Source organism: Actinomadura rugatobispora (assembly GCF_055379765.1).
This window is the reverse complement of the sequence record NZ_AP029191.1, coordinates 1-57,274: the sequence shown is the minus strand read 5'-3', so window position 1 is coordinate 57,274 and position 57,274 is coordinate 1. Positions and strand designations below refer to the sequence as shown.

Genomic DNA, 57,274 nt, shown 5'->3' with positions numbered 1-57,274 from the left:
AACCCGCACGGGCCGCCGCTGGCGGTCGACCGGCCGCGGCTGGACCACCTGCTGCGCGCCGCCGCGCGGCACGCCGGAGCCCGCGTCCTGGACGGCCACGCCCGAGCCGTCCGCACCTCCGACGGCGCCTGGCAGGTGTGGGACGGTACGGGCCGCCGCTGGACGACCCGTGTCCTGGTCGACGCCACGGGGGCCGGCCGTGCCCTCACCCGTGCCCACCTGCCCTGGACCCTCGTCGACCGGCTGCGCTGCGTCCTGTGGCAGGCCCGCCCCGCCGGCGCCGCCCCGCAGCCCTGGTCGCTGGTGGAGGCCGACCCCGACGGCTGGTGGTACACCGCGCCCACGCCCGGCGGCGACCACCTGACCGTCATGCGAGTCGAGGACATGCCCGCGGCGACCGGCCGTCCCGGGGCGCCGCTGCAGCCGCCGCCCCACACCCGGGACCGGCTCGCCGACCGCCTCCCGGCCGTCTGCGACTACCGCGTCGCCGTGGTCGGGTACGCGAACCCGCCCTGGGCGCCGAACCTGGTCGCCGCGGGCGACGCAGCCCTCGCCGTGGACCCGCTGTCCTCCTCGGGCCTCGACAACGCCCTGCACCTGGCCGCACCGGCGTCCGCCGCGGCCCTCGGCCTGATCGGCGGCGACCCCGGCCCTGCCCATCGGTACGCCCAGCAGGTGCACGCCCTGGCGGCCAGGCATCTGGAACTGCGCCACTACTACCTGTCGCAGCCCACCGAGTACGCCGCGTTCCCCTTCTGGACGCGCCGCACCCCCACCGCGAGCCCCCTCGCCACCAGCCGGTGAGCGTCGAGTTCAGGCCAGGTACCACAACGCGGCGGTCACGCTATCGCGGTTCGGGTCGAGCGACATCCAGTAGGCCCCCAGCGGCGTTTGCGCGTTCACGAACAGATCCAGGGCGCCGCGGCCATGGGCATCGCCCCTCACCTGGTGGACGGAGTGGAAACGCAGCGTGGTGGAGTCCGTCCCGCGGTACAGGTAGAAGGGCGTGGATCTCTGCGCGGGCAGACCGGCGAAGGCGAACGTGAGTCGGTCGATCTCCGCGCGCTGGATCTGCGTGTTCTCCGGGTGCTGGGTGAGGAGCAGCATCTTGGGCGCGGCCGGGGTTTTCAGGGCGACCGCGCGCGTGGTGGTCTTTCCGTCCAGCCGCGCCGTGATCGTGTAAGTCCCCGGGCCGTTATCCGGCGAGAAGTACAGGAATGCCTTTTGCGCGGTGCCGTCCGGCCCGTACGCGACATCCGTTTTCTGGATGTTCTTCCCGGAGGGGTCGGTCACGGTGACGACCGCCGACCGTCCCGGCCCCACACCGCCCAGGCAGATTCCCTCCCTGTCAGGAGGCTGGACGGAGAGCGGCGCGCCGGCTTCGCGCCGTCCCGGGACGCCGAATTCGTCCTCGTAATCTGCCCAAAGAATGAACTCGCCACTGGCGGGGCACGGGTCGCCGCCTCCCGCCACCGGAAGTTTCAGCTGTTCGACCAGGCCGCTCGGGCGCTTCTGCGGATTGCTCACTATCACGTCGCCCCGCGGTGTCCCCTTCGACGCGGACGGTGTCGCGACCGGATGGCTCGCCCGCCGCCGGCCTTGTCCCGGATCATCCTGTCCGCATGCGGCCATGAGCACCGCCGAGATCGTGAGAATCACGGTGGTCTTCACCGCAGAGCGCATCCATATCGCCTTTCCTCGCGCGGAATCAGGTACAACGTTAGGCAAGGTCCTTCCCGCGCCGGGGGACGGCTTCGTGATTGGCAGCTAACGGCCATAAAAATCTTGGAGGCGGGCCATGGCGGCATCGGACGAGCCCGGCGAGCCGCCCGAGCCGCCCGAGGAGGCCGAGGAGGCCGGGTCGTCCGCGCAACCGGGCCGCGGCCGCCGTTTTCTCACCGGACGATTCGTCACCGTGTTGATCGCGGTATTCGGACTGCTCGCCGGGATGCTCGGGGTGACCGTCGACTGGCCCGAATTCCTGGAGCGCTATCACCTGGTCGACCCTCCGCCGCTGGCCGGGTCGGTGAACATCGTGGTCCCCCAGGTGGCGCTGGACGCCCCGGCGAAGACCGGGCGGGACGAGCGGGCCGCCCGCAGGTTCGGCGACGCGCTCTTCACGGCCGTCCAGGCCGAGATCGCCAAGGCGGGGCGCGTCGAGGTCGGGCGGGCCGCCCGTGACGACGTCGGCGTGTACCGCACCGAGGCCGGTCGCGCCGAGCGGCTGCGCAAGGACCTGGAGTCCCGGGACGGGCACATCGCGATCTCGGGCACGCTCATCCCCGGCACCGTCGACCGGCTGCGCGTCGAGATCTACCTTGACCGCGGAAAGCTGGACGAGGCCTACCAGCTCGGAGGGCTCCAGCGGTTGTCGGCGGGGGAATTCGGTGACATCTCCGCCAATCCCGCCGCGCACGCGCAGGCGCAGGATTTCCTGCTGCGCAAGGCCCGCCTCTACACGGCGCTCATCGTCGCGGTGGGGGAGTACGGAATGGGCGGAGCGAAGGGATTGGACCGGAGCCTGCGCAGCATGCGGACGCTGCTGCCGAAACTCACCGAGCCCGCCGAACGCTCTTTCGGGTGGCTGCTGACCGGAAACGCCGAGGCGCGCGCCGGACGGCAGGACAGTGCTGTACGCGCCTACCGCAAGGCCCTGGCCGCCGATCCGGAGTCCGTCCGCGCCAGACTCGGGCTGGCAGAGATCGACTACCTCCGTGCGGGCGGTTCGTTCACCGAGGGCATGTGCACCCGTGAGAACTCCCGGTTGCGCGCCCTCGAGCGGCTGGAGCGCGACTACCAGGCGCTGGCGGCCCGTCTGGCGGACGACCCGCACGATCTGCGCCCCCGGGTGGAGTTCGCGCTCGCGCGGACGCGCCTGTGCGTTCTGCTGATCCGGGGCCGGGGCTCGATCGACCGGATCGAGACCGGATTCCGCGACGCGGCGGCCGTCTGGGAGAGGGACACCCGCAAGACCTGGCTGCGCCTGATCACCGCTGATTGCTACGCGATGCTCGGCGCCACCAGGATGCTTCGACTCCGCGACCGCGCCCCGGACCCGGCGGTCGCCGGCCGCTACTATCAGGCCGCGGTCGACACCACGCCCGATGCCGGACGCCGCGCCATGTACGAGCGACGGCGCGACCAGGTGACCTCCCGGCGGGGATGAGCGCGATCCCGTTCAGCCGCGGATCACTGCCCCGCATCTAATGGACAGCTGTGTCTGTTAGATTCCCTCGATTCGCCGTGAACGAGGGGGTCCGCCGTGCGACTGAACCGTCCGACCCAGGAGGAGCTGCGCGAGAACTTCGCCACGCTGCTCGAATCGGTCATCACCGGAGGCGGCATCAGGAGCGAGAGCGGCCTCGACATGGAGGTCGAGGAAGCCCTCTGGAGCATCGCGCGGGCCTACCCGGAGGTGCCCGCCGAACTGGTCGCCGCCGCGTATCGCGCGTTCGCCGGCCAGCTCGACGGCAGCAACGCCGGAGCCCGCCGCGCCGCCCTGGAGCGCGAGTTCGAAGCTCTCAAGGACGCCCGCCGGAACCGGCCCTGACCGCGCCGGCCTGGCGTCCGCGTCCGCGTCCGTGTCCAGGGGCACACCTCCCGCTTCTTGCGAAGATGTCGCATTTGCGGTTTAGATGCATCTTGGCGATCTTCTGCTGAGGGGTGATGGGCGGCGTGCCGAGCGGTACCACGCGTCGTGGGTTTCTGGGGCTGGCGGGCGGGGCCGGGGCGGTCCTGCTGGGCTCGTGCTCCTCGGGCGGGACGGACTCCGGTACGCCGCGCAGGGGCGGGACGGTGCGGGCGGTGTTCCCCGGCGCCGGCGCGAAGGAGACGATGGATCCGCACGCCCAGCGGCAGTTCGTGGACATCGCGCGCCACAAGGCGGTCTTCGACAAGCTCGTGGACCTGGGGGAGACCCTGCGGCCCGTGCCCCGGCTCGCGGAGCGCTGGGAGACGCGCGACGACGCGACCGTGTGGCGCTTCCATCTGCGCGCCGCGACCTTCCATGACGGGCACGTGCTGGACGCCGAGGACGTGCTCTACACCCTGGCCCGCATCCTGGACCCCAAGGGCGTCGACCGCAGGGCGCGGACGTCGCTGTCGGGCATCGACCTGAACCGTTCGAGGGCCGTCGGCGCGCGGGTCGTGGAGATCGTGCTCAGGCGGCCGAACGCGGAACTGCCCTCGCTGCTGGCCATGACCGGGACCGCGATCGTGCGGCGCGGCTACGCCGATCCGTCCAGGCCGGTCGGCACTGGACCGTTCCGATTCCAGTCGTTCACGGCAGGACGCTCGTTCGCCGGCCGCCGCTTCGACGACCACTGGGACGGCGCCCCGCACCTGGACGAGATCCGCGTCCTGTCCGCCGAGACCGAGGCCCGCGCCAACGCCGTGCAGGCGGGGGAGGTGGAGTACGCGCACGAGATGACGCCCACCTTCGCCCGGGTGGTGAAGTCGAACGGGAACGTGCGGATCGTCGCCGCGCCCCGCAGCGGCGCCGAGGGCATCGTGATGAAGACCGACCGGCCGCCGTTCGACGACCCGGACGCGGCGATGGCGGTCAAGCTCCTGGCCGACCGCCGGAGGCTCGTGGAGGTGATCCTCGGCGGCCGGGGCGCCGTCGGCAACGACATGTACGGCAAGGGCTTCGCCTACTACCCAGAGCACGTGCCGCAGCGCGAGCGGGACGTCGCCGAGGCGCGCGCGCTGCTCCGCAAGGCCGGCGCGCTCAACAAGGAGGTGACCTTCTACACCTCCACGGCCGCCAACGGCTTCGTGGACGCGGCGCACCTGTTCGCCCGGCAGGCGGGCGAGGCGGGGCTGCGGGTGAAGGTCGTCACCGGCCCGCCCGAGAGCTACTACACCGACCAGCTGACCACGGGCCTGATCGGCAGCCACCGCTGCGGGGCCATGCCGATCCCGACCTACATCAGCGACCGGCTGCTCACCGGTTCCCCGCAGAACGCCACCGCCTGGGAACGCGGGGACTTCGACAGGGAGTTCTCGCAGGCCCAGTCCATCGTGGACGAGAAGCGGCGCACGGACCGCTACGGCGCCCTCCAGCAGCGGATCCGCGACCGGGGCGGCCTGCTGCTGTGGGGCCACCCCGACTGGCTGAACGCGGTGTCGGCCCGCCTGCACGGGGTGAAGGGCGCTCCGCCCAACACGGTGGACTGGGCCCGGTTCGACACCGTGTGGCTGGCCTGAACGGTGCTGCGTCACGCCGTGCGGCGGGTGCTGCTGGCCGTCGTCCAGCTGGCGCTCCTGGCCGTCCTGGTCTTCCTGCTGACCTCGCTGCTGCCCGGGGACGCCGCCGAGGTCCAGTTCAACGAGCAGGCGGGCCTGGAGGAGGTCGCCCGCCTGCGCGAGCAGCTCGGCCTCGACCGCCCCCTGGGCGAGCGCTTCGCCGACTGGGCCGGCGCCCTGCTGTCGGGCGACCTGGGCACGTCGCTGGTGGGCGGGCGGCCGGTGAGCGAGATCATCGCGGGCTCGCTGGCCGCGACCGCGGTCCTGGCCGCCGTGACCGCCGCGCTGCTGGTGCCGCTGGCGATGCTGCTCGGCCTGGTGGCGGGGCTGCGCGCGGGCGGGCGCCTGGACCAGGCGATCAGCGCCGTCACGCTGGCGCTCAACTCCATCCCCGACTTCGTGCTCGCGCTCGCCCTGGTCGCGGTGTTCTCCCTGCAGCTGGGCTGGCTGCCGTCCACCTGGCTGGGCGCCGGCGGGGACGACCTGCTGGCGCGGCCGGTGCTGCTCGTGCTGCCGGTCGCGGTGCTGCTCGCCCGCACGGTCTGCGCGCTGTCCCGGCAGATCCGGGCGGGCACGATCGCGGCCCTGGAGGCGGGGTACACCGTCCAGGCGCGGCGGCTGGGCGTCCCGCGCACCCGGCTCGTGCTGCGGCACGTGCTGCCGAACGCCGCCGTGCCGGGCGTGCAGGAACTCGCGCGGACCGGCGACCAGCTCCTGGGCGGGGTGCTGATCGTGGAGGCGGTCTTCGCGATCCCCGGCACCGCGACCGCCCTGGTCGAGGCGGTGCAGAACCGGGACGTGCCGGCCGTCCAGGCGCTGACCCTGCTGCTGGCGGCGGTCGCGCTGGCGTTCAACGTCACCGCCGACCTGGTCTGCCGGCGCCTCGCCCCGCGCGCGGAGGTGCTGCGGTGATCGGCCGCGCCTCCCCGGCGACGCTGGCGGCCGCGCTCCTGCTGGCCGTGCCCGTGCTGGTCGCGGTGGCCGGGCCCCTGGCGGCCCCGTTGATCACTCCGCCCGACGGCGCGCCGTACACGCTCGGGAGCGGGCACCTGCTCGGGACCGACGGGACGGGACGCGACGTGCTCGGCCTGCTGCTGCGCGGCGGGCCCAGCGCCCTGGGCGTCGCCTGCGCCGCGGTGGCGCTCGCCTACCTCGCGGGCGGGACGCTGGGACTGGCCGCCGCCACGACCCGGCACCGCTGGATCGACGAGCTGGCGATGCGGCCGGTGGAGCTCATCCTCCCGATCCCGTCGCTGCTCATCATCAGCGTCGTCGGCGTGGGCTGGCGCGGCAGCCCGCTGGCCGTCGCGCTCGCGGTCGCGGCGATCAACGCGCCCGCGGTGGCGCGGCTGGTGCGCGCGGCGGCGCTGGACGCGGCCAGCGGACCGGTGGCCGAGGCGATGCGGCTGCAGGGCGAGTCCCGGGCGCGCGTCCTGTTCGGGTACGTCGGGCGGTCGGTGCTGCCCGTCGCCGCCGCCGACGCCGGCACCCGCGTCCCGCTCGCCGTCTTCACCGTCGCCGCCGCCAACTTCCTCGGGCTCGGCCTGGACCCTGCCTCGCCCGACTGGGGCGTCACCATCGCCGCCGGCCGCGAGGCCCTGCTCATCCAGCCGTGGGCGGTGTGCGCGCCCGCCGCGATGCTCGTCATGTTCACCGTCGGCCTCAACCTCCTGGCCGACCGGCTCCTGGCGGGCGGCGCCCGCGAGCGGCCGCGCGAGGCGAAGGCGGCACGGCGATGATCGAGGCGCGCGGGCTGACGGCGCGCGCCGGCGCGTCCGAGCTGCTGCGCGGCGTGGACCTCGACGTCCCGGCGGGCGGCGTGACCGCGCTGGTCGGGCCGTCCGGCAGCGGCAAGACCACCACCGCCCTCGCCCTCCTCGGCGAGTCGGCGCCGGGCGTGGACCTGGGCGGCACGGTACGGGTCGCCGGCGTCCCCGTCGTGGACGGGCGCGGCGTCACGCCGGAGGCGGCCCGCCTGCACGGCGGGACGATCGCCTACCTGCCCCAGCATCCCGGCGGCGCCCTCAACCCGGCCCGGCGCACCGGCGCGGTCATCAAGGAGCTGGCACGGCTGCACGGGGCCTCGACGGTCACCGACGCCGTCCGCAGGGCCCAGCTGCCCGCGGACAGGTCGGTGCTGCGCCGCTTCCCGCACCAGTTCTCTGGTGGGCAACGGCAGCGTGTCGCCCTCGCGCAGGTGCTGGCGTGTGGCCCCAAGGCACTGATCCTGGACGAACCCAGCACGGGCCTGGACACCGTCACCCGCATGCGGCTCATCCAGGAACTCGCCGCCCTCGCCCACGACGGGATGGCGCTCCTCCTACTGAGCCATGACCACGACCTCGTGCGCGCCCTGGCAGACCACGTCGTCCTGCTCGACAACGGCCGCGTCACAGGACAAGGCAGTCCGCAGGACGTGCTCCCCATCCCCGCCGCCCCACCGCAGCGCCCTTCTCCACGTCCACCCGGCGAACCGGCATGCCTGGACGTGCATGACCTCACCGCCTGGCTGCGCCCTGGCGGACGCGGCACGGTCCTGGACGGCGTCTCACTGACGCTGCGCCCGGGAGAATGCCTGGCCGTGGCCGGACCCTCCGGCAGCGGCAAGACCACCCTGGCCCGATGCATCGCCGGACTCCACGAACGCCACCGGGGCAAGGTCCTGCTGGACGGCGCGGAGCTGCCGCCGCTGCGCCGCCGCGACCGTGCGCGGAAGCGCCGCGTCCAGTACGTGTGGCAGGAGGTCCGCGGCTCCTTCGACGAGCGCCGCCCCGTGCTCGACCAGGTCGCCCGCACCGCCGTCCGGCTCCGCGGAACGTCCCCGGCCGACGCCGCCGCGGAGGCGGCCGGCCTCCTCGCCCGGCTCGGCGTCTCCGAGGGCACCGCGCGCCGCCCACCGGCCCACCTGTCCGGCGGGGAACTCCAGCGCGCCGCGTTCGCCCGAGCGGTCCTGGCGCGTCCCGACGTGCTGGTCTGCGACGAGATCACCACCGCCCTGGACGACACCGCCGCCGGCCTCGTGCTGGCCCATCTCGCCCGGCTGCGCGCGGAGGGCACCGCCGTCCTGTGGATCGGCCACGACCTGGCCCTCGCCCGCGCCGTGGCCGACCGGCTCGCCGTCCTGGACGGCGGCCGCGTGGTCGAGCAGGGCGATCTCGCCCGCGTGCTCGACGCCCCCGAGTCCGAGACCACCCGCCTGCTGATCAGGGCGGCGCGACCGCAGAGGAGAAGAGCACCATGACGCAGACGGCCACCTGGCAGGCCTGGCAGGACAGCTGGGACCGCCAGCAGGAGTGGTACATGCCCGACCGCGAGGAGCGCTTCCGCGTGATGCTCGACATGGTCGAGGCGCTCGCCGGCCCCGAGCCGAAGGTCCTCGACCTCGCCTGCGGGACGGGCAGCATCACCGACCGGCTGCTGAAGCGCCTCCCCGCGGCCCGCTCCACCGGCCTCGACATCGACCCGGCCCTGCTCACGATCGCGCGCGGCCATTTCGCCGGGGACGGCCGCGTGGAACTGGTGACCGCCGACCTGACCGATCCGGGCTGGACCACCGCCCTGCCGCACCGCTCCTACGACGCCGTCGTGACGGCCACCGCGCTGCACTGGCTGGACGCCGGACCGCTGCGCGAACTGTACGGGCGCGTCCGGGAGGTGCTGCGGGACGGCGGCGTCTTCCTCAACGCCGACCACATGACCGACGAGTCCACCCCGCGCATCAACGCGGCGGCCGAGGCGTTCCACGCCGCCCGCCAGGAGCGCGAGCAGGCCGCCGGGGCGCTCGACTGGCGGGACTGGTGGACGACGGTCGCCGGAGATCCGGTGCTCGCCGAACCCGCCCAGCGCCGTTTCGAGATCCTCGGCGAGCCCCGTGGCCCGGCCAAGCCCAAGCCCGACCGCCCCACCACCACCCAGTGGCACCTGGACGCGCTCCGCGACCAAGGCTTCAGCGAGGCCCGCCAGATCTGGTGCTCGCACTGCGACGCGCTCATCGCGGCGCTCAGATAAAAAGGCGGCCCGGGCGAGCCGAGACTCGGCTCGCCCGGGGGCGGGATCAGCCGACGGGGGTGCGGGCGTACCGTTCGAAGCGTTCCGGCAGCTCGTCGGCCGGGGTGGTCTTGCACCCGGCGACGCGCACGCGCCGTTCCGCGATGCGCCAGCCCCGCTCGGTGCGCTTCAGGACGTCCTCGTAGCAGCCCCACAGGTGCATGTGCTCACCCGCCGGGGTCTCGTGGAAGGCGTAGACGTAGGTGAGGGTCTCGGCCTCGTCCCCGTCGAGCCGCTCGAAGATGGTCGTGGAGCAGTGGTGGTTGGTGGCGACGTACCGGCCGGTGGCCGCGTCGACGAGGGCGCGGAGCGCGTCCCGGCCGCTGTGGCGGGCCCCGTTGCCGTAGTCGAAGACGGCGTCGTCGGTGAAGACCTCGTCCAGGAGGTCCAGGTCGCGGCGGTCGATCGCCTTGCTGTAGGTGTGGATCGTGTCCTGGATCCGGGCGCGGTGGAGCAGTTCGGTGAGCTCGTCGGTCACGGTGGTCGTCCTTTCGGCCCGGGTCAGCCCGCCGGCGCGGCGGCCGGGGCGTCGGCGCCGCTGCCGAACGCGGCGAGGATCTCCTTGAGCCGGTCCTCGTCGGTGACCGGCCAGTCGAAGTAGGGCGAGACGCGGTCGAGCCGGCCGGTGAAGCGCTCCCGGCACAGCCGGGGCATGTTCTCCGGCGTCCCGACCAGGGCGATCTCGTTCAGGAGGGTGTCGTCGATCAGCGTGCCCATCTCGGCCCAGCGGCCCTCCCGCGACAGCCGCCGGAGCTCGGGCTGGAGCTCCCCGTAGCCGACGGTCTCCAGGACGCGGCGGTAGGCGGGGGTCGAGGCGTAGAAGGCGATCTGCTCGCGGGTCCGGCGGGTCTGCTCGTCGATCTCCTCCTGCGTGTCGCCCATCACCATGAAGATCGCGGAGTAGAGCTCGAGCCGCGAGCGGTCCCGTCCGGAACGTTCCAGGCCGCGGTCCACGGCGGGCCGCGTGACCTCGTCGAGGTAGGCGCGGGTGGTCATGCCGTGCAGCAGCAGGCCGTCGCAGAGCTCGGCGCCCAGCTCGGTCATCCGCTCCCCGACGGCGGAGATCATCGTCGGGATGCGCTCCCGGTGGTGGTGCGGGGTGAACACCGGGGTCATCAGCGTGTGCGAGTAGTACTCGCCCTGGTAGTCGAGCCGGGTGCCGTCGCGCCAGGCCGTGAAGATCGCGTCGAGGGCGAGCAGGAAGTCGCGCATCCGCCCCGGCCCCGACCCCCAGGGCATCGAGAAGCGCCGCTCGACGTGGGCCTGCACCTGACTGCCCAGCCCGAGCGTGAAGCGGCCGCCCGACATCGCGGCCAGGTCCCAGGCGGTGTAGGCGACCGACATGGGGTTCCGGGCGAAGGCCACGGCGATCGCGGTGCCCACGCTCAGCGTCTGGGTGGACATCAGCGCGGCCTGGCTCTGCAGGAAGGCGTCGGTGACGCTCTCGCTGGCCCAGACCCCGTCGTACCCGAGCCGCTCGGCACGCTCGGCGGCCGGTCCGCAGGCGGCCGCGGACGCGCCGATCAGGCCCATGTCGATCTTCATCGCGTGTCCTTCGGTAGGTGCAGAACCCGTTCGCCGACGGTGTTCTTCAGGATCTCGTCGGTGCCGCCGCCGACCCGCAGGCCGGGCAGCCCGAGCGTCAGCTCGGACCAGGCGTGGGTGCCCCACTCGCCGGTGTCGCAGGCGTGCGACATGGCCAGTACGTCCGCGGCGACGTCGCTGATCGAGCGCAGGATGTCGGTCGTCAGCAGCTTGGCGAGGGCGAGCTCGGGGCCGGGCGGCCCGCCGCCGTCCAGGAAGCCCGCCGTCGTCTCGCGGGCGGCCCAGGACCGCACGACGACGTCGGCCAGCCGGTCGCGGGTCCGCGCGTCCACGGGATCCTGGACGTGCCGCGCCAGGTCGACCAGGCGGTCGACGAGCGCCTCGTCCACCCCGACCTCGCGGCCGATCGCGGAGCGCTCGTTGAGCAGGGAGGTGATGACGACCGGCCAGCCGCCGTTCACCTCGCCCACGCGGTTCTCGTCGGGGACCCGGACCCCGGTGAGGAACACCTCGTCGAACGAGGCGCCGCCGGTGAGCTGGCGGATGGGGCGCACCTCGACGCCGGGGGCCGACATGTCCACCAGGAACGTGGTCAGCCCGCGGTGCTTGGGCGCGGACGGGTCGGTGCGGGCGATGCACAGGCCGATGTCGCTGAGGTGGGCGCCCGAGCTCCACACCTTCTGGCCGTCCAGCACCCAGTCGGCGCCGTCGCGGACGGCGCGGGTGCTCAGCCCGGCGAGGTCGGAGCCCGCGTCCGGCTCGGAGTAGAGCTGGCAGGCGATGATCTCCGCCGAGCGCAGCCCGCGCAGGTACGCCGCCCGCTGGGCGCCGGTGCCGTGCTCCAGCAGCGTCGGGCAGAGCGTCGCCATGCTGAACCGCAGGTAGCCGTCGTCGGGGAGGTCGTACCGGGCCTCCACGTTTCGCATCAGGTCGGCGTACCTTGGGGGCAGCCCGCGGCCTCCGAACTCGGCGGGGCCCTCGATCCACGCCAGGCCGTGCTCGGCCAGCAGCGCGCGGTACCGCCTCAGTGCGGCGATCTCCTCCGCCTCGCCCTCGGAGCGTTCGGCGACGACGGAGACGCGGTCGTCGCCCTCGCCCCAGACGGCCGGCCCGCCGGCCGTCCGGCGCGGGGCGAAGGCGGCGACGACGGTCTCGGCCTCGGCCAGGAAATCCTCGTCGGTGGGGTTGGTCATGGTCCTCCTGCGGCCGGGGCGCACGACGCCCGGGTTGCCAGGGCCTGCTGGTGCGATCTACGCTATCAAAGCAATTGCTTGATTTAATAGTAGCGGTTGACCAGGAACTATGGTCGTACAAGGCCGCGGGTGTAGGAGGAGACCAGGTGGTCGGCATCGCGAGTTACGGCGTGTACGTGCCCTTCCACCGCCTCGATCGCGCCGAGATCGGGCGGTCTCTGGGGGCGCGCGGCGGACGCGGGTCGCGTTCGGTGGCCTCCTACGACGAGGACACCACGACCATGGCGGTCGCCGCCGCCCGCGCCGCCCTCCGGGACGCCGGGCCCTGCGGCTCGCTCTGGTTCGCCACGACCAGGCCCGCGTACCTGGAGAAGTCCAACGCCACCACCGTCGCGGCGGCCGGCGGCCTGCCGGAGGCGGTGGCGGCGTTCGACGTCGCCGGCGCGCTGCGGGGCTCGGCCGGAGCCCTGCGCGCCGCGCTCGCGCAGGGAGACGGGGTCGCGGTCATGTCCGACCTCCGCTTCGGGCTGCCGGGCTCGGCCGACGAGAGCGGCGGCGCCGACGGCGCGGCCGCCTTCGTCATCGGCGCCGACCCCGTCGCCGAGCTGCTCGGCACCGCCTCGGTGAGCTCGGAGTTCACCGACCGGTGGCGCGAGCCGGGCGAGGCCCGCACCCGGACGTGGGAGGAGCGCTTCGGCGTCGAGGAGTACGTGCCGCTGGCCGAGCGGGCGGTCGAGCAGGTGCTGGAGGGCGCCGGGCTGAAGCTCGGGGACGTCGACCACGTCGTGCTGAGCTGCGCCCACGAGCGCGCCCTGCGGACCGTCGGCGCGCGTCTCACCGAGGCCCAGGCGGCCGGTGCCGCCCGGTTCGACCTCGGCCACGCCGGCGCCGCCGACCTGGGGCTGCGGCTCGCGGCCGCGCTGGACGCCGCGGAGCCGGGCCACCTGGTCCTCGCGGTCGGCGTCACCGAGGGCGCGGACGCCTTCCTGTTCCGGGTCACCGAGCGCCACCGGAGCGGGCGCCGCGCGACGTCCGGAACCGCCGCGACGGGCCCGGTCTCCTACTCCGACTACCTCACCTGGCGCGGCCTGCTGCCCCGCGAGCCCGCCCGCCGTCCCGACGCCAAGCCCCCGGTCCCGCCCGCCTCCCGGCGCACGGCCGGGTGGAAGTTCGGGTTCGTCGCCGCGCAGTGCGGGACCTGCGGTTACCGCAACCTCCCGCCCCGCCGCGTCTGCCTGCGCTGCTCGGCGGTGGACGGCTTCGCACCGGTCTCCATGGTGGAGGTCCCGGCCACGATCGCCACGTTCACCGACGACTGGCTCTCGGAGTCGCCGCGGCTGCCCGCGCGGGTCGTCGCCGTCGACTTCGCCGGCGGCGGCCGGTTCGAGTTCGAGATGACCGACGCCGAGGGACGGGAGATCGCGATCGGCGACCGGGTCCAGCCCGCGTTCCGGCTCGCCGGCGTCGCGGGCAACGGGATCCGCAACTACATCTGGAAGGTCCGCCCTCACGAGAAGGAGGCCGACTGATGCCGGCCCACGCCCTGCGCACCCCCGTCGCCATCGTCGGGATGGCCTGCACCCGCTTCGGTGAGCTCTGGGACCGCTCCGTCGACGACCTGCTGGTCGAGGCGACCCACGGCGCGCTCGGCGGGACCGGGCTCGCCCTCGACGAGGTCGACGCCTTCTACCTGGGCTCGATGGTGTCCGGGGTCTCCGGGCTCACGCTCACCCGCCCGCTCAACATCGCCCACAAGCCGGTGACCCGCGTGGAGAACATGTGCGCGACGGGCTCGGAGGCGTTCCGCAACGCCTGCTTCGCCGTCGCGTCGGGCGCCTACGACGTGGCGATGGCGGTGGGCGGCGAGAAGCTCAAGGACTTCGGCTACTCGGGGCTGGAGATGCCGTCGGTGCCCAACGACGGCACGCCCCCGGTGCTCAGCGCCCCGGCGATGTACTCCATGATCGTCCCGGCCTACGCGCGCCGCTACGGCGTCCCGGAGGAGCAGATCAAGGAGGCGATGACCCACATCGCCTGGAAGAACCACGCCAACGGGGCGCTGAACCCGCGCGCGCAGTTCCGCAAGGCGGTCCCCAAGGAGACCATCGCCAAGGCGCCCGCCCTGGCGGGGCGGCTCAGCGTCTTCGACTGCTCGGGCGTGGCCGACGGGGGCGCGGCGGCCGTGGTCGTCCGGGCCGAGGACGCCCTGCGCTACACCGACCGCCCCCTGTACGTGCACGCCCTGGCCCTGGACGCCGGGTCCGGCACCGGGCGCAACGACAGCGACTACGGCTACCACGAGCTGGCCGAGGCCGCGGTGTCCGCCCGCGTCGCCTACGACCAGGCCGGCATCACCGACCCCGCCCGGGAGATCTCGATCGCGGAGGTGCACGACTGCTTCACCCCGACCGAGATGGTGCTCATGGAGGAGCTGGGCTTCTCCGAGCGGGGGAAGGCCTGGCGGGACGTGCTGGACGGACGGTACGACCGCGACGGCGAGCTCCCTGTCAACGTCGACGGCGGCCTCAAGAGCTTCGGGCACCCGATCGGGGCCAGCGGCCTGCGCATGCTGTTCGAGATGTGGTCGCAGTTCCGCGGCGAGGCCGGCGACCGGCAGGTCGGCGACCTGGTGTACGGGCTGGTGCAGAACCAGGGAGGCAGTCCCGGTGATCTGGTCAGCGCGGTGACGATCGTGTCCGACCGCCGCCCGGCGGGCGCCTGAACCCGGGCGGCGGAGAGATAATCGGTGCGGTGGAGATCCGCCTCGTGCTCCCATGTCACCGCGAGCGGATCAAGTACGCTGGCAGCTTTCCGATATCCAGAAGGAATGCATTATGGCCTCCTCGCCTTCCACATCGCGTCGCCGATCGGTGGGATCTCCGATCGGAGCCGCGCGTAAAGGGCTCATCATGAGATCCGCCGCGAAGGTGTTCGCGAGTAAGGGATTCTCCGCCGCGACCGTTCGCGATGTGGCGGACGAGGCCGACATGCTCTCCGGGAGCCTCTACTACTACTTCGACTCCAAAGAGGCGATGGTCGAGGCCGTCGTGGTGGAGTACCTGGACAGGCTCATCCGCGACAACGCGCGTGCCGTCGAGGAGTCGGAGGGGCCGGTCGAGATTCTGGAGAATCTCATCGCGGTCGGGCTGCGCGGTCTCACGACCTATCGCAGCGAACTCACGATCCTGCAGAACGACTGGCCGTACGTCCGGTCGATGCCCGGCGTCGCCGAGCGGCTGCCGAAAGTGGAGTCGGTGTGGCTGGAGTCCATTCAGCGGGGCGTCGAGGAGGGGCTGATCAGGCCCGTGCACGACGTTCGGATGATCTACCGGACGCTCATGGGCGCGGTCCAGGGCGCCGTCCGGTGGTTCGACCCGAAGGGCAAGGTCGGCATCGACGACGTCATCGCGGTGCAGACCACGATCCTGCTGTCGGGGATCAAGGTCGACCGCGACTGACGGGCTCTCCCGTGTCGTTGGTTAAGCAATTGCTTGCTTTGAAAGGGGCGCCGTGGCGGCGGACCTGAGTCCCGAGTTGTCAGAGGTCGTGGAGAGCTTCCTCGGCCAGCGCGCGTGGTCGGCGGAGGCGCCCGACCCCGGGTCGGCGCCGCCGCTGTGGGCGGCGCTCACCACCGAGCTGGGCCTGCCCGGGCTGCTCGTGGAGGAGCGGTACGGCGGGCAGGGCGGCGCGGTCACGGACCTGGCGGCGGCCCTGGTCCAGACGGGGCGCGCCGGGTGGTGCGGCCCGCTGGTCCCCGTCGCGGGCGTCGCGGTCGACCTGCTGGGCCGGCTCGATCCCGGCGACGGGTCCGGGCTGCGCGCCCGCGTCGCCGCCGGCGGGATCGTCGTGCCCGCCCTCCACGAGCGCGACTCCGGCCGGGCGCTGGAGACCGTGCGGACCCGCGCCGAGGTGTCGGGGGCGTCCGCCGTGGTCACGGGGGAGAAGGTCTTCGTCGAGGCGGGCCGGTACGCGGAGGCGTTCCTGGTGACCGCCGCCGCCGGAGACGGCGCCCCGGTCCTGTGCGCGGTGGAGCGGGAGGCCGCGGGGGTCCGGGTCGAGCCCATGGAGGCGGTCGACGACGCCCGCGGCTATGCCCGGCTGGTGCTGACGGACGCGGCGGCCGTGCCGCTGACCGGCGCCGGGGCCGAAGGCGAGGCGGAGGGCGCGGTGCGCGACGCCTGGCTTCTGGGAGCCCTCCTCGTCGCCGCCGAGAGCGTCGGCGTGGCCACCCGGGCGCTGGAGCTCTCGGTCGACTACGCCCGCACCCGGCGGCAGTTCGGCCGTCCCGTGGCCGAGTTCCAGGCGGTCAAGCACAAGCTCGTGGAGATGTACGCGGAGCTGGCGACCGCGCAGGGGGCGTTGCGCGCGGCGGTGCGCGAGCACGCGTCCGGCGGGCCGGGCTGGCGCTTCGCGGCGTCGGCGGCCAAGGCGCGCTCGTCCGACGCGGTCATGCACGTGCTGCGGGAGGCCGTCCAGGTCCACGGCGGGATCGGTTTCACCTGGGAGCACGAGCTGTCCCGGCACTTCCGGCGCGCGGTGAACAACCGGGCGGCCTACGGCACCCCCGTCCGGCACCGCGAGCTGGTGGCCGCCGAGAGCGGGTTCTGAGGCCCGGAACCCGGGCCGGCCGCCGGCCGTCCCGTGACCGTGGGTGACGTCCCGATGTTGTAAAGCAAATGCTTGATTTACAGCTCTGACCTGTACTAACCTTCCGTCGTCGGCAACAGAGAGGCGATCGACGTGACAGACACCTACGAGTCCGCGCCGCCGGTCGACCCCCAGTGGTTCCGTCAGGTGCTGGGGCAGTACCCCACCGGCGTGTGCGCGGTCACCGCGCGCGGCGCGGACGGCGGCCCGGTGGGCATGGTGGTGGGATCGTTCGCCTCGGCGTCCCTCGATCCGCCGCTGGTGGCCTTCTTCGCGGACCGGAAGTCGACCACCTGGCCCAAGATCGCGCAGGCGGGCTCGTTCTGCGTCAACGTCCTGGGGGCCGACCAGGAGTCGCTGTGCCAGCGGCTCTCCAGCAAGGACCCGCGCAAGTTCGAGGGGGTCGACCTGCGGGACGGCCCGACCGGCGCGCCCGTCCTGGAACGTTCCGTCGCCTGGCTGGACTGCGTCGTCCACGCGGTCCAGGACGCGGGGGACCACTTCCTGGTCCTCGGCCGCGTCATCGAGCTGCACATCGAGGAGCCCCGGCTCCCGCTGCTGTTCTTCCGCGGGGGGTACGGGCGCTTCGCCCCGATCTCGCTGGCGGCGCCCGACCCCACCGGCCACTTCACCCGCCAGCTGCGCTACGTCGAGCTGGTCCGCGACGAGATCGAGGACCTGAGCCGCCGGCTCCGCGCCCGCTGCGCGCTGGCCGCGCTGGTCGACGACGAGATGGTCGTCGTCGGCACGGCCGACGCCTACGAGCGGCCGGGCACCGCGGCCACCCTCGTCGGCCAGCGGCTGCCCTTCCTTGCGCCGATCGGCGCGGTCTTCGCCGCCTGGAGCCCCGAACGGACCGTGGAGGACTGGCTCGCCGGCGGCGACCCCCGGCTGCCCGCCGGCGCCTTCCGGGAGAGCCTGGAGGCGATCCGGTCCCGCGGCTACTCGGTCGGGCTGCTGAGCGACGGCCAGCGGGACCTGGCCGTCCGGCTCGACGAGGCCGCGGCCCAGCGGACGCCCGCGAGCGTCACCGACTTCTACGGCATGGCGCAGCGGCTCCGGCCCGACCCGGTCGAGCTCACGCCCGAGGACAAGCTGGCCGTCCGGCAGATCTCCGTGCCCGTGGTCGGGGCGGAGGGGCAGGTCGTCCTGGCGCTGACCGTGTACGGGTTCCCCAAGCCGCGCAACGGCATCGACGAGTACGTGGACCAGATCCTCGCGGCGGCCCGCGCCGCCTCGTCCCGGATCGGGGCCACCGAGGGCCGGCCCTCGATCCCGGCCGGATGACGGTCACCGGGCAGGACGGAGAAGGGGTGGTCATGGAGATCGGTCTCGCGTGCAGCTGGCGGGCGGAGCCGGGGCGTCCCCTGCGCGCCGCCATCGAGGAGGCCGCCGCGGCGGCGGAGCGCTCGGGCCTGGCCTCGCTGTGGGCGGTCGGCGACCGGCAGCAGATCGGCGAGGGTTCGCACGACGGCGTGCTCGGCCTGCTCGTGGCCGCGCGCGCGACGACGCGCCTGCGCCTGGGACTGTCGGGCGACGCGGTGACGGCGCGGAGCGTGCCCGTACGGGCCAAGCAGCTGGCCACGCTGGACTGGTTCTCCGGCGGGCGGCTGGCCTACGGGCTGGATCCGGCCGAGCCGGCCGCCCCGCTGCGGAGCCATCTGAGCGAGGACGACGGTTCCGGCGACGCCGTCGCCAAGGCCGTGGACCACCTGGCGGCGATGCACGCGCTGTGGACCGAGTCCCGAGCCCGCGTCGACACCGGCCACGTCACGATCCGGGGCGCGATCGCGCTCCCGAAACCGGCCGGCGGCGCGGGCCTGCCGATCCACCTGCGCGACGTTCCCGACGACCGGGCGCTCGGCGCGTACGTCGACGCGGCGCCCCGGCTGGCGGGATGGCTGGCGTGGAAGCAGGACGCCGGCGCCGTCGAGACCGCCTCGGCGCGCTTCGACCGGCTCCTTGAACAGCGGGGCCGGGACGCGGCCTCGGTGCGCCGGACCTGGTTCGTCGACGCGGCGGACTGGCCCGGCGCACGCGAGACGGCGCGGGATCTGGGGCTTGACGAGGTCGTCGCGGTCTTCCCGCGCGTCCCCCGGGCCGAGGAGGTCGAGGGACTTGGAGCGTGACATGAGGATCGGACTGGTCGACGTCTTCGACGGCGGCGCGGAGCGGAACCCCGCGTTCATGGCCGAGTTCGCCCGCACGGTCGAGGACCTCGGGTTCGACGGCGTGTGGTTGCCCGAGCACATGGTTTTTTTCGACGACCCGGAGTCGGCCTACCCCTACCGGACGGCGCCCAACGCGGACGACCCGGAGAAGACCCACCTCCACAACAAGACCGAGGACGGGAAGGCGAGGGTCGAGGCCGCGCCCGAGCAGGGCATCATCGATTCGTTCCAGGCGGCCGTGGCGATGTGCGCGGCGACCGGGAGGCTGCGGATCGGCACGTCCGTGCTGCTGCTGCCGCTGCGCTCGGTGAGCGTCCTCGCGCGCGAGATCGCGACCGTGCAGGAGCTCACCGGCGGGCGGCTGGACCTCGGCGTCGGCGTCGGCTGGCTGGCCGAGGAGTTCGAGGCGTGCGGGGTGGACTTCGCGACGCGCGGCCGCCGTGCGGAGCGGTACCTGCACGAACTGGCCGGTCTCTGGAACGGGACCGGGCCGGACGGAGCCGTTCTCCCGGACGGCGTCGTCCTGCCGGAGGGCCGCGGGCGGCTGCCCAGGCTCATGTACGGGGGCAACGGCGACGCCGCGCTGCGGCGGGCCGCGACGGCGGCGTACGGCTGGTACCCCTGGAACCTCACCCCGTCGGACTTCGCCGCCCGGCTCGAACGCTTCCACCGGCTCGCCGCCGAGGCGGGCCGGGCCCGCGCCGATCTCCATGTCGTCGCCGGGGTCCGCTTCACCGGAACTCCCGACCAGTTGCCGCAGATCGTGAACGGCTATCTGGACGCGGGCGCGGACGGTGTGAACGTCTCGCTCCGCCTGGCGCCGAGCGACTACCGCGAGGTGCTGGAGGCGGTGTCGGGAGCTCTGGGCCTGACCCGGTAGCGGCGGCGCCTCGGGCGCCGTGGGGCCGTCGTCGCCGACGGCTGTAATAAGCATGCGCTGATTCCCGCTACCCTGCCTTCGAATCGGCGGCATAACTCAGAGACAACCGACGAATTTTTGTGACAAGTGTTGCGTGACCTGCGTCACCGGGAGAAAATCAAGTGCTTGCTTCACTCGCCTGGGCGAGTGGCCCGTCAAGGAGGAATGCCGTGTTCAGGAACCAGGTCAGCCGGAGGGCGGGCAGACTGCTCGCCGCCCTCACGACGCTCGCGCTCGTCGCGGCGTGCAGCTCGGAGGGGAGCGGTGACGACTCGACCTACCTCGTCGGCTTCCCGGCTCTGGAATCGGGACCGGCGGCGTTCGCCGGCGTCCCGATCGTGAAGGGCGCCAAGCTCGCGGCCAAGGAGATCAACGACACCGGCTACCTCGGTGCCGGGAAGAAGGTCCGGCTCGACGTCAAGGACATCAAGGGCGACCCCGCCCAGGCGATCTCCCTGTACCGCCAGTACGTCGCCGACGGGGCCTCCGGGGTGCTGTGCTGCGGCCTGTCCTCCGAGGCCGGCGCGATCGCGCCGCTCATCAAGCAGAACCGCGTCCCCGCGATCGTGACGTCCGCGGTCGCGCCGGGCCTGGCCTCCCCGCCGTACCTGTACCGGCCGGTGATCCTGCCCAGCGCGAAGGGCGGGCTGTACGACCAGTTCGTCGACAAGATCGCCAAGGCCGAGAAGTACCGGACCGCGGTCCTGGTCGTGACCGGCGACAACGACGGCATGGTGGCCGACGGCCAGGTGTGGAAGGCGGCGCTGGAGCGCAACGGCGTCCGCGTCCTGAAGACGGTCCGCACCAACGCGGCCGACACCAACTTCACCAGCCCGGCCACCGAGACCGCCTCCGCCGCGCCCGACGTCGTCATCTCCAGCCAGCTCGGCACCCCGAGCGCGCTGCTGGCCAAGTCGCTCCGCGAGCGCGGCTACACCAAGCGCATCCTGAGCAGCTACGGCGTCGACAGCCAGGAGCTGTTCAAGAGCTCCGGCGGCGGCCTGGCCGGGACGACCTTCTTCGCGACGTTCCACGCCGGGTTCGGCGGCGACGCGGCCGGCAAGTTCGTCCAGGCGTACAAGGCCGAGTACGGCGCCGAGCCCGACATGTACGGCGCCCAGGGCTACACCGCGATGTACCTGCTGGCCCAGGGGCTCAAGGACGCGGGCAGCAAGGAGGCCCAGGACGTCGCCACCGCGCTGTCGAAGATCACCTCGCAGGACACGGTCTACGGGAAGCTGAGCTACCAGGGCGGGCAGGCGTCGATGACCTCGCCGCCGGTGTACCTGGAGTGGCAGAAGGACGGCACCCTCAAGGAGTGGACCGGATGACGCTGCCTGCGTCGTCGGTCGGGGAGTTCCGGGCGTCCGTCCGCGCGTGGCTGGCGGAGAACGTCCCGGGCTCCCCGCTCCCGCCCTGGACGGAGCGCGAGGGCTTCGAACTGCACCGCGCCTGGGAGCGGACCCTGTTCGAGGGCGGGTACGCCGCCGTCGACTGGCCGGCCGAGTACGGCGGGCGGGGCGCGGACCTCCACCACACGATCGCGTTCGCCGAGGAGTACTACCGCGCGGGCGCGCCCGAGCGGATCAACATGGGCGGCCTCTACCTGCTGGGCCCGGTCCTGATGCAGTACGGGACGCGGGAGCAGTGCGAGCGCTGGATCCCGGACCTGCTGTCCTGCCGCACCATCTGGTGCCAGGGGTTCTCCGAGCCGGAGTCGGGCTCGGACCTGGCGTCGCTGAAGACCTCGGCGGTGCGCGACGGCGACCACTTCGTGGTCAACGGGCAGAAGATCTGGACGTCGATGGGCGCCTTCGCCGACTGGATCTTCGCGCTGGTGCGCACCGACCCCGAGGCGGGGCGGCGCCGCAAGCACGACGGCATCAGCTTCCTGTGCGTCGACCTGCGGTCGCCGGGCGTGGAGGTGCGGCCGCTGCGCATGGTCGACGGCACCAGCGGGTTCGCCGAGGTGTTCTTCACCGACGTCCGCGTCCCGGTGGAGAACGTCGTCGGCGACGTCGACCGGGGCTGGCGGGTGGCCATGTCCACGCTGGGCTTCGAGCGGGGTGCCGTCTTCGGCGACCACGCCAAGTTCTCCCTGGACGTGCGGGCGCTGGCGTCGCTGGCGCACGCCCGCGGCCTGGACGGGGACTCGCTGGCGCTGGACGAGCTGGGCCGGCTGCTGGTGCGGACCGAGATCTACCGGTCCAACGTCTACCGCCTGGCGGACCTGGCCGCCGCCGGGGGCGAGCTCGACTCGCGGGCCAGCATCAACAAGGTGTTCTGGACCGAGACCCAGCGCGACGTCTTTGCCGCCGGGCTGCGGCTCATGGGCGAGGACGGGCAGGTCGTGGGGGACGTCGCCGCGCTGGACGGCGCCCCGGAGACGACCCGCCGCGCGTGGCGCGACTGGCACCACCGGTACTGGTACGCCCGTGCGGCGATGATCTTCGGCGGGACGAACGAGATCCAGCGCAACATCATCAGCGAGAGAGTCCTGGGACTGCCGACGGAGCCGAGACCCCGATGACCGACACCATGACCGCGGCGAGCACCACCGGATCGGAGGGCGAGGAGCTGGCCTCCGTCGTGCGCGACCTCCTGGAGGGCCACGCGGGTATCGACCATCTCAAGGAGCGCCTGGACGCGGGCTCGGCGCACGCGCCGGACCTGTGGCGGCGGCTGGCCGGCATCGGCCTGGTCTCCGCCCTGGTCGCCGAGGAGCACGGCGGCGTCGGCCTCGGACCGGCCGACCTCGCCCCGACCCTGGTGGCCCTGGGGGAGTACGCGCTCCCCGAGCCCTTCGTGGAGACCGCCGTCGTCGGCGCGACCGTGCTGGGAGAGTTCGCCGCCCGCGACGCCCGCGCCGCGGAGTGGCTCGCGCGGCTGGCCGCGGGCGACCTCCTCGTCGCCGTGGCGTTCGAGGGGCGGACCGGGTACGTCGCGTACGCGGCGGACGCCGACCTGCTCCTCGACCTGCGCCAGGACGGATCGGTGCGTGTCCACGCCGCCGGTGACCTGGTCGTCGAGGAGCAGCCGGCGGTCGATCCGCTCCGCCCGATCGCCCGGGTCCGCCCGGCCGGCGACGGCGTCCTCCTGGGGCGCTCGCCGGAGCTGACCGAGCGCGCCTGGAACCTCGCCGTCGCCTCGACGGCCTGCCTGCTGGCCGGGACGGCGCGGCGCCTGCTGACCCTGACGGTCGAGTACGTGAGCCTGCGGCACCAGTTCGGCCGCCCGGTCGGCTCGTTCCAGGCCGTCAAGCACAAGCTCGCCGACATCGCGGTGCGCGCCGACATGGCGGTGACCGGGGCGCTCGACGCGGTCGCCGCGTCCGGTGCGCCGGACGCCGCCCGGCGCGCCGCCGTCGCCAAGGCCTACGCCGGGGACGCCGCCGAGCGGGCGAACGACGAGGCTCTGCAACTGCACGGCGGCATCGGCTTCACCTGGGAGCACCACCTGCACTTCTGGCTGAAGCGCGCGCTGAGCCTCGGCGCGGCCTACGGGTCCACGACCGAGCACCGGCGCAGGCTGGCGCGGGAGCTGCTCGAGTCCGTCGCCGCGGAGGAGGCGGAGCGATGAGCGGGCTGGGATTCTGGCGGCTCGCCGAGGCCGACCCGGCCGCGCGGGCGGTGGTGGGCCCCGACGGGTCGGTGCTCACCCGGGGCGAGCTGGCGGCGCTGTCGAACCGGGTCGCGCGGCTGCTGCGCGCGGGCGGGCTCGCGCGCGGCGACCGGGTGGTGGCGGTGCCGTCCAACGAGCCCGCCGTGCTCGCGCTGGTGCTGGCGTGCCAGCAGGCCGGGGCGTACTTCGTGCCGGTCAACACCGCGCTGACCACCCCGGAGATCGCGCACATCCTGCGGGACGCCGGACCGGCCGCGGTGTTCGCCTCGGCCGAGTACACCGGCCGCGTCCGGGAGGCCGTCTCAGAGTCGGGCACGGCGTGCCCGCACCTGTTCGCCTCCGGGCCCGCGGACGGCTTCCAGGACCTGGCCGAGGCGGCGGCGCCCTTCGGCCCCAGCCCTCTGGAGGACCGCGCGGCGGGCTCCTTCATGGGGTACACGTCGGGTACGACGGGCCGCCCCAAGGGGGTGATGCGCGGGCTTCCGGAGGGCGATCCGGACGACGTCTTCGGGCGGGGCGCCGAGTGGCAGCTCGGCATGTTCGGGATCGAACCGCTGAAGGACGGCGTCCACCTGGTGACCTCGCCTCTGAGCCACACCGCGGTCAGCGGGCTGGCGCTGGCGTCGCTGCACTTCGGCCACACCGTCGTGCTGACCTCGCGCTTCGACGCGGAGGAGACGCTGCGGATCGTCCAGCGGGAGCGGGTCACGACCACGCACATGGTGCCGACCCAGCTCCACCGGCTGCTGCGCCTGCCCGAGGAGGTCCGCGGCGCGTGCGACGTGTCGAGCATGCGCACCCTCATCCACGGCGCCGGGCCGTGCCCGCCCGAGGTCAAACGGCAGATCATCGACTGGTTCGGCCCGGTCGTCGTCGAGTACTACGGCGCCACCGAGGCCGCCGGGACCGTGGCGACCTCGCGGGAGTGGCTCGACCGTCCCGGGACGGTCGGCCGCCCCCAGCCCGGCGCCGAGGTCCGGATCCTGGACGACGAGGGCCGCCTCCTCCCCGCGGGGGAGCCGGGCCGGGTGTTCCTCGGCATGGGCGCGCACGCGTTCGAGTACCGCAACGACCCGGACAAGACCCGGTCCGGGCGGTCCGGCGACTTCGTGACGGTCGGCGACCTCGGCTACCTGGACGAGGACGGCTACCTGTTCCTGCTCGGCCGGACCTCAGAGGTCGTCGTCTCCGGCGGCGTCAACGTCTACCCGGCGGAGGTCGAGGCGGCGATCCTGGAGCACCCGGACGTGGTGGACGTCGGGGTCATCGGGCTGCCCGACCCCGAGTGGGGCCACACGGTGTGCGCGGTCGTCCAGGCGGTTCCCGGCTCCGTCCTGGCCGGCGGCGCGCGGGCGGGGGAGATCCTGCCGGACTTCCTGGCCTCCCGGCTCGCCCGGTTCAAGACGCCCCGGCGCTACCTGGTCGTGGACGCGCTGCCGCGCGGCGCCAACGGAAAGCTCCGCAAGCACCTGCTGACCGAGATGGCCGGTGCCCGCACCGACGAAGGGGGTCGCCCGTGACGCCGACGAGGCCCGTGGCCCAGCCCACCCCGGACACCCGGGAGTTCTTCGCACTGATCGACGAGGGGCGTCTCGCGCTGCCCACCTGCGCGGCGTGCGACCACACCTTCCTGTACCCGCGCAGTGTGTGCCCGCGCTGCGCGGCGGGGGAGATCGTCCTGAAACCGGCCACGGGCCGGGGCACGGTCGCCTCGTTCGTGGTGAACCACCGGGCGGCGCCCGGCTTCGGCCCCGGCCCGTACGCGCTCGCGCTGGTCCGGCTGGAGGAGGGGCCGCTGATCATGGCCGGGGTCCCCGGGGACCCGGACCGGGTGGCGCTCGACGCGCCCGTGCGCGCGGTGTACGAGGAGCGCGGCGACCGCCGGGTGCTCCTGTTCGAGATCGTGGAGGAGACGGGATGACGCTGCGCGGCAGGGTGGCGATCGCCGGTGCGGCCGAGAGCACCGAGCTGGGGAGGATCCCCGGGAAGTCGGCGCTGGAACTGCACGTCGACGCCGCCCTCAACGCCCTGGCGGACGCGGGACTGACGCCCCGTGACGTGGACGGTGTGGCCTGCGCGGGCGAGTCGCCGGCGGACGTGGCCGACTACCTGGGGATCGTCCCGGAGTACCTCGACGGCACCAACGTCGGCGGGTCCTCGTACATGCTGCACGTGCGGCACGCGATGGCCGCCATCGCGGGCGGGCTGTGCACGACGGTGCTGGTCACCCACGGCGAGTCCGGCCGGTCCCGGGTGGGGATGACCCCGTGGCAGCCGGCGCCGCAGTCGTTCATGGCCCAGTTCGAGGTGCCGCACGGCCCGGTCGGGGCGCCGTCGCTGTTCCCCATCGGGGTGCGGCGGTACATGCACGAGTACGGGGTCACCCGCGAGCAGTTCGCGATGGTGCCGGTCGTCCAGCGGGAGTGGGCCGCGCGGAACCCGCGGGCCAAGCTGCGCGACCCCATCACCGTGGACGACGTCCTCGCCTCGCCCGTGATCGCCGATCCGGTCCACCTGCTGCACTGCTGCCTGGTGACCGACGGCGGCGGGGCGCTCGTGCTGACCTCCGCCGAGCGGGCGCGGGACCTGGCGGGCACGCCGGTGTACGTGCTCGGCGCGGGGGAGTCGAGCGAGTCGTCGGTGGTGTCGGGCCTGGAGAGCCTCACCTCCTCGCGCGCGATCCGCGTCGGCGGGGAGCGGGCGCTGCGGGAGGCGGGCGTGGCGCACGCCGACGTGGACCATCTGATGATCTACGACGCGTTCGCGCACGTCCCGCTGTACGGCCTGGAGGACCTGGGCTTCGTCGGGCGCGGCGAGGCCGCGGCCTTCGTTGCGGACCGGAACACCGCGCCGGGCGGGCCGCTGCCGCTGAACACCAACGGCGGCGGGCTGGCCTACACGCACACCGGCATGTACGGGATGTTCGCGATCCAGGAGTCGGTCCGGCAGGTCCGGGGCACGGCTCCCGCGCAGGTTCCCGGCGTGCACGTGAGCGTCGCGACGGGCGTCGGCGGGATGTTCATGAGCTCGGGGACGCTCGTGCTGGGCGACTCCTCCACGGTATGACCCGCCGCACGGCCGCGGGCCTCACCCGGATCGATCCGGGTGAGGCCCGGGGGTCACTCGGCGGGGGAGAACATCACCAGCGCGGACCGGACGGCCCGGCACACCAGCGTCCCGTCCTGGTTGAGGCCGCGGTGCTCCAGGCTGACGATGCCCTGCCCGGGCCGCGACCGCGAGGGCCGCTTGGCGCCGATCTCGGTCTCGCAGTACAGCGTGTCGCCGATGAACACCGGTGCGGGGAAGGAGATCTCCCCGAAGCCGAGGTTGGCGATGGTGGTCTTCTGCGTCAGGTCGGGGACGCCGATGCCGCAGACGATGCCCAGCGTGAGCAGGCTGTTCACCAGGCGCTGGCCGAACTCCGACTCCGCGGAGCGGACGGCGTCCAGGTGAAGGGTCTGCGTGTTGAGCGTGAGGCTGCAGAACAGCAGGTTGTCCGCCTCGGTGATGGTGCGTCCGGGCTCGTGCTTGTACACGTCGCCGGTCACCATCTCGTCGAAGTAGCGCCCGCGGCGGGTGTGGACGGTCAATGCGTCTCCTTGTGATCTTTCCGGGGTGCCCGGTGCCGGGACCGGCCGATCGCGGTGGCGAGAGCGGCGCGGCGGCCGGGGGCCGCACCACCAACGTAAGCCCGGGAGAAGAATTAAAGCAAGTGCTTGATTTAATCCTTGACAGAGGCGTATTGCCTGGCTAGCGTCACTTTTCCGATCGAGCGCTTGATTCAGGGAGCGGCATGGAACTCTTCGCCCAGCAACTGGTGAACGGGGTGGCCCTCGGGTCGGTCTACGCCCTGTTCGCCGTGGGCTTCTCGCTGATCCTCGCGCGGATGGGGATCCTCAACGTCGCGCACGGCACGTTCGCCACCTGGGGCGCCCTGGCCGCCTACTGGCTCATCACCGAACTGGGCGCCGCCTTCTGGATCGCTGCGCTCGGCGGCGTCCTGTTCGGGGGCCTGCTGGGCGTGGCCGTGGACGCCCTGGTGTTCGACCCCCTGCGGAAGCGGTCCGCCGGCACGTTCGCCCCCATCATCGCGAGCATCGGCGCCTGGATCGTCCTGCTGGCGGTCGCCGAGGCCTACATCGGCTCCACCGCGAAGAGCTACCCGGCCGAGTCCGTGCCCGGCGGCCCGCTGCGCATCGCGGGCCTGGTCGTGCTGCCCGCCCACCTGATCAGCATCGTGACCCTGGTGATCGTCGTGACCGCGGTGCACCTGCTGCTGACCAGGACGCGGTTCGGCGCGGCGGCCCGGGCCGTGTCGGCCGATCCGCGCTCCGCCGCGATCGTCGGCGTCAACGCCCGGTGGATCCTGAGCGCGGTGGCCTTCATCGCCGCCGGCGTCGCCGCCGCGGCGGGCATCCTGGCGGCGCTCTCGGACAACAACGTGGCCTTCAACCTCGGTGAGGGCCTGCTGCTCAAGGGCTTCGCGGCCGTCGTGGTCGGCGGCTACGGCGACATCCGGGGCGCGGCGCTGTGCGGCGTCGCGATCGGGATCATCGAGGTCATCGCGTCCCAGTACATCTCCTCCGGGTTCCGCGACGCCATCACCTTCGGCGTCCTGCTCCTCATCCTCGTCGCGCGGCCCAAGGGCCTGTTCGGCGAGCGCCAGCTGGTCCGGGCATGACCCGCCCGACGGAAGGACACCTGCTGTGAGCACCACCGCGTGGCTGACCACGCTCCAGTTCGCCGGGGTCAACGCGCTGTTCGCCCTCGGCATCTACGCCTCGCTGTGGACGGGCGTGCTCAGCGTCGCCCCGATCTTCTTCGGCGCCGTCAGCGCCTTCACCTTCGGCTACCTCTCCACGACGGCGGGCCTGCCGCTGGTCCTGGGGCTGCTGCTGGGCATCGTGCTGGGCGGGCTGATGGGCGCGCTCGCGGCCGGCCTGGTCCTGCGCCTGGACGCCCACTACCTGGCCATGGCCACGATCGCGATGGTGCTGATCGGCCGCGTCCTGGTCCTCAACCTGGAGGACGTCACCGGCGGCGCGGCCGGGCAGGTCGTCCCCGGCGACCTGGGCACCTGGAGCTGGCTCATCGGCTCCCTGGCCGTCGCGGCCTGGGTGATGGCGCGGCTGGCCAAGTCCCGGTTCGGGCTGGCCGCCGACGCGGTCCGGCAGGACCCCGCGGTCGCGCAGACGCTCTGGATCCCGCCGCACCGGATCCAGTTCATCGGGATGGTGCTGTCGGGGATGCTGGGCGGCGCCGCCGGGGTGATGCAGGGGAGCTTCCTGCAGTTCATCGGGCCCGACACCTTCTACACGCACCTGGGCTTCGTCACCCTGGCGGCGGTCGTGCTCGGCGGGGCCTTCCACTGGGCCGGGCCGATCCTGGGCGCCGTCGTCTTCACCGTCCTGCCCGAGCTGCTGCGGGACGTCATGGGCGAGTACGACCAGGTCGCGACCGGGATCGTGCTCATCGCGATCATCATCTACATGCCGCGCGGGCTGGTAGACCCCCGCACGTTCCGGCGCCTGCGCCGGGGCAGGGGCGGATCGCCGCCGGAGACGGCCGGCCCCGGTGCGGGCCCGGCCCTGGCTAAGGAGGGGGCGGCGCGATGAGCGTTGCGCACGAGGCGGGCCCGGCCCCGGCGGAGGCGGGACGGTCCGACCTGGTCGTCATCGACCGGCTGACCAAGGGGTTCGGCGGGCTCACCGCCGTGGACGGCGTCAGCATCCGCGTCCCCGAGACGAGCATCTACGGCATCCTCGGGCCGAACGGCGCCGGCAAGACGACGGTGCTCAACATGATCAGCGGGTTCATCGCCCCGGACTCGGGCGACATCTCCGTCGCGGGCACCCGCATCACCGGCCTGGCGCCGTACCGCGTCGCCCGGCAGGGCATCGCCCGGACCTACCAGAACATCCGGCTGTTCCCCGGCATGACGGTGCTGGAGACGGTGATGGCCGGGGCGTACGGGCGGCGCTCGTCGAGCATCCTCGGCGCGATCCTGCTGAGCCCGGCGGAGCGGCGCGAGCGCCGCGCGACCGCGGAGCGGGCCGCCGAGCTGCTCGACCGCGTCGGCGTGCGCGGGAGGCACTCCGCGCTCGCCGAGACGCTGTCCTACGGCGACCAGCGCCGGGTGGAGATCGCCCGCGCGCTCGCCACCGACCCGCGGCTGCTGCTGCTCGACGAGCCGACCGCGGGGATGAACGACGCCGAGTCCGAGGAGGTCGGGCGGCTGCTGGTCGGGCTGCGGGACGCCGGGCTCACGCTGATCCTGATCGAGCACAACATGCGGCTGGTCGAGGAGTTCTGCCAGCGCGTGTCCGTCATGAACTCGGGGGCGCTCCTCGCCGAGGGGACGCCGACCTGGTGCCTGGACCAGGAGGACGTGAAGGAGGCCTACTTTGGCAAGCGATCCGACGCTGCACGTATCGCGACTCTGCGCCGCGCACGGCGCGGTCACGGCGGTGAATGAGGTCACCCTCCAGGTCGGGCGGGGACGGCTGGTCGCGCTCATCGGCTCCAACGGAGCGGGCAAGACGACCCTGCTCAACAGCATCGCGGGCCTGCACAAGCCGAAGTCCGGCAAGGTCACCGTGACCGGCCGCGACATCACCGGGTGGGCCGCGCACCGCGCCGTCCGGGCCGGGGTCGCGCTGGTCGCGGAGGGGCGGCGGGTGGCGCCGTCGCTGACGGTCGCGGAGAACCTGTCGCTGGCGGCCTACAGCCGGCGCGGGAAGAAGGCCGAGCTGGACGAGCGGCTGGCCCGCGTCTTCGAGCTGTTCCCCCGGCTCGCGGAGCGGCGGCGGCAGGACGCCGGGATGCTCAGCGGCGGCGAGCAGCAGATGCTCGCCTTCGGGCGGGCCCTGATGACCGGGCCCGACGTGCTGCTGCTGGACGAGCCGTCCATGGGCCTGGCGCCGTCGATCGTGGACGTGATGTTCGAGACCATCTCGACCCTGCACGCCGGCGGCGCCACGATCCTGCTCGTCGAGCAGAACGCCGAGCTGGCGCTGGCCGTCAGCGACGAGGTGTACGTCCTGCAGCGCGGCCGCATCGTGGCCGAGGGCGCCCCGGAGGAGATGCGCGGGCGCACCGAGGTCATGACCGCGCTGTTCGGCTGAGCGCCGCCGCCCCCCATCGACCGGCCCGGCCCCGCGCACCGGGGCCGGGCCGACCAACCCCCACATGGAGAACGCATGAGTGACATCAGGCTCGACGGCCGCGTGGCGATCGTGACCGGCGCCGGCCGCGGGCTGGGGCGTGAGCACGCCCTGCTCCTGGCCGCGCGCGGCGCGAGCGTGGTGGTGAACGACGTCGGCGGCGCCCTGGACGGCGACGGCCGGGAGTCCTCGCCCGCCGAGGAGGTGGTGGCCGAGATCCGGAAGGCGGGCGGCACCGCCGTCGCGAACGGCACCGACGTCAGCACGCCCGAGAGCGCGGCGGAGATCGTCGAGCAGGCGGTCGCGGAGTTCGGGCGGCTGGACGTCCTGGTGAACAACGCCGGCATCCTCCGGGACCGGAGCATGGCCAAGATCACCCCCGCCGAGGTCGACCGGGTGCTCCAGGTCCACCTGGGCGGCACCATCTGGATGTCGAAGGCGGCCTGGCCGGTGTTCACCGCGCAGCGGCACGGCCGGATCATCAACACCACCTCGGCGGCGGGGCTGTTCGGCAACTTCGGGCAGACCAACTACGCCGCCGCCAAGGCCGGGATCGTCGGCGTCACCAAGTCGCTCGCGCTGGAGGGCGCCCGGTACGGCGTCGCCGTGAACGCGATCGAGCCGGGCGCCCGGACGCGGATGACCGAGGACCTGCTGGGCGACCTGGCCGGCAGCCTCTCTCCCGCGCTGGTCGCGCCGCTGGTGCTGTGGCTGGCGGCGGACGAGTGCGAGGCCACCGGCGAGGTCTACAACGTGGGCGGCGGGCGCGTGGCGCGCGTGCTGGTGGCGCAGACGCCGGGCCTGTTCTCGCGGGACATCACCCCCGAGGAGATCCGCGACAACTGGGACCGGGTCAACGACCTGGACACCGCCCGCGTCCTCCTGGACTTCACGCAGGAGCTGGAGCTGCTCAAACAGCAGATCGCCGACGTCTGACCTGGTCAGTGCCCAGTTGTAGAGCGCCCGCTTGAATAAATCAAGCATTTGCTTTAATCTCGGGCTACGACCCCGCCCGCCACGATCGAGGACTGGTCGATGAAGTTCACCTATTTCCACCTGATGCCCTACGACGGGCTTCCCGAGGACTTCACGGAGAAGCACCGGAGCGTCTGGGTCGACATCGACCCGGGGCTGATGGACGTCCAGCGCATCCACCACCTGTACAACGACTACCTGGACGAGCTGGAGTACGCGGCGCGCATGGGCTTCGACGCCGTCGGCGTCAACGAGCACCACAGCAACGCCTACGGCCTGATGTGCAGCCCGAACATGATGGCGGCGACCCTCGCCCGGCGCACCGCCGGCATGGACGCCAAGCTCCTGGTGATGGGCGACGCCGTCCCGCTGTACAACCCGCCGATCCGCATCGCCGAGGAACTGGCGATGCTCGACGTCATCAGCGGCGGCCGGCTCATCACCGGCTTCCCCCTCGGGTCCAGCCAGGACACCAACTACGCCTACGGCATCCCGCCTGGAACGGTCCGCAGCCGCTACTACGAGGGCTTCGAGCTGATCCTCAAGGCGTGGCAGTCGCAGGAGGTGTTCGCGCACAACGGGCGCTTCACCAAGCTCCGCTACGTCAACCCGTGGCCCAAGCCCCTCCAGAAGCCGCACCCGCCGATCTGGGTGCCCGGCTCCGGCTCGCTGGAGACCATGGACTTCGCCATCCGGCGCGAGTTCCCCTTCTTCTTCCTCTCCTACTTCGGCACCGAGTTCTCCTCCGCCATGCTGCGGCGGTTCTGGGAGCGGGCCGAGGCCGCCGGCGTCGACGACAACCCCTACCGGGTCGGCATGTTCCAGCCGGTGCTGGTCGCCGACACCGACGAGGAGGCCGAGCGCCTCTACGCCGACCACGTCAAGTACTTCTACCGGCGCTGCACCCACACCTACCCGGGGTTCGCCGAGGCCCCCGGGTACAAGTCGGTGCGCTCGCTCAAGGAGGTGCTGCCGCCGCCCGGGGCCAAGAGCGCGAGCCGTCCCGACAGCTTCCGCGCGGCCCGGGAGTACGAGTGGGACGACTTCGTCCGGCTCGGCATCGTCATCGCCGGCAGCCCCGACACGGTGCGGGAGAAGCTCGAGCACCTCTCGACCACCCAGCGCATCGGCAACTGGATCGCCCTCATGCACATCGGCGACATGCCGCGCGAGAAGGCTATGCACAACATCGAGCTGTTCGCGACGAAGGTCAAGCCGCGCCTGAGCCACGTGTTCGCCGACTACGAGCACAAGTGGTGGCCCCAGCCCATCGAGGGCTTCACGCCCGCGTCCGTCGCGCCCGTCCAGGAGTTCACCCGATGACCGAGAACCACACGCTCGCCGGCCCGCACGGTGACGGGCGGATCGTCGTCCAGGAGGAGGGCGACCCGAGCGCGCCCGTGCTGGTCTTCCTGCACAGCGAGTTCGGCGCCTACGACCCGCTGCCGCTGTCGGAGGCCGTCCTGGCGTCCCGCCGGGTGCTGCAGGTCCACCTGCCCGGCTGGGGGGTGTCGACCTGCGACCGCCCGTTCGGCTCGCTCGCGGAGATGAGCCTCGCGCTGTGGTGGGCGCTGGACGCCCTCGGCGTCGGCCGGGTCAGCCTGTTCGGCCACGGCATCGGCGGCACCGTCGCCGCCGAGATGGCCGCGGGCCAGCCCCAGCGGGTGCGGGCGGCGACGCTGGTCGCGCCGTTCGGGATGTTCGACGAGGAGAACCCCGGCGCGGACGTCTTCGGCCTGCTGCCCCGCGACCTGGTGCCCTCCGTCTACGCCGACCCCCGGGGCGAGGTGCACGCCGCGCACTTCCCGCCGCCCGCCGACGCCCACGAGGTCGGGCTGGCGACGATCCGGCGCGTGCAGGTGCTCGGCGAGGCCAGCAACTACCTGTTCCCGATCCCCGACACCGGGATCGCCGCCCGCCTCTACCGGCTCGCGGGCGTCCCGGTCCAGCTGCTGTGGGGCGGCCTCGACGGGGTCGTCCCGCCGGAGCTGGAGAAGCTCTGGGTGGAGCACCTGCCGCACGCCGAGAGCACGGTGCTCGACGGCGTCTCCCACATGGCGCCGTACGAGACGCCCGAGGTGTCCGCCGCGATGCTCGACTTCCAGGCACGGGCCGGCGTGGAATGAGCGTGTTCGAGCTGCGGGATCCGGACCACGAGCTGATCGCCCGTGCCGTCCGCGACCGGATCCGCCGGTTCGACGACGACTACTGGCTGGAGTGCGACCGCGACCACCGCTTCCCCTGGGAGTTCTTCTCCGAGCTGGCGGCCGACGGCTGGGTCGGGGTCGCGATCCCCGAGGAGTACGGCGGCGGCGGGCGCGGCGTCACCGAGGCCGCGATCCTGCTGCGCGAGGTGGCGGCCTCGGGCGCGGCGATGAACGGCTGCACGGCCCTGCACATGAACGTGTTCGGCCTCCAGCCGGTCATCAAGTACGGCAACGACCGGCTCAAACAGGCGTTCCTCCCGCGCGCCGCGGTGGGGGACCTGCACGTGGCGTTCGCCGTCACCGAGCCCGACGCGGGCACCGACACCTCCCGGATCAAGACCCGGGCGGTCCGCGACGGCGACGGCTGGCGGATCTCCGGGCAGAAGATCTGGACCAGCAAGGCGAAGGAGTCGAGCGTCGCGCTGATGCTCGCCCGCACCGCCCCCGCGCCCGCCGAGGAGGCGCGGCGGTTCGACGGCCTGAGCCTGTTCCTGATCGATCTCGACCCCGAGCACGTCGACATCCGGCCCATCCCCAAGGCGGGGCGCAACGCGGTCGCGACGTGCGAGACGTTCTACGACGACCTCCCGGTCGAGGGCTGGCGGCTGGTCGGCGAGGAGGGCAGGGGGTTCCGGCACATCCTGTCCGGGCTCAACCCCGAGCGGATCCTGATCGCCGCCGAGGCGGTCGGCATCGGCATCGCGGCCCTGAACCGGGCCACCGGGTACGCGAAGGTGCGGCACGTCTTCGACCGCCCGATCGGCGCGAACCAGGCGCTCAGCCACCCGCTCGCCGACGCCTACGCCCGCCTGCAGGCCGCCTGGGAGATGACGCTGATCGCCGCGCGCAGGTACGACGCCGGCGAGCCCTGCGGCGCGGAGGCCAACACCGCCAAGTACCTGGCGGCGGACGCGGGCTACCAGGCCGCCGACCGCGCCGTCCAGACCCACGGCGGCGTCGGCTACGCGCAGGAGTACCACGTCGAGCGGTACTGGCGGGAGTCGCGCATCATGCGCCTCGCCCCGGTGAGCCAGGAGATGTCGCTGAACTTCATCGCCCAGCAGGTGCTCGGCCTGCCGCGCAGCTACTGACCGGAGGACAACGGTGAGACGACTCGAAGGGCGCGTCGCGTACGTGCTGGGCGGCGGCAGCGACGGCCCGGCGCGTCCCGGCGAGCCCCTCGCGATGGGCAACGGCCGCGCCATCGCGCTGCGGCTGGCGGCCGAGGGCGCCTGCGTGGTCGTGGGCGACAAGGTGCTCGACCGGGCCCGCCTCACGGTCGAGCACCTGGACGGCGAGGGCCTGGCGGTGGAGGTCGACGCGGCCGACCCCGAGTCCTGCCGGGCGGCCGTCGAGCGCGCCCGCGGGCTGCGCGGGCGGCTCGACGTGGTCGTGTGCAACGTCGGCGTCTCCGGGCGGGAGCCGCTGCGGGCGCAGTCGCTGGACGACTGGGAGTTCGCGGACGCGGTCAACGTCCGGGGGCACTGGGTCACCGCCCAGGCGGCGCTGGAGCCGATGCTCCAGCGCGGTTCGGGCAGCTTCGTGTTCGTCGGGTCGACGGCCGGCGTGCGCAGCAGCCGCCGGTCGCTGTCCTACGAGGCGACCAAGGCCGCGCAGCTCGCCGTCATGCGGCACGTCGCGGTCCGGTACGCCGCCCGCGGCATCCGCTCCAACGCCGTGGTGCTCGGCAACATCGACTCGGCCCTGGTGCGGCGCGAGTTCGGATCCGGCGGCGGCGACGCGCGGGGCGCGATCGTCCCGATGCGCCGGGAGGGCCGGCCGGAGGAGGTGGCGGCGGCCGTCGCCTTCCTGGCCGGGGACGACGCGAGCTACGTCACCGGGCACAGCCTGGTGGTCGACGGCGGTGTGAGCGCGGCCTGGCCGAGCCCGCCCGCCCCGGCCCCGGCTCCGGACCCGGTTCCGCAACGAGGGGAAGGGACGTCATGAACGGCACGGTCGTCATCAGCGGCGTGGGGATGAGCAGCTTCGGCAGGTTCCTCGACACGTCCATGAAGGACCTCGGGCGCACCGCCGTCGAGGCCGCGCTCGCCGACGCCGGGATCGAGGTGCCCGACGTCCAGGCGATGTTCTTCTCCAACGCGCTCGCCGGGCTGATCACCGGGCAGGAGTGCATCCGCGGCGAGGTCGTCGGGTACGGCCTCGGCCTGGCCGGCATCCCGATCCACAACGTCGAGAACGCGTGCGCGTCGGCCGGCAACGCCCTCCACCTCGCGTGGATGGCCGTCGCCTCCGGGATGTACGAGACGGTGCTGGCCCTCGGCGTGGAGAAGGCCAACCACGAGGACCGGCAGCGGATGTTCAGCGCCTACGCGGCCGGGGCGGACGTCGAGGAGAGTTTCGCCGTCGGCGACGGCGCCGGCCAGGACCGCAGCCCCTTCGTCGACCGGCAGGCCCGGCTCGCCGCCGCGCTGTTCGAGGAGCGCGGCGTCACCGCCGAGGCGCTGGCCAGGGTCGCGTCCCGGTCGCTGCAGGCCGCCGCGCTGAACCCCCGCGCGCACCGCCGGTTCGGGGCGACCCCCGAGGACGTCCTCAAGGCCCGGGTCGTGGTCGACCCGCTGACCGTCCTGATGAGCTCGCCGGTCAGCGACGGCGCGGCGGCGGCGGTCGTCACCAGCCGCCCGGAGGCGGTGTCGGCCGCGCGGTCGGTCCGCATCCTGGGGTCCCGGATGGCGACCCGCCCGCCGAAGGACCTCCCGGACGCGCCGAACGCCGTGGAGGCGTCGGCGCGCGCCGCCTACGAGCACGCGGGCCTCGGCCCCGCCGACATGGACTTCGCCGAAGTCCACGACGCCTCGGTGGCCTACGAGTTCATGGCCTGGACCGACACCGGCCTGTGCGAGCCCGGCGACGAGCAGCGCTGGGCCATGGAGGGCGTCACCGAGGGCGGCGGCGCGATGCCGGTGAACAGCTCGGGCGGCCTGGTCGGCCGCGGCCACGCCGTCGGCGCCAGCGGCCTCGCGCAGATCCACGACTCCGTCGCCCAGATCCGGGGCGAGGCCGGGCCGCTGCAGCTGGAGCGCGCCGACACCGCCCTGGTGCAGATCGGCGGCGGCGTGGTCGACTGGCTGACCGCCGCGTCCGCCGTCCACATCCTGGGGCGGTCGTGACGGCGCCCGCGGAGCTCGTCATCGACGGGCACATGCACGTGTGGGACGCCGGCTGGCTCCCCGAGGGGCTGCGCCGCGCCTGGGCGCGGCAGGCCGCCGGGCGGCGGCACCCCGAACGCGACCCGGAGGAGATCGTCGGACGGGTCGCGGTGGGGGAGAGCGACCCGGACGCGCGCCTGACGTACGCGGCGTTCGACCGCGCGGGCGTCGCGGCGGGCGTCGTCCCCGTCGTGGACTGGACGATCGTCGGCCGTCCCGCCGGCGAGCACCTGCCCGTCGCGGACCTGAACGCCCGCTACGAGGAGCTGTCGGCCGCCAGCGCGGGACGGCTGTTCTACTGCGGCGGCCTCGACCCCCGCCACCCCGACGCGCGCGAGCTGTTCGAGCGCATCGTCGCGCAGCCCGGCTGCCGCGGGCTCAAGCTGTACCCGGCGGCCGGCTGGGACCTGCGCGACCCGGCCCACTCCTGGCTGTTCGAGGAGCTGGTCGAGCGGAACCTCCCGGCCGTGATCCACACCAGCCCGCTCGGCGGCGACCCGCTCCAGGTCATCCGGTGCCGCCCGGCCGAAGTGGGCGCCCTCATGGCCGTCCACCCCACCCTCACGGTGGTCTTCGCCCACGCGGGCCTGGACGCCTGGTGGGCCGAGGCCCTGGACTGCGCGAGCGGCTGGCAGCGCGGCTACCTTGAACTGTCACTCTGGCAGCGGGTGGCGTTCGAGGACTACGCCGAGTTCCGGGACCGGGTCGGGCGGATGCGGCGGCAGGTGGGAGCCCACCGCATCGTCTTCGGCTCCGACATCATCCGGGGGCCGCGTTCCGACCCGGACGGAACGGAACTGGTGCGGTGGGTCGAACTCGCCCGGGGGCTCGCCGAGCCGTACCGGGGCGACCGGCCCGTGTTCGCGCGGGAGGAGCTCGACCTCTTCCTGGCCCACAACGCCGTACGGCTGTTCGACCTCAAGGAGTACGCATGAGCGAGACACTCGGCGAGCTGTTCGCCAAGGCGGGTCGGCGCTTCGCCGGGAACGTCGCCGTCACGGCGCACGGCGAGCGGCAGACCCACGACGAGGTCGTGGCCCGGGGCTGGCGGCTCGCGCACGCGCTGCGGGCGCGGGGCGTGGAGCCGGGCGCCCACGTGGCCGCGCTGCTGGGGCCGCGCGTGGAATCGCTCAGCGTCTACGTCGGGCTGGCGCTGGGCGGCTACACCGCCGTCCACGTCAACGACCGGCTGACCCCGCCCGAGATCGACTACGTGATGCGCGACTCCGGCGCCGTCGCGCTCGTCCACACCGGCGGCGCGAGCGAGGCGGCGGCGCGGCTGGAGACGACCGGCGGCCTGCTCGCCTGGTTCACCGTGGACGGCGAGCCGCCGCGGGGCGCCGAGTCCCTCGCGGACGCCACCGCCGGGCACGACGCCGCGCCGTTCCCTGTCGAGGCGGGGCCGGAGGACACCGCGCTGATCGGCTACACCAGCGGGACGACCGGCTTCCCCAAGGGCGTCCTGGTCTCGCACCGGGCCGTGGTCAACTGCGTCAAGCTGGTCCCGTACGCCTACCGGTTCCCGCTCCAGGGGCACGCGGCCTTCCCCGGCGGCTGGTCCTTTGTCTCCGGGCTGTGGGGGGTGATCTTCCCGCACTTCTACACGGGCGGGACGGTCGCGTTCATCCCCGGCGCCACCCCCGAGGAGTGGGCCCGGACGATGGTCGACAACGGGTCCACGTTCACGCTGGGCCTCACCCCGCTGCTGCCCGGCCTGCTCCAGGCGCTCCGCGCCCACCCCGAGATCCTGGAGACCCTCCAGTCGGTGCTGCACTCCGGCGGCCCGCTGCCGCCCGAGCTGGCCGAGGAGTCGGTCGGCGTCTTCGGCGACCGGCTGGTGGAGACCTGGGGGATGACCGAGGTGGTCGGGCCGATCACCATCACCAACCGCACCGACTACACCGGCCGCGGCCGCGCCGAGGCGATCTTCGAGTCGGTGGGGCGCCCGCTGCCCACGGCGTCGGTGCGGGTCGTCGACGGCGAGGGCCGGACGCTGCCGCCCGGCGAGGTCGGCGAGCTGGTCATCGCCGCCGACACCATGTTCTCCGGCTACCACGGGAACCCGGAGAAGACGGCCGAGGTGTTCCGCGACGGCGAGTACCACACCGGCGACCTCGGCTACAGCGACGAGGCTGGCTACCTGTACCTGACCGGGCGCTCCAAGGAGCTGATCGTCAGCGGCGGCGCGAACGTGTACCCGGCCGAGGTGGAACGGGTCCTGGTGATGATGGACGGCGTCGCCGACGCGGCGGTGTTCGGCCTCCCGGACGAGCGGTGGGGCGAGGCGGTGTCGGCCGCCGTCCAGCCGGTGCCGGGCGCCGGGCCGACCGAGGAGGAGGTCAAGGGCTTCGCCCGGGAGCGGCTCGCCGGCTACAAGAAGCCGGTCAACGTCTTCTTCGTGGACGAGCTCCCGCGCAACGCCTCCATGAAGATCATGAAGCATGTGCTCGTGGAGCGTTTCGGCGAGGCGGGCGGCACCGACGAAGGGACCACGTCGTGAAACTCGGGATCAGCGAGATCTTCAGCGGGATCGGGCACCGGGACGGCTCCTGGTCCGTCGACGCGGCCCAGCTCATCGAGGGGCTCGGCTACAACTCGGTCTGGATGCCCGAGCACGTGGTGTTCTTTCCGGCCTACTCGTCCGAGTACCCCTACGAGCGGGGTGGCCGGGACGAGGTGCACGCCGTCCGGGGCGTCCTGGACCCGCTCGTCACCGCCGCGGCCGTCGCCACCGCCACCACCCGGATCCGCATCGGCACGTACGTGCTGGTCGTGCCGCAGCGCAACCCGGTGGTGACGGCCAAGCAGATCGCGAGCATCGACCAGCTCAGCGGCGGCCGGTTCCAGCTCGGCGCCGGCGTGGGCTGGTCCGAGCAGGAGTACCGTGCGCTCGACACCCCGTTCGAGCGCCGCGGCGAGCGGATGAACGAGTACCTCGCCGCCATGCGGACCCTGTGGTCGCCGGACGAGGTCGTGGAGTACCACGGCGAGTTCGTCGACTTCGAGCCGCTCTACTGCTTCCCCAAGCCCCGGCAGGCCCGCCTCCCGATCATCGTCGGCGGCAACAGCCGCGCCGCGCTGCGCCGCATCGTGGCCTACGGGGACGGCTGGGCCGGATACAGCCGCACCCACGACGACATCCAGCGGTTCGTGGACGAGCTGGCCACCGAGCTGGAGCGGGCGGGCCGCAGCCTCGACGAGGTGTCGATCAAGGTGGGGCGGCGCAGCAAGGGCACCACCGAGAAGGACTGGGAGGACGACCGGGCCTACATCGAGCGCTGCGCCGAGATCGGCGTCGACGAGGTCGTGGTGTCGCCCCGCATCGCCGACGAGGACTACGAGCGCCGGATGCGCCGCTACGCCGAGATCGTCGGCGTCTGAGAACGGAGCGCGGGACGCATGGACCTGGGACTGGACGGCCGGTGCGCGCTCGTCACCGGCGCGAGCGCGGGGATCGGGCGGGCGACCGCGCTCGCCCTCGCCGCGGAGGGCGCCCGCCTGGTGCTGGTCGCCCGGCGGGCCGCCGCGCTGCGCGACCTGGCGGAGGAGATCACGGAGGCGGGCGGGCACCGTCCGCTCGTCCTCCCGGCGGACCTCGCCCGGCCGGACGCCGCGGCCTCCCTGCGGGCCGAGGTCGAGCGCGGACCGGGACGGCTGGACGTCCTGGTCAACAACGCGGGCGGGGCGGACCGGCCGGGACAGGCCCCGACCGAGGAGACGTGGCGGGCGCAGTTCGAGCTGAACTTCCACGGCAAGCGGCGGCTGGCCGAGGAGTTCCTGCCCCTGCTCCGGGCGGGCGGACGAGGCCGGATCGTCAACCTCGTCGGCATCCTGGAGCCGTCCGGGGTGTCGGCGGCGCAGGCGGCCGTCGCGGCGTGCACGGTGTGGTCCAAGGGGCTGTCCCGGGAGGTCGCGGCCGGCGGCGTCACCGTCAACTGCGTGGCACCGGGCCGCGTCGACAGCGAGCAGCTCCGCGCGCACTTCACCACCCCGGAGTCGATCGCGGAGTTCGCGGGCCGCATGATCCCCGCCGGCCGGTTCGGGACCCCCGAGGAGGTCGCCGCCCTCGTCGCCTTTCTGGCGTCGGACGCGGCGGGCTACATCACCGGCGGCACCTTCACCGTCGACGGAGGCATGCGCCGCTCTGCCTGAGCATGAAGGCGTGACGCCGGAACGCGGTGAGCACCGGTCACCCTAATCCGGCCGCTCGCCGCCGCCATGGTCGAAGGAGCCGTCGAAGGAGCCGTGCCGCCCGGCCCCGGCGGCGAACCGGGCCGCGCCGTCCAGGGCGCCCGCGGCCAGCGACGCCTGCCCGTGCCGGAACTCGGCGGCCAGCGCCGCGGCCTCGTCCAGCCCGTGCTGCTCCAGGACGGACGCGCGGTCGTTGCGCAGGCACGCCTGCGGGAACGCGGCGATCTCGGCGGCGAGCCCGCGGGCCGCCTCCAGCGCCCCGCCCGCCGGCACCAGCCGGTTGGCCAGCCCGATCGCGTACGCCTCGGCGGCGTCCACCGGCCGCCCGGTGAGGATCATGTCCATCGCCCGACTCTGCCCGATGAGGCGGGGCAGCCGCACGGTGCCGCCGTCGATGAGCGGCACGCCCCAGCGGCGGCAGTAGACCCCGAACACGGCGGTCTCGTCGGCGACGCGCAGGTCCGCCCAGAGCGCCAGCTCCAGCCCGCCCGCCACGGCGTGCCCGCCGACCGCGGCGATCACCGGCTTGGACAGGGCCATCCGGGTCGGCCCCATCGGGCCGTCGCCGTCGGGCGCGGCGCGGTTGCCGTTCCCGGCGGTGAGCGCGTGCAGGTCGGCGCCCGCGCAGAACGTGCCGCCCGCCCCGTACAGCACGGCGACGGCGGCGTCCGGGTCGGCGTCGAAGGCGCGGAACGCCTCGGCGAGGGCCTCGGCCGTCGCCCGGTCGACGGCGTTGCGGCGCTCCGGGCGGTCGATGCCGACCAGGGTGACGGGCCCGTCCTGACCGATGACGACGGTCGCCATGACGCTCACCTCCAGAAAGCGGTCCGTCCGTCTGGACGGTTCGGTTCCGGCTACCACCGTGGAGTGCCCGGACGATCGCGTCAACGGGGCCGGAGGCGGGGCCGTTCGCGGGCCTACGAGGCCCGGCGGCCGCCGTCCGGACGGTGGTGCCCGGCGGGCGCCGGCCTGCCGGGAGCGGAGTTCACCGCCGACGCCTGCTTGGCGGGGGCGGGCCGCCGCGCCGCCACGGCGATCTCGGCCAGGGCCGACTCCAGGTCGGGGGCGACCGGGATGCGGCGGGTGACCCCGGCGATGTCGCAGATCCTGCGCACCACGCCGGTCTCGGGGACGACCACCGCCAGCGGGACGCCCGCCGCGTCCGCCCGCACCTTCGCCCGGAAGATCGCGTTGGGGCCGCTGGAGTCGCAGAAGGTGCACCCGCCCAGGTCCATGACCAGTCCCGGGACTCCCTCGCGCAGCAGCCGCAGGGCCTCCTCCAGGATGAGGTCCCCATTGCTGAGGTCGACCTCCGCGGGGAACCTCACCACCGCGGGATTCTTGATCTCGGGGATGCGCGCGGCACCGACGTTCATCGCAGGGCGCTCCCTCCCGGGCCGCCGTCGGCCCCATCGCCGGTCGCTCGCTCCGTCGCCCTTGGTGGGCCACGTGACTTGGACCTTAAACCCCTAACCTGAGTGAAACCTGAAAGAAAAGGTCAAGTTCGGGCAGAGTTCTGCCATGCGGCGTGTCGCGCGGCGAAGGGCCCGCCGCGCCCCCCGCGACCTGCCCGGGAGGGCCGCCGCGACGGGCTCGGGAAGGGCTCGCGGCGGGCTCGGGACGGGTCTCGGTAAGGGCCGCGCGGAGACGAGAAGGCACAGGCCGGAACGAAGTGGAACACCGCGGGGCGGTTGAGCGGAACCGGCGGCGGAAATGAATTTTAAACTTTGATAAGCGCGGGCACCTGTAAGGAGCGTTCTCCGAAGTCACTCGCCCGGAATGGCCGGGGTCCCGTTACAGATGGTCACCGGTACGGCAGGCGCTGATCACCGTTCGATATATAAGCTCACGGCCGGCGCGGCGCCGGGACGGCCGGCGGCACCGGGGACGGGGCGCGGCGGAGCCCGGGCGCGTGCGCCGCGCCTCCCGTCACAGGACGGCGGCGGGACCGGCCCGCACGGCGGACCGGCGCCCGGGACGCGGCGTCCGGGCGCCGGTCCCCGCGCGCTCCGCGGTCGTTCAACGTCCCCCGTTGACCTGGCGGTCTCGCAGGTCGGAACCGTTGCGCAGAGCGCGCTCGCGGCCGAGAAGCCACGCGGTGAGGGTGGCGTGGTAGGCGTCCAGCGAACGGATCAGCGCGCGGCGATCGGCCGGTCGCATCGGGATCTCGGCGATCTTGTGGCGCAGATCGTCACGGGCCGCCTCCCACGACTCGCGGAGCTTTCCGGTCGCATTGCTCATGTCCTTGACCGTAACAGGCGGCGCCGCGGGATCTGAAAAGATCTACCTTCCGGGAATCTTTTCTCACGAAGGGCGCGGGCGAATCCTTGCCGTTCCTTGTGAAGTTTTTCTCTAACTGTGAATTGGTATTCGATGGTGGGTTGATGAGAGGTCCCCGGCAGGAGCCGGCGCCCCGGGTGCGGGGAGCCCGGAGGACGGGGCCGGCGCGGGATGAACGTGGCGTTCGTGACCAGAGTGACGGTCAGGACGGCGTGTGGTAATTTTCCACAGGTCTTGTGAAGATGCTGGCGGTTTCTGACGCGAGGCGAGATGATCGTGCTGTACCGGGGGAGCCCAGTTCGAGGCGGGGGTCGTCTTCCCGAGAGGACCACGTGACGTGCAGCCACGGCTCCCGGCGGAGGGACCGTCCACCGGCTCCCGCGCGCCCGCCGGTTCCGATCCGTTCCGTTCGCCGGGCGCGCCCGGCCGTCCGGCGGCCCCGGCGGCGCTCGCCGTGGGGCCCGACGGCCGCATCGTCCACTGGAGCAGCGCCGCCGCCGAACTGCTCGGGGTGCCGGCCGAGGAGGTCGCGGGCCGCCGCGTCGCCGACCTCGCCCACGACGACGACGGGCGCGCGACGATCGCGGCCGCGCTGGCGGAGGCGAGCGCCGGACGGCCCCAGGCCGGCGTGCGGGCCGTCCTGCGCGACACCGCCGGCGCCCCCGCGCGCGCCGTGGAGCTCTCGTGCGACCCGATGGACGACGGCCTGGTGGCCGTCATCGTCGCGCCCGCCCGCCCGCCGCACCCGCCGGCGGCGACCGGGCCCGGCCCGGACGACGTCCCGAGCCGTACGCCGCGGTCCAGGCTGGCCCTGCTGAGCGAGGCCGGAGCCCGCCTCGGCAGCACGCTCGACGTACGGCGGACCGGCGCCGAGCTGGTCGGGCTCGTCCTTCCCGGCCTGGCCGACGCCGCGTGCGTGCTCGTCCTCGAACGGTTCATCGCCGGTGACGACTTCCCCGAGCGCGCCGGCGGCGGCGCCGTCACCCGCAGGATCGCCTCCGGCGCCGTCGATCCCGCGTCGCCCGGATGGCCCGCCGCGCTGGCCTCCCACGAGCTGGTGACCTGCCAGCCCGGGGCGCCGTACGCCGACTGCATGGAGTTCGACCGGACGATCGCGTTCAGCGGCGGCCTGGCCGTCCCGCTGCGTGCGCGCGGCACCGTGCTCGGCTGCCTCGTGCTGCTGCGCGGCCAGGCCCGCCCCGCCTTCGACTCCCACGACATCGCGCTCGCCGAGGACCTGGCCGCCCGCGCCGCCGTCTGCCTCGACAACGCCCGCCTCTACGACCGCGAGCGCCGCACCGCGCTCACGCTGCAGAGCAGCATGCTGCCCACCGGGCTGCGCGAGCCGCTGGGCCTGGAGATCGCGCACCGCTACCTGCCGGCCGGCGACCTCACCTGCGTCGGGGGCGACTGGTACGACGCCATCCCGCTCCCCGGCGGCCGGGTCGCGCTGGTCGTCGGGGACGTCATGGGCCACGGCACCGGCGCCGCCGCGACGATGGGCCAGCTGCGCACCGCGGTCCGCGCCCTCGCCGGCCTGGACCCGAGGCCCGAGGACGTGCTGCACCGCCTCGACGAGATGATCGAGGACATGGGCGGCGCGCCCAACGCCACCTGCGTCTACGCCGTCTACGACCCGGTGGAGCAGACCTGCGCGGTGGCGCGGGCCGGGCACGTCCCGCCGGTCGTCCTGCACCCGGACGGGCGCACCGAGATCCTCGACATCCCGCCGGGCCTGCCGCTGGGCATCGGCGGCGAGGCGTTCGAGTCCCGGACGGTGCGGCTGGCGGACGGGTGCACGCTGGTGCTGGTGACCGACGGGCTGGTGGAGAGCCGCGACCGCGACATCGACGCCGGGATCGAGGCGCTGCGGGAGACCCTGGCGGGGGCGCCGCGCGGGCTGGAGGAGATCTGCGACCTGGCGGTGGAGGCGCTGCGGCCCGGCGACGACCGCGCCGATCGCGACGACATCGCGCTGCTGCTGGCCCGCGTCCGGGCGCTGCCGCCCGACCGGATCGCCGCCACGACGCTGCCCGCCGAGGCGGGGGCGGCGCGGCGGGCCCGCCGCTTCGTCCGCGACGCGCTGGCCGCCTGGGGACTGGACGGCCTGGCCCCGGCCGTCGTGCCCGCGGTCGGGGAGCTCGTGGACGACGCCGCGCGGCACGGGCCCGGCCCGTTCGGGGTCCGGCTGCTGCGCGGCACCAGCCTGGTCTGCGAGGTCGCCGACCGTTCCGGCGCGGCCGGTCCCGACCCCGACCGATCGTGCACGGACGCCTCCCGCGCGCTCGCCGGGAACGGCCGGGGCTCGTGGACGACCGGGCTCCCCGCCGTGCGCCGGGGCACCAGGCTCGTGCCCGGCGGCAGGATCCTGTGGTGCGAGCTGCCGCTCGCGCCTCCCCAGCCCCATGAATCCCACTGATGGAGAAGCACGGACCGGGCGGACGGGTGCGTTGGGGTAGTGGGGGCAGTCCGCCCGCCCGATCCGCTGCCGGCCGACGCGTGAGAGAGCCGGGCCTCACGCCGCGACCGGCGGTGGCCCCGCGTGTTCTCCGCGGGGCCGCCGGCCGGCCGTCACCCCGGCCGGTAGCTGATCGCCCCGGTGGCGAGCATCCCGCCGGCCACGGCCGCCGTCAGCCGCCGGTCGGCCGCCGTCGCGTGGTCGGCGATGTCGATGCAGCCCGCGAACAGGACGAGATGGCCGCGCCGGGAGGCCGCCGCCGTCCACCCGGGCGGCGTCCCGAGCCCCTCCACGCGGCAGAACGGCTGGGACGGCGCGTCCCGCGGGCTGCGCACCGTGAAGGTGCCGTGCCCGTCCATCCCCGCTCGCCAGCCGGGCGCGAACGGCACGAGCAGGTCCCGGGCGTCGGTGACCAGCCCGAGCCCGGTCCGCAGGCACGCCGCCAGCAGGGCGGTGACCGGCTCGCTGCCGGGATCGGCGTCGGGCGCGGGCGTGCGGGCGGGGTCGTCCAGGAACACCAGCGGGACGTCGCCGCCGGGCGCGGGCAGGACCGCCAGCAGGACGTCCAGGTCGAAGGTCACCGTGCTCCGCCCTCCGGACGGTCCGCCCGGGTGCGCGGGGTCGTTCATCGGCCACCCCCCTGTGCGAAGCGGCGAGTCGGCCGGACCCCGGGCCGGTGCAAGGGAGTGTTCTTCCTCCACGAGGCCCGGCCGTCTCACCAGATCCCCCCGCCGTTCCGATCGTTCGGACCCGGTCCGGGGCGGCGACCGCGCCAGGACGATGACGAGGGATTCGACCGTAACTCCGCAGGTCACAGAGGTGAAGTGACACGATGCTTACAGTTGTTTCCCACCCGAGTCGAAGCGCCGCGGTGGATAGATCACCCGCTGTAGATCATCCATTCACGGAGCGCTGTCCCGTCCGGAGGCGGCCGCCCGGCCGCGGGCGGGCCCGACCGTCCCGACCCGCATGCCGATCGTCCCGGCCGCACGAGGTAGAACGGGGAGGATGAACGTGGTCGCGCTCGCCGACACCCACGCGCCCCGCCGCTGGCGCGCCTGCCCGCCCGCGGTCGCCGCCCACCTGCGGCACGCGGACCTCATCCTGCACGCGGGCGACGTCTGCACCGCCGGGGTGCTGGACGAACTCGCGCGGTACGCGCCCGTCAAAGCCGTGCTCGGCAACAACGACGGGCCCGACGTGGCGGCCTGGGGCGCGCCGGAGCGCCTGGAGATCGAACTCGACGGGCTGCGCGTGGCGATGGTCCACGACAGCGGCCAGAAGAAGGGCCGTCTCGCCCGGATGCGCCGCTGGTTCCCCGACGCCGGCCTGGTCGTGTTCGGGCACTCCCACATCCCGCTGGACGAGACCGACGGCGACCTGCGGATCTTCAACCCGGGGTCGCCCACCGACCGGCGCCGCCAGTCGCACGGCACTCTCGGCCTGCTCGACATCCGGGACGGCCGTCTGGTAAACGCGAAGATCGTCCCCGTGACCTGAGCCGAGGAGCCCCCATGACCGGAACGCGTGTCACCGTGAGCGTGGACGCCGACGGCGTCGCCGACGTCCGGCTGAACCGCCCCGACAAGCTGAACGCGCTCGACATGGCGATGTTCGAGGCCCTCGCCGACACCGGCGACGCGCTGGCCGCCGACCCCGCGGTACGCGCGGTCGTCCTGTCCGGGGAGGGCCGCTCCTTCTGCGCCGGCCTCGACCTCGCCAACTTCGCCGCCCTCTCGGGGGAGGGGCAGGCGGACGGCAGCGAGCGCGCCCGCCGCCTCACCCGCGCCATCGTGGACCGCGAGCCCGGCCGCATCACCAACCTCGGCCAGCAGGCCGTCCACACCTGGCGGGAACTGCCGCAGCCGGTGATCGCCGCCGTCGCCGGGCACGCGCTGGGCGGCGGCCTGCAGATCGCCCTGGGCGCCGACCTGCGGATCGTCGCCCCCGACGCGCGGCTGTCGGTGCTGGAGATCCGCTGGGGGCTGGTCCCCGACATGACCGGCACCGCCGCGCTGGTGCGCCTGGTCGGCGACGACGTCGCCAAGGAGCTGACCTTCACCGGCCGGATGGTCTCCGGCGAGGAGGCGGTGCGGCTGGGCCTGGCGACCCGTACCGCCGAGGACCCGCGCGCCGCGGCGCTCGACCTGGCCCGGGAGATCGCCGGCCGCAGCCCGGACGCGATCCGCGCCGCCAAGCGCCTGCTCAACCGGGCCACCGACGGCCACGACCTGCCCGGGCAACTGCTGGAGGAGTCGCGCGCCCTGGACGCGCTGCGCGGCTCGCCCAACCAGGTCGAGGCCATCCGGGCCCACTTCGAGAAGCGGCCCCCGGCCTTCACCGACCCCAGCTCCTGACCCGCGGGCCGCGGGCACCCCGCCGCACATCCGGCGGGGGCGGCACGGCAGACTTCCGCCGCACAAGAAATGCAACGTTCCAAACCGGAGGGCTCGACAGCGATGGCCGACGCCAGGCACCCCGTCGACGAGGTGCTCCCCATCCCCAGGCTGGCACTGTACGGGTTCCAGCACGTCCTGGCCTTCTACGCCGGCGCGGTCGTCGTCCCCATCCTGGTCGCCGGGGCGCTCGGGCTGTCCGACGAGCAGCTCGTCTACCTGATCAACGCGGACCTGTTCACCTGCGGGATCGCCACCATCATCCAGTCGCTGGGCTTCTGGCGGTTCGGGATCCGGCTGCCGATCGTGCAGGGCGTCACGTTCACCGCGGTCGCCCCCATGATCGCGATCGGGCAGGGCGCGGCGAACGGCACCGCGGCGCTGCTGGCCATCTACGGCGCCACCATCACCGCCGGCCTGGTGATGATCCTGGTCGCCCCGTTCCTCGGCCGGATCCTGCGGCTCTTCCCGCCGGTCGTCACCGGCACCGTCCTGACCATCATCGGCCTGACCCTGCTCCCGAACGCGATCAACGACGCCGCGGGCGGCGCCGCCGCCAAGGACCACGGGAGCTGGAAGCACCTGGCCTACGCGGGCGGCACGCTGCTGTTCATCCTGGTCCTCTACCGGCTGCGGCGCCCGTTCCTCAGCAGCATCGCCGTCCTGCTCGGCCTCGTCGGCGGCACCGCCGTCTCCTGGCTGCTCGGCGACACCACCTTCGACGCGGTCGGGACGGCCGACTGGCTCGGGGTGACCACCCCGTTCCACTACGGGACGCCGACCTTCCAGATCGGCCCCATCATCGCGATGCTGCTGGTGATGATGGTCACCGTCGTCGAGACCGTCGGCGACTCCAAGGCCACCGGCGAGATCGTCGGCAAGGAGGTCACCCCCGACGGCATCACCCGGGCCCTGCGCGCCGACGGGCTGTCCACCTTCCTCGGCGGCGTGCTGAACGCCTTCCCCTACACCTGCTTCGCGCAGAACGTCGGCCTGGTGCGCCTCACCGGCGTCCGCAGCCGCTTCGTCGTGGTCACCGCCGGGATCATCATGATGGTGCTCGGCCTGTTCCCCAAGGTCGCCGCCTACGTCGCCGCCATCCCCAGCGACGTGCTCGGCGGCGCCGCCATCGCGATGTTCGGCATGGTCGCGGTCGTCGGCATGCAGACCCTCGGCAAGGCCGACCTGCGCCAGGAGCGCAACGCCCTCGTCGTCGCCGTCAGCATCGCGATGGCGATGGTGCCCGCCACCATCCCGACCTTCGGCGACAACATGCCCCGGGACGTGGCCGCCATCCTCGACAGCGGCATCACCCTGGGCGGCCTCACCGCCATCATCCTCAACCTGCTCTTCAACGTCCTCACCCGCACGCCGCCGTCCGCCGCCGGCGAGCCTCCCGCGCTCACGCCGCCAGGAAGGCCCCCCACGGCAGATTCCGCATGAGCCAGAAGCCCATGACCGCCGCGAACAGCCCCCAGATCAGCCGGGGATCGCCCGCCCGGGTGCGCGCCGGACGGCCCCGCGCCCGCGCGACCGTCCAGCGCGCCCAGAAGAAGGCCAGCACGGGCAGCATGCTCACCACGAACACGTTGAGCGCGAGCGCCTCCCCGACGTGGCCGTGCGCGAGGGCGTGCAGCGTGCGCAGCGCGCCGCAGCCCGGGCACTGGTACCCGGTCAGCGCCAGGAACGGGCACGTCGGGTAATTGCCCCGCTCGTTCGGGTCCACCAGGGCGACGGTCGCGACCACGGCGGCGGCCAGCGCCAGCACGCCGCCGGGCGCCGCCAGGCCGCGGATCCGCACGTCGGTCAGTAGCGGTAGGTGTTCCCGCCGGTCGCCAGCACCACCGCGCCCCAGATCAGTCCGATGACCAGACCCACGACGGCGGACACGATCGCCCAGACGCGGGCGTTCTTGGACGCGTTGTACGCGCCCTGGTGGTCACCGGCCTGCCACTTGGAGTTGACCTGCGCCGCGTACACGATCGAGACCACGCCGGCGGGCAGGCAACAGAAGATCGTCGTCAGGATCGCCCACACCAGGTGGTTGGACGGAGGCGAGGCGTAGCCGCCTTGCCCGGGCGGCGGGTAGTAGCTCACTGGCGGACCTCCAGAACGTGCGAAACGGTCAATGTGAACCCTGTTTCGGGCATACCTGGATCAAGCCGACATCGAAGTGACAACCGCCGTTTGGGAACGTTCCCAACTCTGCCCGCCACAACCACCAGAACCCGATACAACCCGCTCACCACACCCGCCCCCGCAAGTCCGAAGCCCCTGCCGCCTCGCCACAAGCTGCAGAGACACCGAGCGCGATACCCCCGCCCCCAGACTTGGGCGCATGCAGCCAGAGGATCCAGGGGATGCCGGTCAAGATGCCCGCGATGCCGCAGAGCACGCCGGGGAGGAGCGTCCGGCGCAGCCAAACCCCGGCCGCCTCGTGCCATGGGCGACGTGCCCCCCACCCTGCTTTCGATCGCTGAGGACCCATCCGCCCTGCCGGACTGGGCACTCAGAACTCCCGGGCGCGGTACGTGGCCTCCGATCGCCCTCGGCCCGGTGCGCCCGCCGTTCATGGGAAGCAACGTCCCCACCCTCCTCCGGGATGGTCCAGTTGCACCGGCAGGCATACGAGTCGCGAGTCTGGGACGAGCAGATCGAAGCGATGTGCCAGCTCCACCTCCCACGCGACAGCCTGCTTCAGAGAGGAGCGTGCCCGGCCAACCGCATTGGGATGGACGCGGGTCGCGAACACGCACCCAAGGGAAACAAGGTGTCAGCTGGGGCCCGGTGCCGGCTGGCGCGAGCATCCGCCCCAGCGGGGGAGGACGTTCGGCACATCGATCACCTTCGGCCCGACGCCGTCACGTCCCCGCCGCTGCTGGAACGATGCCCCGTACAGCGCCTCCGCGAAGACACGGGCACCCGCTCGAGGACGCTGCCCACAGCGGGGCGCAGCTCGGCACGGCCGGGGCGGCGGGCCGTGTGGAACCGGAGCAGGGCACCCATCCGTTGGACTCTTGTGGGTGGTGAGTGCCGCTTGGCAGCCGGACGGAACGCGTCCCGCCCGGCTCGTTCGCGACGGACACGCCGCTCGTGACCAGCTGATTTGACGCGGGCGACTCGAGCGTATAGCTTTACTCCTCGTCCCTTGGAGATGCGTGACGCCATCGTGCATGGCGGCCGGCCCAAGGGGTAACCATCCTCGATCAAGCCGACATGGCTTTGCCATGCCCGCGTTCGTGCGGTGGCTTCGGAAAAGGCCCGAATTTGACAATCGAGCCGGATCTGATGAAATAGCACCAACGCCCGGAAGGGCCCGCGGAAGCGGGACTGGAAAGGCAAATCGGAAAAGCCCGGAATTGACAGACCGAGCGGATCTGATAAAGTGAAAGAGTCGCCCCGGGGCGGGAAACGCGAAAGCGGGTCCAGCGCGGTGGGTGTCCGTTTCTTGAGAACTCAACAGCGTGTTAAAAGCCAGTGCCTTTATAGGTCCGGCCGTTTAGGTCGGACCACCCCGTGGCCGCGGTCCCTTCTTGTAGGGGTTCGTGGTGGGGATTTCTTTGAGGCAGTGCACCGGCCCGTGTACGGGTTGGTGTTTTGCTGGGATTTTTTCCTGAGGTTTGGCGGCTTTTCGGAGTCGTCGTTCGGACCTTGATGGAGAGTTTGATCCTGGCTCAGGACGAACGCTGGCGGCGTGCTTAACACATGCAAGTCGAGCGGAAAGGCCCCTTCGGGGGTACTCGAGCGGCGAACGGGTGAGTAACACGTGAGCAACCTGCCCCTGACTCTGGGATAAGCCTGGGAAACCGGGTCTAATACCGGATATGACCCTCCATCGCATGGTGTGAGGGTGGAAAGTTTTTCGGTTGGGGATGGGCTCGCGGCCTATCAGCTTGTTGGTGGGGTGATGGCCTACCAAGGCGACGACGGGTAACCGGCCTGAGAGGGCGACCGGTCACACTGGGACTGAGACACGGCCCAGACTCCTACGGGAGGCAGCAGTGGGGAATCTTGCGCAATGGGCGGAAGCCTGACGCAGCGACGCCGCGTGGGGGATGACGGCCTTCGGGTTGTAAACCTCTTTCAGCAGGGACGAAGCTAACGTGACGGTACCTGCAGAAGAAGCGCCGGCTAACTACGTGCCAGCAGCCGCGGTAATACGTAGGGCGCAAGCGTTGTCCGGAATTATTGGGCGTAAAGAGCTCGTAGGCGGTTTGTTGCGTCCGTCGTGAAAGCCCACGGCTTAACTGTGGGTCTGCGGTGGATACGGGCAGACTAGAGGCAGGTAGGGGAGCATGGAATTCCCGGTGTAGCGGTGAAATGCGCAGATATCGGGAGGAACACCGGTGGCGAAGGCGGTGCTCTGGGCCTGTACTGACGCTGAGGAGCGAAAGCGTGGGGAGCGAACAGGATTAGATACCCTGGTAGTCCACGCCGTAAACGTTGGGCGCTAGGTGTGGGGTCCTTCCACGGATTCCGCGCCGCAGCTAACGCATTAAGCGCCCCGCCTGGGGAGTACGGCCGCAAGGCTAAAACTCAAAGGAATTGACGGGGGCCCGCACAAGCGGCGGAGCATGTTGCTTAATTCGACGCAACGCGAAGAACCTTACCAAGGCTTGACATCGCCGGAAAACTCGCAGAGATGCGGGGTCCTTTTGGGCCGGTGACAGGTGGTGCATGGCTGTCGTCAGCTCGTGTCGTGAGATGTTGGGTTAAGTCCCGCAACGAGCGCAACCCTCGTTCCATGTTGCCAGCACTTCGGGTGGGGACTCATGGGAGACCGCCGGGGTCAACTCGGAGGAAGGTGGGGATGACGTCAAGTCATCATGCCCCTTATGTCTTGGGCTGCAAACATGCTACAATGGCCGGTACAAAGGGCTGCGATACCGTGAGGTGGAGCGAATCCCGTAAAGCCGGTCTCAGTTCGGATCGAAGTCTGCAACTCGACTTCGTGAAGTCGGAGTCGCTAGTAATCGCAGATCAGCAACGCTGCGGTGAATACGTTCCCGGGCCTTGTACACACCGCCCGTCACGTCACGAAAGTCGGCAACACCCGAAGCCCGTGGCCCAACCTTTTTGGGGGGAGCGGTCGAAGGTGGGGCCGGCGATTGGGACGAAGTCGTAACAAGGTAGCCGTACCGGAAGGTGCGGCTGGATCACCTCCTTTCTAAGGAGCATCAACTGGCCTGTGTCGCTCACTTCGGTGGGGATGCGGGTCGGTGGCCGTCTTCGGCAGCGAATGTCTGCCGGGTGGCTGCTCATAGATGTGGAGCACTGGTTATTCAGCTCGCCGCTCGTGCGAGCCGGCTAGTACCGCCCGGTCTTTGACTGGGAGTGGGAACGTTGGTCGTCGGGCGGGTGGGGAGCTGGACACGCTGTTGGGTCCTGAGGAAACGGACCCTTCAGCCCCTGATCACGAGAGTCTTCGACTCGGGTGTGATGGGGCTGGGTTGTTTCTTCTGGATTGCGGGGCTGGTTGCCCTGGTCGCCGGTTGGTGGCTGGGGGGCTGGTGGTCCCGGTTGTTTTTTGAGAACTGCACAGTGGACGCGAGCATCTCTGAATGAGGGCCCTTTCGGGGGTTCTTGTTCTCTGTTGCGATTTGTTGATCGTTTTGTGTGTTCAAGTTTTTAAGGGCATACGGTGGATGCCTTGGCATCAGGAGCCGATGAAGGACGTGGGAGCCTGCGATATGCCTCGGGGAGTCGGCAACCAGACTTTGATCCGGGGATTTCCGAATGGGGAAACCTGGCACCCGTCATGGGGTGTCGCCGCCGTCTGAATGTATAGGGCGGTTGGTGGGAACGCGGGGAAGTGAAACATCTCAGTACCCGCAGGAAGAGAAAACAATAGTGATTCCGTGAGTAGTGGTGAGCGAAAGCGGAGGAGCCTAAACCGTGCGCGTGTGATAGCCGGCAGGCGTTGCGTGTGCGGGGTTGTGGGACCATCCGGTCAGTGCTGCCGTGCTGACAAGAAGTTACAAACTGCTCGGGTAGTCGAATGGCATGGGAAGGCCGACCGTAGACGGTGAGAGTCCGGTAGACGAAATCTGAGTGGCTTCTGGGTGTGTTCCCGAGTAGCACGGGGCCCGTGAAATCCCGTGTGAATCTGCCACGACCACGTGGTAAGGCTGAATACTTCCTGATGACCGATAGCGGACCAGTACCGTGAGGGAAAGGTGAAAAGTGCCCCGGTGAGGGGTCGTGAAAGAGTACCTGAAACCGTGTGCCTACAAGCCGTCAGAGCGTCCTCAGCCCTTTCGGGGGCTGTTCGTGATGGCGTGCCTTTTGAAGAATGAGCCTGCGAGTTATGGTGTGTGGCGAGGTTAACCGGTGGCGGGTAGCCGTAGCGAAAGCGAGTCTGAATAGGGCGTTTGAGTCGCATGCTGTAGACCCGAAGCGGAGTGATCTAGCCATGGGCAGGGTGAAGCGCCGGTAAGACGGTGTGGAGGCCCGAACCCACCAGGGTTGAAAACCTGGGGGATGACCTGTGGTTAGGGGTGAAAGGCCAATCAAACTCCGTGATAGCTGGTTCTCCCCGAAATGCATTTAGGTGCAGCGTTGCGTGTTTCTTGCCGGAGGTAGAGCTACTGGATGGCCGATGGGCCCGACAAGGTTACTGACGTCAGCCAAACTCCGAATGCCGGTAAGTGAGAGCGTGGCAGTGAGACTGCGGGGGATAAGCTTCGTAGTCGAGAGGGAAACAGCCCAGATCATCGGTTAAGGCCCCTAAGCGTGTGCTAAGTGGTAAAGGATGTGGAGTTGCCGTGACAACCAGGAGGTTGGCTTAGAAGCAGCCATCCTTGAAAGAGTGCGTAATAGCTCACTGGTCAAGTGATTCCGCGCCGACAATGTAGCGGGGCTCAAGCACACCGCCGAAGCCGTGGCATTTCAGTCGTGAGGCTGGGATGGGTAGGGGAGCGTCCTGCGTCCGGTGAAGCCGCCGAGTGATCGTGTGGTGGAGGGCGCGGGAGTGAGAATGCAGGCATGAGTAGCGAATGGAGAGTGAGAAACTCTCCCGCCGGATGACCAAGGGTTCCTGGGGCAGGCTAATCCGCCCAGGGTAAGTCGGGACCTAAGGCGAGGCCGACAGGCGTAGTCGATGGACAACGGGTTGATATTCCCGTACCCGCTGGTATGCGCCAACGCTGAATCCTCTGATGCTAAGACCCTGAATCCTGGTTGGAGCCTTCGGGTTTCTTCCGGGCCTAGCGGTCGGCCCGAGGGGGTAGTAGGTGAGCGATGGGGTGACGCAGGAGGGTAGCTCAGCCCAGGCGATGGTTGTCCTGGGGTAAGCATGTAGCCCGGTGTGCAGGTAAATCCGCATGCCGTTGAGGGTGAGATGTGATGCCGAGCCGTTTTAGGTGAAGTGAGTGATCCCATGCTGCCGAGAAAAGCCTCTAGTGAGTGTACCGGCGGCCCGTACCCTAAACCGACTCAGGTGGTCAGGTAGAGAATACCAAGGCGATCGGGTGAACTGTGGTTAAGGAACTCGGCAAATTGCCCCCGTAACTTTGGGAGAAGGGGGACCACGTCCGGTGATGGCACTTGCTGCCGGAGCTGGGGGTGGTCGCAGAGGCCAGGGGGAAGCGACTGTTTACTAAAAACACAGGTCCGTGCGAAGTCGTAAGACGCTGTATACGGACTGACGCCTGCCCGGTGCCGGAACGTTAAGAGGACCGGTTAGGCCTTCGGGTCGAAGCTGAGAATCTAAGCGCCGGTAAACGGCGGTGGTAACTATAACCATCCTAAGGTAGCGAAATTCCTTGTCGGGTAAGTTCCGACCTGCACGAATGGCGTAACGACTTCCCCGCTGTCTCAACCACAGGCCCGGTGAAATTGCAGTACGAGTAAAGATGCTCGTTTCGCGCAGCAGGACGGAAAGACCCCGGGACCTTCACTATAGCTTGGCATTGGCGTTTGGAGCGTCTTGTGTAGGATAGGTGGGAGACTGTGAAGCCGGCACGCCAGTGTCGGTGGAGTCGTTGGTGAAATACCACTCTGGTCGTTTTGAGCGTCTAACCCGCACCCGTGGATCCGGGTGGGGGACAGTGCCTGGTGGGTAGTTTAACTGGGGCGGTTGCCTCCCAAAGAGTAACGGAGGCGCCCAAAGGTTCCCTCAGCCTGGTTGGCAATCAGGTGGTGAGTGCAAGGGCACAAGGGAGCTTGACTGTGAGACTGACAGGTCGAGCAGGTGCGAAAGCAGGGCCTAGTGATCCGGCACCGGCGTGTGGAAGCGGTGTCGCTCAACGGCTAAAAGGTACCCCGGGGATAACAGGCTGATCTTCCCCAAGAGTCCATATCGACGGGATGGTTTGGCACCTCGATGTCGGCTCGTCGCATCCTGGGGCTGGAGTAGGTCCCAAGGGTTGGGCTGTTCGCCCATTAAAGCGGCACGCGAGCTGGGTTTAGAACGTCGCGAGACAGTTCGGTCCCTATCCGCTGCGCGCGTAGGAGAATTGAGAGGGTCTGTCCCTAGTACGAGAGGACCGGGACGGACGGACCTCTGGTGTGCCAGTTGTCCCGCCAGGGGCACGGCTGGTTGGCTACGTTCGGTCGGGATAACCGCTGAAAGCATCTAAGCGGGAAGCCTTCCTCGAGATGAGTTCTCCCTCCCACCTTTGGTGGGGTAAGGCTCCCAGTAGACGACTGGGTTGATAGGCCGGAGATGGAAGCTCGGTAACGGGTGGAGTTGACCGGTACTAATAGGCCGAGTGGCTTGACACACCCTGATCGGCAGGTCTGCTGCGGTTGGTGTTCGCGTCCCTGTGTGGTTCCCGGAGAACAAACGGGAACCCCGTGTGTTTGAGTTTTGAATAGTGTGAGCCGTACGGCTCGAACGAGCTTGCCGCCCCCTGCGATTGGGGGGTGTGCGTGGGTCGTTCGGTGGTTATGGCGAAGGGGAAACACCCGGTCCCATCCCGAACCCGGAAGTTAAGCCCTTCAGCGCCGATGGTACTGCATGGGAGACTGTGTGGGAGAGTAGGACACCGCCGGACACATATTAGGAAAGGGCCCTGCCGGGTTTACCGGCGGGGCCCTTTCTCATT

Annotated in this window: 50 protein-coding genes and 3 rRNA genes (1 of these 53 cut by a window edge); 42 read left to right on the top strand and 11 right to left on the bottom strand. The window is 71.9% G+C overall.

What is annotated here, in order from left to right; translation table 11 throughout:
- Window positions 1-804, top strand: partial view of an NAD(P)/FAD-dependent oxidoreductase gene (locus tag ACZ466_RS00265; RefSeq protein WP_378286813.1) — the 3' portion only. It extends 267 nt beyond the left edge of the window; the window shows 804 of its 1,071 coding nt (coding positions 268-1,071); its start codon lies off the left edge, out of view; it ends in the stop codon at window positions 802-804.
- Window positions 805-813: 9 nt separating this feature from the next.
- On the opposite strand, the gene ACZ466_RS00260 is transcribed toward ACZ466_RS00265, so the two are convergent.
- Window positions 814-1,671 (bottom strand): hypothetical protein, encoded by an 858-nt coding sequence (locus ACZ466_RS00260; RefSeq protein WP_378286814.1) that lies wholly within the window; start codon window positions 1,669-1,671, stop codon window positions 814-816.
- A 127-nt stretch (window positions 1,672-1,798) separates the two neighbouring features.
- Here ACZ466_RS00260 and ACZ466_RS00255 point away from each other — a divergent pair, with 127 nt between their 5' ends.
- The 7 genes from ACZ466_RS00255 (at window position 1,799) to ACZ466_RS00225 (ending at window position 9,255) form a co-directional block, all read left to right on the top strand.
- Window positions 1,799-3,166, top strand: a complete 1,368-nt coding sequence (locus ACZ466_RS00255) for a tetratricopeptide repeat protein (RefSeq protein ID WP_378286816.1) — start codon at window positions 1,799-1,801, stop codon at window positions 3,164-3,166.
- A 96-nt stretch (window positions 3,167-3,262) separates the two neighbouring features.
- Window positions 3,263-3,550, top strand: a complete 288-nt coding sequence (locus ACZ466_RS00250; RefSeq protein WP_378286817.1) for a hypothetical protein — start codon at window positions 3,263-3,265, stop codon at window positions 3,548-3,550.
- A 125-nt stretch (window positions 3,551-3,675) separates the two neighbouring features.
- Window positions 3,676-5,208, top strand: a complete 1,533-nt coding sequence (locus tag ACZ466_RS00245) for an ABC transporter substrate-binding protein (RefSeq protein ID WP_378286818.1) — start codon at window positions 3,676-3,678, stop codon at window positions 5,206-5,208.
- A gap of 3 nt (window positions 5,209-5,211) precedes the next feature.
- Window positions 5,212-6,159 carry an ABC transporter permease gene (locus tag ACZ466_RS00240; RefSeq protein ID WP_378286819.1) on the top strand — a complete coding sequence of 316 codons (948 nt, stop codon included), beginning with the start codon at window positions 5,212-5,214 and terminating at the stop codon, window positions 6,157-6,159.
- Complete coding sequence (locus ACZ466_RS00235; RefSeq protein WP_378286821.1) at window positions 6,156-6,986, top strand: ABC transporter permease; 831 nt, start codon at window positions 6,156-6,158, stop codon at window positions 6,984-6,986. Before ACZ466_RS00240 ends, ACZ466_RS00235 begins: the two co-directional genes overlap by 4 nt.
- Window positions 6,983-8,488 carry an ABC transporter ATP-binding protein gene (locus tag ACZ466_RS00230; RefSeq protein WP_378286822.1) on the top strand — a complete coding sequence of 502 codons (1,506 nt, stop codon included), beginning with the start codon at window positions 6,983-6,985 and terminating at the stop codon, window positions 8,486-8,488. Before ACZ466_RS00235 ends, ACZ466_RS00230 begins: the two co-directional genes overlap by 4 nt.
- Window positions 8,485-9,255: a class I SAM-dependent methyltransferase gene (locus ACZ466_RS00225; protein ID WP_378286823.1), complete on the top strand. Its 771-nt coding sequence runs from the start codon at window positions 8,485-8,487 to the stop codon at window positions 9,253-9,255. The genes ACZ466_RS00230 and ACZ466_RS00225 overlap by 4 nt, the downstream gene beginning before the upstream one ends.
- Window positions 9,256-9,301: 46 nt before the next feature.
- Here the strand turns inward: ACZ466_RS00225 and ACZ466_RS00220 are convergent, their stop codons facing one another.
- Genes ACZ466_RS00220 through ACZ466_RS00210 form a run of 3 tightly spaced genes read right to left on the bottom strand, consistent with a single transcriptional unit; the run spans window position 9,302 to window position 12,032 of the window.
- Window positions 9,302-9,772, bottom strand: coding sequence for a nuclear transport factor 2 family protein (locus ACZ466_RS00220; protein WP_378286824.1), 471 nt, complete (start codon window positions 9,770-9,772; stop codon window positions 9,302-9,304).
- 23 nt (window positions 9,773-9,795) lie between these two features.
- Window positions 9,796-10,839 (bottom strand): TIGR03617 family F420-dependent LLM class oxidoreductase, encoded by a 1,044-nt coding sequence (locus ACZ466_RS00215; protein ID WP_378286825.1) that lies wholly within the window; start codon window positions 10,837-10,839, stop codon window positions 9,796-9,798.
- Window positions 10,836-12,032 (bottom strand): acyl-CoA dehydrogenase family protein, encoded by a 1,197-nt coding sequence (locus tag ACZ466_RS00210; RefSeq protein WP_378286826.1) that lies wholly within the window; start codon window positions 12,030-12,032, stop codon window positions 10,836-10,838. The genes ACZ466_RS00215 and ACZ466_RS00210 overlap by 4 nt, the downstream gene beginning before the upstream one ends.
- Before the next feature lie 146 nt (window positions 12,033-12,178).
- On the opposite strand from ACZ466_RS00210, the gene ACZ466_RS00205 reads away from it, so the two are divergent.
- From ACZ466_RS00205 to ACZ466_RS00145, 13 genes are all read left to right on the top strand, one after another.
- The gene (locus ACZ466_RS00205; protein WP_378286827.1) at window positions 12,179-13,561 is read left to right on the top strand and encodes a hydroxymethylglutaryl-CoA synthase; all 1,383 of its coding nucleotides are present in this window, start codon (window positions 12,179-12,181) and stop codon (window positions 13,559-13,561) included.
- Complete coding sequence (locus tag ACZ466_RS00200) at window positions 13,561-14,754, top strand: acetyl-CoA acetyltransferase (protein ID WP_378286828.1); 1,194 nt, start codon at window positions 13,561-13,563, stop codon at window positions 14,752-14,754. The genes ACZ466_RS00205 and ACZ466_RS00200 overlap by 1 nt, the downstream gene beginning before the upstream one ends.
- A gap of 187 nt (window positions 14,755-14,941) precedes the next feature.
- Entirely contained in the window at window positions 14,942-15,490 is a 549-nt protein-coding gene (locus ACZ466_RS00195) for a TetR/AcrR family transcriptional regulator (RefSeq protein ID WP_378286830.1), read from the top strand.
- A gap of 52 nt (window positions 15,491-15,542) precedes the next feature.
- Window positions 15,543-16,640 carry an acyl-CoA dehydrogenase family protein gene (locus ACZ466_RS00190; RefSeq protein WP_378286831.1) on the top strand — a complete coding sequence of 366 codons (1,098 nt, stop codon included), beginning with the start codon at window positions 15,543-15,545 and terminating at the stop codon, window positions 16,638-16,640.
- Between the two features lie 132 nt (window positions 16,641-16,772).
- On the top strand, window positions 16,773-17,966 hold the full coding sequence (locus ACZ466_RS00185) for a flavin reductase (protein WP_378286832.1): 1,194 nt from the start codon (window positions 16,773-16,775) through the stop codon (window positions 17,964-17,966).
- Window positions 17,967-17,998: 32 nt separating this feature from the next.
- Complete coding sequence (locus ACZ466_RS00180) at window positions 17,999-18,808, top strand: LLM class flavin-dependent oxidoreductase (protein ID WP_378286833.1); 810 nt, start codon at window positions 17,999-18,001, stop codon at window positions 18,806-18,808.
- Window positions 18,809-18,929: 121 nt separating this feature from the next.
- A complete protein-coding gene (locus tag ACZ466_RS00175; protein WP_464042587.1) occupies window positions 18,930-19,730 on the top strand; it encodes an LLM class flavin-dependent oxidoreductase in 801 nt (266 codons plus the stop codon).
- 209 nt (window positions 19,731-19,939) lie between these two features.
- Window positions 19,940-21,100 carry an ABC transporter substrate-binding protein gene (locus ACZ466_RS00170; protein WP_378286835.1) on the top strand — a complete coding sequence of 387 codons (1,161 nt, stop codon included), beginning with the start codon at window positions 19,940-19,942 and terminating at the stop codon, window positions 21,098-21,100.
- Window positions 21,097-22,299 (top strand): acyl-CoA dehydrogenase family protein, encoded by a 1,203-nt coding sequence (locus tag ACZ466_RS00165; protein ID WP_378286836.1) that lies wholly within the window; start codon window positions 21,097-21,099, stop codon window positions 22,297-22,299. Before ACZ466_RS00170 ends, ACZ466_RS00165 begins: the two co-directional genes overlap by 4 nt.
- A complete protein-coding gene (locus ACZ466_RS00160) occupies window positions 22,296-23,348 on the top strand; it encodes an acyl-CoA dehydrogenase family protein (RefSeq protein WP_378286837.1) in 1,053 nt (350 codons plus the stop codon). The genes ACZ466_RS00165 and ACZ466_RS00160 overlap by 4 nt, the downstream gene beginning before the upstream one ends.
- Window positions 23,345-24,910 carry an AMP-binding protein gene (locus ACZ466_RS00155; RefSeq protein ID WP_378286838.1) on the top strand — a complete coding sequence of 522 codons (1,566 nt, stop codon included), beginning with the start codon at window positions 23,345-23,347 and terminating at the stop codon, window positions 24,908-24,910. The genes ACZ466_RS00160 and ACZ466_RS00155 overlap by 4 nt, the downstream gene beginning before the upstream one ends.
- The gene (locus ACZ466_RS00150) at window positions 24,907-25,311 is read left to right on the top strand and encodes a Zn-ribbon domain-containing OB-fold protein (protein ID WP_378286839.1); all 405 of its coding nucleotides are present in this window, start codon (window positions 24,907-24,909) and stop codon (window positions 25,309-25,311) included. The genes ACZ466_RS00155 and ACZ466_RS00150 overlap by 4 nt, the downstream gene beginning before the upstream one ends.
- Window positions 25,308-26,456, top strand: coding sequence for a thiolase C-terminal domain-containing protein (locus ACZ466_RS00145; protein ID WP_378286840.1), 1,149 nt, complete (start codon window positions 25,308-25,310; stop codon window positions 26,454-26,456). The genes ACZ466_RS00150 and ACZ466_RS00145 overlap by 4 nt, the downstream gene beginning before the upstream one ends.
- 53 nt (window positions 26,457-26,509) lie before the next feature.
- Here ACZ466_RS00145 and ACZ466_RS00140 read toward each other — a convergent pair whose 3' ends face one another.
- Window positions 26,510-26,980, bottom strand: coding sequence for a MaoC family dehydratase (locus ACZ466_RS00140; RefSeq protein ID WP_378286841.1), 471 nt, complete (start codon window positions 26,978-26,980; stop codon window positions 26,510-26,512).
- A 203-nt stretch (window positions 26,981-27,183) separates the two neighbouring features.
- Here ACZ466_RS00140 and ACZ466_RS00135 point away from each other — a divergent pair, with 203 nt between their 5' ends.
- The 14 genes from ACZ466_RS00135 to ACZ466_RS00070 all read left to right on the top strand — a co-directional run bounded on the left by ACZ466_RS00135 (window position 27,184) and on the right by ACZ466_RS00070 (window position 41,054).
- Entirely contained in the window at window positions 27,184-28,071 is an 888-nt protein-coding gene (locus tag ACZ466_RS00135; RefSeq protein WP_378286842.1) for a branched-chain amino acid ABC transporter permease, read from the top strand.
- A gap of 25 nt (window positions 28,072-28,096) precedes the next feature.
- Window positions 28,097-29,005 (top strand): branched-chain amino acid ABC transporter permease, encoded by a 909-nt coding sequence (locus ACZ466_RS00130; RefSeq protein WP_378286843.1) that lies wholly within the window; start codon window positions 28,097-28,099, stop codon window positions 29,003-29,005.
- A complete protein-coding gene (locus ACZ466_RS00125; RefSeq protein WP_378286844.1) occupies window positions 29,002-29,865 on the top strand; it encodes an ABC transporter ATP-binding protein in 864 nt (287 codons plus the stop codon). Before ACZ466_RS00130 ends, ACZ466_RS00125 begins: the two co-directional genes overlap by 4 nt.
- Entirely contained in the window at window positions 29,858-30,514 is a 657-nt protein-coding gene (locus tag ACZ466_RS00120) for an ABC transporter ATP-binding protein (RefSeq protein ID WP_378286845.1), read from the top strand. Before ACZ466_RS00125 ends, ACZ466_RS00120 begins: the two co-directional genes overlap by 8 nt.
- Window positions 30,515-30,589: 75 nt before the next feature.
- Window positions 30,590-31,489 carry an SDR family NAD(P)-dependent oxidoreductase gene (locus ACZ466_RS00115; protein WP_378286846.1) on the top strand — a complete coding sequence of 300 codons (900 nt, stop codon included), beginning with the start codon at window positions 30,590-30,592 and terminating at the stop codon, window positions 31,487-31,489.
- Window positions 31,490-31,588: 99 nt separating this feature from the next.
- Complete coding sequence (locus ACZ466_RS00110; RefSeq protein WP_378286848.1) at window positions 31,589-32,851, top strand: LLM class flavin-dependent oxidoreductase; 1,263 nt, start codon at window positions 31,589-31,591, stop codon at window positions 32,849-32,851.
- Window positions 32,848-33,654: an alpha/beta fold hydrolase gene (locus tag ACZ466_RS00105; RefSeq protein WP_378286849.1), complete on the top strand. Its 807-nt coding sequence runs from the start codon at window positions 32,848-32,850 to the stop codon at window positions 33,652-33,654. Before ACZ466_RS00110 ends, ACZ466_RS00105 begins: the two co-directional genes overlap by 4 nt.
- A 2-nt stretch (window positions 33,655-33,656) precedes the next feature.
- On the top strand, window positions 33,657-34,826 hold the full coding sequence (locus ACZ466_RS00100) for an acyl-CoA dehydrogenase family protein (RefSeq protein ID WP_378286850.1): 1,170 nt from the start codon (window positions 33,657-33,659) through the stop codon (window positions 34,824-34,826).
- Window positions 34,827-34,839: 13 nt separating this feature from the next.
- Entirely contained in the window at window positions 34,840-35,682 is an 843-nt protein-coding gene (locus ACZ466_RS00095; RefSeq protein WP_378286851.1) for an SDR family NAD(P)-dependent oxidoreductase, read from the top strand.
- Window positions 35,679-36,863 carry a thiolase family protein gene (locus tag ACZ466_RS00090; RefSeq protein ID WP_378286852.1) on the top strand — a complete coding sequence of 395 codons (1,185 nt, stop codon included), beginning with the start codon at window positions 35,679-35,681 and terminating at the stop codon, window positions 36,861-36,863. The genes ACZ466_RS00095 and ACZ466_RS00090 overlap by 4 nt, the downstream gene beginning before the upstream one ends.
- Window positions 36,860-37,837 (top strand): amidohydrolase family protein, encoded by a 978-nt coding sequence (locus ACZ466_RS00085; protein ID WP_378286853.1) that lies wholly within the window; start codon window positions 36,860-36,862, stop codon window positions 37,835-37,837. Before ACZ466_RS00090 ends, ACZ466_RS00085 begins: the two co-directional genes overlap by 4 nt.
- Window positions 37,834-39,402, top strand: coding sequence for a class I adenylate-forming enzyme family protein (locus ACZ466_RS00080; RefSeq protein WP_378286855.1), 1,569 nt, complete (start codon window positions 37,834-37,836; stop codon window positions 39,400-39,402). The genes ACZ466_RS00085 and ACZ466_RS00080 overlap by 4 nt, the downstream gene beginning before the upstream one ends.
- Entirely contained in the window at window positions 39,399-40,283 is an 885-nt protein-coding gene (locus tag ACZ466_RS00075) for an LLM class F420-dependent oxidoreductase (protein ID WP_378286857.1), read from the top strand. The genes ACZ466_RS00080 and ACZ466_RS00075 overlap by 4 nt, the downstream gene beginning before the upstream one ends.
- Before the next feature lie 18 nt (window positions 40,284-40,301).
- The gene (locus ACZ466_RS00070; RefSeq protein WP_378286858.1) at window positions 40,302-41,054 is read left to right on the top strand and encodes an SDR family NAD(P)-dependent oxidoreductase; all 753 of its coding nucleotides are present in this window, start codon (window positions 40,302-40,304) and stop codon (window positions 41,052-41,054) included.
- Between the two features lie 42 nt (window positions 41,055-41,096).
- Here ACZ466_RS00070 and ACZ466_RS00065 read toward each other — a convergent pair whose 3' ends face one another.
- From ACZ466_RS00065 to ACZ466_RS00055, 3 genes are all read right to left on the bottom strand, one after another.
- Window positions 41,097-41,897 carry a crotonase/enoyl-CoA hydratase family protein gene (locus ACZ466_RS00065; RefSeq protein ID WP_378286859.1) on the bottom strand — a complete coding sequence of 267 codons (801 nt, stop codon included), beginning with the start codon at window positions 41,895-41,897 and terminating at the stop codon, window positions 41,097-41,099.
- A 113-nt stretch (window positions 41,898-42,010) separates the two neighbouring features.
- Window positions 42,011-42,469, bottom strand: a complete 459-nt coding sequence (locus ACZ466_RS00060) for an STAS domain-containing protein (RefSeq protein ID WP_378286861.1) — start codon at window positions 42,467-42,469, stop codon at window positions 42,011-42,013.
- 643 nt (window positions 42,470-43,112) lie between these two features.
- Window positions 43,113-43,334 (bottom strand): hypothetical protein, encoded by a 222-nt coding sequence (locus ACZ466_RS00055; RefSeq protein WP_378286863.1) that lies wholly within the window; start codon window positions 43,332-43,334, stop codon window positions 43,113-43,115.
- A gap of 376 nt (window positions 43,335-43,710) precedes the next feature.
- Between ACZ466_RS00055 and ACZ466_RS00050 the strand changes: the two genes are divergently transcribed.
- Window positions 43,711-45,792, top strand: a complete 2,082-nt coding sequence (locus ACZ466_RS00050; protein ID WP_378286865.1) for a SpoIIE family protein phosphatase — start codon at window positions 43,711-43,713, stop codon at window positions 45,790-45,792.
- 152 nt (window positions 45,793-45,944) lie between these two features.
- On the opposite strand, the gene ACZ466_RS00045 is transcribed toward ACZ466_RS00050, so the two are convergent.
- Window positions 45,945-46,460 (bottom strand): hypothetical protein, encoded by a 516-nt coding sequence (locus tag ACZ466_RS00045; protein ID WP_378286866.1) that lies wholly within the window; start codon window positions 46,458-46,460, stop codon window positions 45,945-45,947.
- 379 nt (window positions 46,461-46,839) lie between these two features.
- On the opposite strand from ACZ466_RS00045, the gene ACZ466_RS00040 reads away from it, so the two are divergent.
- From ACZ466_RS00040 to ACZ466_RS00030, 3 genes are all read left to right on the top strand, one after another.
- Window positions 46,840-47,331: a metallophosphoesterase family protein gene (locus ACZ466_RS00040; protein WP_378286867.1), complete on the top strand. Its 492-nt coding sequence runs from the start codon at window positions 46,840-46,842 to the stop codon at window positions 47,329-47,331.
- A 14-nt stretch (window positions 47,332-47,345) separates the two neighbouring features.
- Window positions 47,346-48,188, top strand: coding sequence for a crotonase/enoyl-CoA hydratase family protein (locus ACZ466_RS00035; RefSeq protein WP_378286868.1), 843 nt, complete (start codon window positions 47,346-47,348; stop codon window positions 48,186-48,188).
- 102 nt (window positions 48,189-48,290) lie between these two features.
- On the top strand, window positions 48,291-49,670 hold the full coding sequence (locus tag ACZ466_RS00030) for a nucleobase:cation symporter-2 family protein (protein WP_378286869.1): 1,380 nt from the start codon (window positions 48,291-48,293) through the stop codon (window positions 49,668-49,670).
- On the opposite strand, the gene ACZ466_RS00025 is transcribed toward ACZ466_RS00030, so the two are convergent.
- Together ACZ466_RS00025 and ACZ466_RS00020 are read right to left on the bottom strand one after the other, a co-directional pair.
- Complete coding sequence (locus ACZ466_RS00025; protein ID WP_378286870.1) at window positions 49,630-50,028, bottom strand: DUF2752 domain-containing protein; 399 nt, start codon at window positions 50,026-50,028, stop codon at window positions 49,630-49,632. The genes ACZ466_RS00030 and ACZ466_RS00025 overlap by 41 nt on opposite strands.
- A 5-nt stretch (window positions 50,029-50,033) precedes the next feature.
- Entirely contained in the window at window positions 50,034-50,324 is a 291-nt protein-coding gene (locus ACZ466_RS00020) for a CD225/dispanin family protein (protein ID WP_378286871.1), read from the bottom strand.
- A gap of 1,554 nt (window positions 50,325-51,878) precedes the next feature.
- Between ACZ466_RS00020 and ACZ466_RS00015 the strand changes: the two genes are divergently transcribed.
- From ACZ466_RS00015 to rrf, 3 genes are all read left to right on the top strand, one after another.
- Window positions 51,879-53,394: ribosomal RNA gene (locus ACZ466_RS00015) — 16S ribosomal RNA — on the top strand.
- A gap of 451 nt (window positions 53,395-53,845) precedes the next feature.
- A 23S ribosomal RNA gene (locus ACZ466_RS00010) occupies window positions 53,846-56,951 on the top strand.
- A 155-nt stretch (window positions 56,952-57,106) separates the two neighbouring features.
- Window positions 57,107-57,223, top strand: a 5S ribosomal RNA gene (gene rrf, locus ACZ466_RS00005).
- The 16S, 23S and 5S rRNA genes sit together here, the layout of an rRNA operon.
- The last annotated feature ends 51 nt before the right edge of the window (window positions 57,224-57,274 follow it).

Coding starts and splice junctions, on each gene's coding strand:
- ACZ466_RS00210 (WP_378286826.1), bottom strand. CDS start 12,032: ATGACCAACCCCACCGACGAGGATTTCCTGGCCGAGGCCGAGACCGTC.
- ACZ466_RS00035 (WP_378286868.1), top strand. CDS start 47,346: ATGACCGGAACGCGTGTCACCGTGAGCGTGGACGCCGACGGCGTCGCC.
- ACZ466_RS00155 (WP_378286838.1), top strand. CDS start 23,345: ATGAGCGGGCTGGGATTCTGGCGGCTCGCCGAGGCCGACCCGGCCGCG.
- ACZ466_RS00030 (WP_378286869.1), top strand. CDS start 48,291: ATGGCCGACGCCAGGCACCCCGTCGACGAGGTGCTCCCCATCCCCAGG.
- ACZ466_RS00070 (WP_378286858.1), top strand. CDS start 40,302: ATGGACCTGGGACTGGACGGCCGGTGCGCGCTCGTCACCGGCGCGAGC.
- ACZ466_RS00080 (WP_378286855.1), top strand. CDS start 37,834: ATGAGCGAGACACTCGGCGAGCTGTTCGCCAAGGCGGGTCGGCGCTTC.
- ACZ466_RS00195 (WP_378286830.1), top strand. CDS start 14,942: ATGAGATCCGCCGCGAAGGTGTTCGCGAGTAAGGGATTCTCCGCCGCG.
- ACZ466_RS00165 (WP_378286836.1), top strand. CDS start 21,097: ATGACGCTGCCTGCGTCGTCGGTCGGGGAGTTCCGGGCGTCCGTCCGC.
- ACZ466_RS00175 (WP_464042587.1), top strand. CDS start 18,930: ATGGTTTTTTTCGACGACCCGGAGTCGGCCTACCCCTACCGGACGGCG.
- ACZ466_RS00065 (WP_378286859.1), bottom strand. CDS start 41,897: ATGGCGACCGTCGTCATCGGTCAGGACGGGCCCGTCACCCTGGTCGGC.
- ACZ466_RS00200 (WP_378286828.1), top strand. CDS start 13,561: ATGCCGGCCCACGCCCTGCGCACCCCCGTCGCCATCGTCGGGATGGCC.
- ACZ466_RS00125 (WP_378286844.1), top strand. CDS start 29,002: ATGAGCGTTGCGCACGAGGCGGGCCCGGCCCCGGCGGAGGCGGGACGG.
- ACZ466_RS00060 (WP_378286861.1), bottom strand. CDS start 42,469: ATGAACGTCGGTGCCGCGCGCATCCCCGAGATCAAGAATCCCGCGGTG.
- ACZ466_RS00105 (WP_378286849.1), top strand. CDS start 32,848: ATGACCGAGAACCACACGCTCGCCGGCCCGCACGGTGACGGGCGGATC.
- ACZ466_RS00045 (WP_378286866.1), bottom strand. CDS start 46,460: ATGAACGACCCCGCGCACCCGGGCGGACCGTCCGGAGGGCGGAGCACG.
- ACZ466_RS00040 (WP_378286867.1), top strand. CDS start 46,840: ATGAACGTGGTCGCGCTCGCCGACACCCACGCGCCCCGCCGCTGGCGC.
- ACZ466_RS00215 (WP_378286825.1), bottom strand. CDS start 10,839: ATGAAGATCGACATGGGCCTGATCGGCGCGTCCGCGGCCGCCTGCGGA.
- ACZ466_RS00145 (WP_378286840.1), top strand. CDS start 25,308: ATGACGCTGCGCGGCAGGGTGGCGATCGCCGGTGCGGCCGAGAGCACC.
- ACZ466_RS00135 (WP_378286842.1), top strand. CDS start 27,184: ATGGAACTCTTCGCCCAGCAACTGGTGAACGGGGTGGCCCTCGGGTCG.
- ACZ466_RS00230 (WP_378286822.1), top strand. CDS start 6,983: ATGATCGAGGCGCGCGGGCTGACGGCGCGCGCCGGCGCGTCCGAGCTG.
- ACZ466_RS00255 (WP_378286816.1), top strand. CDS start 1,799: ATGGCGGCATCGGACGAGCCCGGCGAGCCGCCCGAGCCGCCCGAGGAG.
- ACZ466_RS00160 (WP_378286837.1), top strand. CDS start 22,296: ATGACCGACACCATGACCGCGGCGAGCACCACCGGATCGGAGGGCGAG.
- ACZ466_RS00110 (WP_378286848.1), top strand. CDS start 31,589: ATGAAGTTCACCTATTTCCACCTGATGCCCTACGACGGGCTTCCCGAG.
- ACZ466_RS00055 (WP_378286863.1), bottom strand. CDS start 43,334: ATGAGCAATGCGACCGGAAAGCTCCGCGAGTCGTGGGAGGCGGCCCGT.
- ACZ466_RS00180 (WP_378286833.1), top strand. CDS start 17,999: ATGGAGATCGGTCTCGCGTGCAGCTGGCGGGCGGAGCCGGGGCGTCCC.
- ACZ466_RS00225 (WP_378286823.1), top strand. CDS start 8,485: ATGACGCAGACGGCCACCTGGCAGGCCTGGCAGGACAGCTGGGACCGC.
- ACZ466_RS00090 (WP_378286852.1), top strand. CDS start 35,679: ATGAACGGCACGGTCGTCATCAGCGGCGTGGGGATGAGCAGCTTCGGC.
- ACZ466_RS00115 (WP_378286846.1), top strand. CDS start 30,590: ATGAGTGACATCAGGCTCGACGGCCGCGTGGCGATCGTGACCGGCGCC.